We start from the raw sequence: 57,671 nt of genomic DNA, 5'->3' as shown, positions 1-57,671 counted from the left end.
GCCCCACCCCGCCGTGCACCTGCCGCACAGTCGACGGTCATCAGCGGCTTCGGTGACACGCAGCACCTGGTCGTCGCAGGCGTCACACACCGGCAGCTCACCGAGACACGGTGGGCACACCAACTGGTCCTCGACCGGATATCGCGGACCACTCCGGCGGGTCCGACACACCGCACACACGGCGGTATCGAGTTCAGGCATGACAGAACACCTTCCGCGGAAACGAAAAAACGCCAGGTCCGAGCGGGGGATCGCTCGAACCTGGCGTTCGAAAGGACAGGACAGGACAAGGGCAGACAGACGCGGCGACTGCGGACCACCGGTGGGGTGTGGTGCGCGGTTACTAGGAATGGAGCTGTGCACACCGGCGGCTCCGCAGCAGCCGATAGAGAAGATGGGCGGAGTGGATGCTCATACCCCACGAATCAGGGGACCTGCCAACAACACTGACCACGCAGCTGCTCAAAGGCGCGTTAGACGTAGGGAACCGAGATGTCTTCGACCGCAGATCACCTGGGCCGTACTTTGAAACGAGACGGAAGTAGTGGGAGGAATGCGATGCGCGTCGATGTCGAATTCACCAGTGGCGCAGTGACCTTGCCGGCTTGGCTGTAAGCGTTTGCTCGGGCCCGGCGTTCGGGTTAGTAGAGGATTTTGGCTACGTGTCGGTAGATGGTGTCAAGTCGAGACTGGCCCACGGTCTCGGTGGCTGTGTTCGAGCTAAGGGCAACCGTTGCCGATCTCGGGGATCGAAAATTCGTGCGCTATGGGCAGATTGGCACCTCAACTGTCCTGTGCCAGTGAACCCGGCGCAGTGCCGAACCGTTGACCTGCGGTGCGTCAGGATAAGTGGCAGATTGAAACCCGCTAACCGGCCTCAAATCCATCGCCTGACCCGCAGTGCGCCAGGTATCTGGCAGGTGCGTAAGGTCAACTGGCACAGGATATCAACCTCGCTGCAGAGAGTTCTGTTGCTGATCGCAACGGTGGCTTTGTTCGCGAACTGTGACGTCGGTTGTTTGCCAATCCTGGCGGCATGTCGGGCCTGAGCCTCCTCGGAGATGTTCGAGAATTCCGGCGGCACAGAGCGAGTTGAGTACCCAGCCGAGCATTCATCGTTTGGCGAGAACACGCGGTAATGGCCGGGATCCAGCCCTGGCACCAGTGTTAAGTAGCCGATTACGTGCAGTGGAGCAAGGTCAATACTTCCCGAAGGAAATCGGCAACCAATCGCACGGCCGCGACGAATGCTCTACCATCGAGCTCTTGGCCGCTGATAATCACCTGTAGAGCGATGCGGAATCGTCGTATGTAGTCCCTCGTCCCGCTCGGAGAAGTCATGATCAGTGTTCTCGTTGCGGCGGTAGGCGTTCTGGGGACAGCTTTGGGCGCAGCGCTCACTGCCATCATCGGAGCGAGGGCCGAGAACCGTCGCCAGGCTGCTCTCGAACGACAGCAGGCACGCAACGAGTTAGGTCAGAAGGACAATCAAGTTCTTGAGCTACGGGTGGAGCACTTTCGCTGGCGGCGTGAACGTCGGCAAGCCGCCTATCTCGACTTCCTGCAGGCAACGGCTGCTGCAGATCGCGCGAATCTGCAAGAGTTCCGCACCCTCAAAGCCGCGACGCCACCGGAACCTTTGGCGGTGGAGCGGTTTGCCGAGATCCCTAGGCTGATTAAGCATGCCGAGCAGGTCGGTGATCTGGTGTTGCTGGAGGGGCCAGGCCATGTCGCCGCCGCTACTCAGGAGCTGGTTTCACAGTTCGGCTCGTTGGTTCAGGCGGTCCGAGATCTTGCCGAGGCGCATTCGCGCTCAGCCGACGACCTACGCCTCCGTCAGCAGACGATCGAAGAGATGGGTGAGCGCTACCTTGTGGCTCGGCTCGAGTTCCTCGGTGCGGCCCGGGCCGCACTCGACGAGATCATTGATGTTCGCTGACTAACTCACCTTGGGTCAGCCCGGATCGCAATCTCAGGGCCATCCGCTCATGGCGCGTGGCGCGCGGTCTGGGACGACCACGTGGCGCGCTCCCGAAAGGCCAACCGGCGGAGATCATCTCGGCAGGTCGAACACACGGAAATGCCGATGGCCGTGCGTTGTCAGCTCTGACAGCATCGGGTATGGGCTTCCAGTCACAGGTTTGGGCATTTCCGGATTTGCCCACCAAGCACAAGGCCGCTGCGTGAGCCATGTAACGCCGCCAGCGATGACCGCAATCCGTGGGGCGCGGTTTGAGGGCGTGCTGGGCGAGACCCGCTCGGTCGCATCCTCAGAAATGCGCCCTGCACGCCGTCAAATGGGCCGGTAGGTGTCGTACCAGTCCGTCAAATGGTTGTCTTGGCCATCAAAGTAGCCGCATACGGCGCATGCAGCGACATACACCACCGAACTCGCGAGTCTAATAATCGAACCCCATGCTTCGGTATCGGTGCGATAGCTGAGCCGGACATGGTTGCCCTCTCGGGTGCTTTCGATCGCCGTTGTCAACGCGATGATGTTGGGGTGCGAACTCAGCGAGAGCGCGTCGTAGAGGCCTGCAACGTTGTGCGCGCCGAACTTGGTGAGCAGCCGGGTTTGCTGCCCGAAAGTCGGATACTTCTCACCTGCGATATTCCATGGAGGCAGCGGATTTTCAGCTGGATCGTTCCACTCAATCTCTGCACCGGGGAAGCGCTGTAGTAGCTCGTTACGGAGCGATTCGCGGAGCTTCTTGGCGTCGCGCACTTGGGCACTTGGTGCACGGCGTGCGCTGGCCATCCAACGCAAGCGGTGCGCTGCCGCCACTCGCGCCATCCACCGCCGCGCCATACGGGCTTCCGGCGTGATGCCAGGCTCAAGAAGCCACACAGCATGAGCGACATGTTCAACGATCGCACGGGCAATCGGCCAGGGCGCAAGTGACATGGCTCGGCTGTCCACGAGTGCCTTCAGGCCCTTAGCATGCTGTGCAGCGGCGTCGATCATCTGGACTGCATCTACGCCCGCACCGGTGCCCTCGGGCTTGTGAGGCTCGGGCGACCGGGCCTCCAGCGCTGCATCGTCACGCGAAGCAGGAGACCCTGCGCTCGCGCCAGCGCCGAACTGCACATTCGTCAGATTCCAGGCGACGTAGAGACCGCCGAGTTCCGCACTCCACAGCTCGAAGAGGTCTGCGGTGTCCTCATCGAAAGGCATTGGAACAGGCTAGCTGTGCGTGCAGTCGGCGTCAGCGCGGTTCGCGGCTTGTGTCTGCACTCAGCGTCAGGCGGGCACACCGTGAGCATGTGCTAGCCATTGTCGGGGCCCTCGTCGGTGCCGGGCACGATCAGCTCCCGAATGATCTCCGCTTGCACGCTGATGGCTCCGGCGACTCGTGAAACGAAACTAAAGAGGAGACCTGCAACATGGGAAACACCTCCTGAGCTGGGTGGATTCCAGACTGTAGCTTCTGGTAGCCTGACTGCTCGAAGGGCATTTCTGTGCCCAGACCAAAGCCCCGGCTCATCTGAGCGGGGCTTTTCTCGTCCTAACCCTCAAGCCCTCGGCGCTCGCCGGGGGCTTCTTTGCGTTCAGAGGAGATACGTTGTCCGCGTTCATTTCTGCTGCTGCACAGTGCGGGGGCTGGGTCATCGTATGGCTGCAGCTGCCCCTGCTGGTGATTGCAGCCGCGGTCCTGGTGGGGTCGGTCACTGCGTTGATTCGCGCCAGGCCGGAGGATATTCCGAGTGTATTCGGCATGCTCACAACGGGCTTCGGGCGCTGGCCCGAGTGGTTCCGTCGGAACAGCGCCCATGAGCACGAATCTAGTGCACAGCCGGAAAACGAACCTCTGCAGGAAGCCGCGAAGGAGGAGTGGTGAGCAGACGCCGAAACACCCAGCGGCGGCCGGTCGAAGACCGCGCCACCGATCTAGTCAACTACGAGAAGTTCGATGAACATTTGCAGATCGCGCTGGCGGTGGCGTGGCCTGACTCGCGTGATTTTGACACCGTCCGCACCTTCGCCAGCCTGCTGGCTGGCACCTGTGACGCCGCCGTCGACGATGTCCTGAACGCCATTCCAGTATTTGGGCCAAAACGTGAGACGACTTTGGCCTGGGGCGACACTGTGAAGTTGATCCAGATGCTCGAAAAGGCCCAAAGACATATCCGGAAGTCGCGAACTCCGCTCACTCCAGCCGATCTCGATCGACTTCTGCGCCACGCCGATTGGCTGCCCAGCCCCACCGTGGCGGACTTGCACAACGACATTGTCACGCTGGTGCGGTGTCCAGTATCGGCTCACGGCTGGACCCTAAGACCCCCGGCCTCCCTCAACGCCGACATCCCGTGGTGTGCGCACTGCCCATGTCCGTTACCGCGCAACAACACTGGTCGGCGGGCGAAGTACTGCACTCCGTACTGCCGTCTCGCAGCGCACCGGGGGAAGGCTTCGGTACAACCTGCTGAGATCCGACTCCCCGGACGATCGGCAAAGCCCTACACCCGGAAGCCGCCACCGCCTGCGCTAATGAAGCGTCTGAATGTGTAGCGCGGTGCGGTTCGCTTGTGTCGCCGAAGGGCGACCGTATCGAGGTCGCTCTCTTTCCCGCCTTCCCCGGGCTATGGCTGATCGGTGGTGCCGAGTTCGGCGGTCTCCGCTTCGCCCTGGACCACGGCCAGGCTGATGTCGAACTTGCCCACGTTGGCCACGCTGGTGAACCCTGACAGCGGATATCGATGAACGCTGACAGCGGACAGTACGGCCGAGATCTGTTGGCATCAGCGAATTCTGTCGTCATCGGTGAGCGTGTCCGGCGACCTGGGCGTGTCCGGCGAATGCACGCACATACCGCTGGGTGGGCGTCCGCCGGTGCCCACCAAACGCCGCTGTTATTCGTGAACAACGTCTCTGCCGATTGAGTGTGCCGTCGAGATTCGTGGACAGCTGCCGTCGGAGATGACGAACAGCGCCACAACGGAATAGCGCGCCGCCGGGACTCACGAGGTTCCAGCCCCCTCGGCGAGTTGATACTTGTACGACCTGGGGTTAACGTGCGCGCCGTTTCGCCACTACCCTGGAGCTCAGGGAAGGACGTGGATCGGCTGGTCAGGAATCGTCGTGGACGACAACCGTAAGCCGTCGCGTTCTGACGCGAAGATTTCACCTGAACTTGTTGAGCGGCTTGAACGCTCCCGCGACCGCATCCGTGTGCGGCGTGCTGCGGCGCGGGAAAGGGAGAAAATCGTGACCGCGGCAGTAAAGCGGTATATCGGTGCATGGCAAAGGATCGGCGCGGTGGAGCGCCGCCGCGACAGCGAGATCGCCAGCCTCCAGCAGCGGATCGTCGAGGTCCGAGATGGAGCTGAGGTGGAAATAGCCGAGCAGCGGACTGAACAAGCGGTTGCGGCGGCTGCGATTCGCGACCAAGGCCACGACACCGATGACATCGCCGATTTGTTGGAGATCACTCCGAAAAAGGTGCGCCAACTTCTGTCTGCTGCTCGCGAAGCCGCAGCGATCGCCACGCACTCCGCGGAAAGCGCTGAGCGCGGCGAACGGTCAGATGTTCTGACACCACAGCGGGACAAAGGTCAGGACCAAGAGGTGACCAAGCCCTACCCTGGGTTGCCGTCGTCGACCGTCGTGGACAGCGGACCGTCGAACTTGTTGGCACCAGACGCGGAATGACATGTGCATGGTTTGAAGCGTCGACAATATCGCCGATGCTGGCGCGCCGGTCAAATGTTGGCGTAGCCGCCGACGTTTCGCACAACCCAGGTGAACTGGTGCGGAGATACCGACTGGCGCGCAGGCACATCCGGAGCAGGTGAGAACGGCCAGAAGCACAGTCCACACCCGTGGCAGTACTGGCCGACCCGCCATACCGGCGCAGCTGCTGACGCTCCACGACCAATCCGGTTGTTACGCCGGACACGCCGGATCGCTACCAAGAACATAAGGGCAGGCGGCGTTGCCAGGCAAGCGAGGACAGTGAGAGCGGGGAAGAGCATCCAGCCGGTGCCAAGGTCGGGTGGTGGCTGCAGGACTGCGGCGGTCGTAACTGGGAGTGCGAGAAGGAAGGGGATCGCCAACAGAAGACCGACCGCGACGAGTCGGCCTGATGTGCGCAGCGGCGGTGCGAGCGCGAGGGCGCCGGCGAGGTTCGAAGTCTGTGTCTGTTCGATTGTCGTGGAGCCGAATACCGGGACGAGCCCGGTGGATCCGATTCCGATGCCGGAGTAGTGGTCGGTGCCGGTGATCGTGTGGACACCGCTCTGGCGGATCGCGGGCACGCTTTGGACCCAATCGGTGCGCCCGCAGGTGGGGCAGGAAATATCGACGTCCATGCCTACGTCCCCTCCCGACGTGGTTGCGCCGCGGTGACGTCTGCTGCGCAAGAGCTTGTCTGCTGATATCTGATGCTGCGACGAAAGTTCCTTATATGGAACACTCCTGGCGGCCAGATGTCGAGGTCGATGGCGGTCGCCGTGTGCGATCGGCGCGAACGTCGGCTTCATTGAGAGTCCTTGGATTTGTAGTGCCGTGGTTGGTGCTGTGGATCTTTGGGCGCACCTACTGGGCGAGATCCGGGGTGGTTCTTGCCAATCCCCGGCTGGGCTGTCACAAGTGGGTTTAACGGTCAGCGCGTAGTGATCTGTCACCCGGTGGGTGCACTGTTCCCGTGCTGATCGGGCTGGATCTCGGCTGCTTGGCTGATGATCCTGCTGACGGTGGATCGGCTGCGGTTGATCTCGCGAGCGATTTGAGAGATGTTCCATCCGCTGTCATGACGGAGCGCGAGGATCTGAACGACTTCGGCGGGGTCGCGGCGGTGGGCGGTGTCCTGATCGCAAATGTAGGCGGCAAGTTCGGTCCAGCGTTCGGGAAATCGACAGCCCGAATCGATTGTGTGCACGGTGGATTGTGTCGACTCGGTCGTGCGCACGCGTTGACTCACCGTCACCGCTAGGTCTGCGACGTGCTCGACAGCAGGTTGTTGTTCGCTGTGCATTGTGGTCTCGGTTCCGCTGTTGGAATGAGCGAGTGCGAGTAGAGCGACCGTCGATTGAGCCATCGATCCTTCGACGATTAGCGGCCACAACCAGGCCTCGTTTACGGGCACTCCCGCAAGCAGTGCCATCGCTCGGAGCGCGGTGAACGAGAGCCAGAACGCTCCAGCAGCGATCAGTACCGTCATGGCGGTTGCGATGAGTCGTGTGGCGTGTGCGGCCGCGTGCGCACGTAGCAGGATGGAGACGCCATGGACTGCGAACAGCAGTGCGATCGGGGGAACGATCGCTACGGATGCGGCGACGACCGGTGATGCAACGGTGTGTAGGACGGCCTGGGTCGCGTTGCCAGCGATGCTGACACCAGCGGCAGCAATCAATGTGCACCAGAAGAATGCGTGCGCACGCGGCGTGCGTTCGGCGATCTTTGCCGAACGCGGAGCAACTGTCGGCCCTGGTGAGGCTGTCGTCGGCGTCGTTTGGTCGGAGGGAGACATGGATTCCTTCCTGGATGCCCGGTCAGTGTGCGGACGCCGTAGTCGCCGGTCGGTACGCAGGAGCGAGCGGATGTGGCTCGCGGGTGAGAACTGCCAGGGCGGCGGCGACTTCGTGAAGATGGGCTTTGACATAGGTGGCGGTAGTGCCGTGGGTTTTGCCGCGGTGGCCCGCGTACTCGCGGGCAACGGCGTAACTGAAAGTGCGCTCCACCCAGGTCAGAGTGGTGTGGCGTAGCCAGTGTGCGGTGATGCCGCGGCTCGCGACCCACGGCAGAACTTCGCCGATGCGCTGCCAGAGGTGGTCGTAGCGGCGGGAGGTGATCGGTTTGCCGTTGCGGTAGCGCAGCAGCCGTCCGGACTGTGGGCTGTGGCGTTCGGCAGCATGAGCCAGCAGGTGCCGCATGAGGGTGGGGGAGACGGGCTGCCAGCGCTCGGTGGCGTCCTTCTCCCGTAGATAGATCAGGCACACGTCGGGGTCGAGGTCGTGTGGGCGCAGGGCGAGCGCTCCGCTTCGGCGGCATGCGGTTTCGATGTGCAGGCGCAGGATCAGCGAGTCGAGTTCGGGGTCGTCGCCGGTGGTGGCGGCGACTTGGCAGATCTCGGTGAGCTGCTGTGCTGGGATCGCGTAGCGGTGGGAGCGTTGCCGGGCCGGGATGCTCAGGCGTCGGGCTGGGTTGTCGCTGGGGCGTATCCAGCCGTGGTCCTCGGCGTATCGGTACACAGAGCGCACGGCGCTGACGAAGTGCTCGGCGGCGCTGGTGCCGCCGCGGGACGCACGGTTGGCCCGGCTCGACGCTTGGACAGCTTGGGTCATCTCGTCGAGTTCGGGTTTGGAGACCTCATCGAGACGGCGGTCGTGCCATTGGGTTTCGAGTCGGTTCAGCGGCGCACCGTAGGTGCCGCGAGTCCCGGCGGTGAGGCTCGCTCGGACCTGAGGGACAACCTCACCGAACGTCGGAACGGGGATAGCGACTGTGACCAGATCGGCGGGGGTGATCCCCATCTGGGAGAGCAGCAGTTTGGCGGCGGCCACCGTTTCCGCGTTCGCGGCGGGCTGGATGGATGTCGTCATGGGCGCACCGCCCCGGCGAGGTTCACGCTCGCGGCACAAAGCTCGTCCAGGGTGGCGCGAGGATGCACAACGAGTCGACCGGTGCCGCGGTGTCCGAGCAGCAGCACCTGATCGCCGACGAACAAGCACGCCAGCCGTCGCTGCCGATACGGGACGCGGAAGTAACCCTCGCGGGTGACGATCGCCTGGCCGTCCGACCTCGGAGTGACGGTCAAGGTTCCGCCGACCGCCACGGCCACGTCCAGACGAACACCGGCGCGCCAGCGCATAGCCGCCAGCAGACGCTTGTCAGCGATACGACCGCCGTCGCCCACCACTGACATTCCGTAGATCAGATTGGCGTCCGGCGCGCGGACAACTGGGTCGGCGGTCACCGGGCCATGGATCAATTCCTCCAACGGCGCCTGAGGAAACGCCAACAGGGGGATCATCGCCGGACCCGACCGACAGCGGGATCGATCGCCCCGCCCGGGACTCGTCTCGAGGCATGGGAAGGGATGACGCCCGAAATCAGGCGACCGCCAGCCGGGACACCCGCCCGGCGACCCCGATCGCCCCTTCCAGCTAGCACTTCTCGTGACACACCTGCCACAAAACGTTGCAGGTCAGGACACATATCCACAAGCAGCCTCCGCGTGTATGAGAACTCTCGAACACGCCGCTGCCACATGTGTCACGCATGACACGAATGTGTGCGCGAGAGGGGACTTGAACCCCTACGTCCGTGGACACCAGAACCTAAATCTGGCGCGTCTGCCAATTTCGCCACTCGCGCTTGATGGTACGACCGTCCAAACTCTACCGGGCTTGACCGCCATCGCGAAGCTCAGCCCCGGCATGTCGTACTGGTCAGTAACCCCACCAGGTATTATAACGATTCGGTAACGCCCAACATGAGGAGTGCTCATGTTTCATACGCGTTAGTAACCAGGTAGACCAGCGGCTTTAAACATGAGGGAGGGTCATGTTTCTGGGCATTCTGGTACGACAGTACCGGAATACTCGGCGGTAATTGGGGTGCCGTAAGGCAAACGTGAGGATTTCCTCATGATTTTCTGGAATCCTTGCGGTCATCAGGGCTCATTGGTGAGGAACACCTGCGCACCGGAGGGAGCGGCGTGTCTCGACGGCATGTCGCCAGAGAAGGAAGTCGAAGCGTCTTGACGATCAATGAGAGCACTGCGGCCGGAACCGGACAGAGCCCGAAAGTGGTTGGGGCGCCACAGCAGGGGGGATCCAGGGCCCCGCTGCTGGATCGACTGCTGGGCGGAACGCCCTATGCGCTGGCCTTCGGCGGGCAGGGTGCGCGTTGGCTGGGTGAGTTGGAGGAGATCGGGCGCGATGCCGCGCTGGAGCCCGAGCTGACCGCACTGGTCAACGAGGCGGCCGCGCTGCTGGAGCCCGTTGCGGCCCAACTGCTCGTGGTGCGCCCGGTCGGCTTCGACCCGATCGGCTGGATGCTCGAGAACGAGCTCGCCGACGGGGATGAGGCCGAGGTTTCGGGTGCGCCTTCGGAGCAGGTGCTGCGGTCGGCCGCGGTATCCATGCCTGGCGTATTCCTGACACAGGTCGCCGCCGTGCGCGCGCTGCGGCTGCAGGGTCTGGATTCGAACGAGCACGCGCCGGTCGCGATCGCCGGACATTCCCAGGGGCGGCTGGCCGCGACCTCGGTGGAGGCCGGGGGACAGCGCGATGCCGAACTCCTGGCCATCGCCCAAATGATCGGTGCGGCAGCGGGTTTGGTGGCGCGGCGGCGCGGTCTGATGCCGGTGGGCGAGCGTTCGTCGATGGTCGCGGTATCGAATGTCGATCCCGAACACCTGACCACGGTGGTGGCCGAGGTGGCCGCGGGCGTGGATCCCGCCGCGGCCGCGGTGGTCTCGATTCGCAACGGACGTCGGCGCGTAGTGCTCTCCGGTACACCGACCCAGCTCGAGCGCGTGCGCCAGCGGTGCGCCCAGATCCATGACGAGCAGACCCGTGAGCGGGATGCGAAGTCGCGCGGTGGCGCGGTGTTCGCACCGGTCTTCGAGGATCTGGCCGTCGATGTCGCCTTCCATCACCCCGCACTCGCCGACACCGTCGACATCGTGAGCAGCTGGGCATCCCAGTGCGGTCTGGACGCGGCGCTGGCGGGCACGCTGGCGCGGGAGATCCTGGTCGATCCGATCGACTGGGTCGAGGCGGTCGACGGCATGGTCGCCGCGGGCGCGCAGTGGATTCTCGATATGGGCCCTGGCGATCTGCTCAGCAGGCTCACCAGCGGCTCGCTGAAGGGCACCGGCGTCGGCATCGTCGCGGCCGCGACCCGCGCGGGCCAGCGCAGCCTGCTGACCCCCGGCGCCGCGCCCGAGGTGGCCCAGCCGTGGTCGGCGTTCGCGCCGCGCCCGGTGCGCCTGCCCAATGGCCGCGTGGTGGTGGAGACCGCGTTCACCAAGCTGACCGGTCGCTCGCCGATCCTGCTCGCGGGCATGACCCCGACCACCGTCGACGCGAAAATCGTTGCGGCGGCGGCGAATGCGGGCCACTGGGCGGAGCTGGCCGGTGGCGGCCAGGTGACCGAGCAGATCTTCGCCGACCGGGTGGCCGAGCTGAAGACGCTGCTGCACCCGGGGCGCGCGGTGCAGTTCAACTCGCTGTTCCTCGACCCGTACCTGTGGAAGTTGCAGCTCGGCGGTAAGCGCCTGGTGCAGAAGGCCCGCACGGCGGGCGCGCCGTTCGACGGCGTCATCGTCACCGCGGGCGTTCCGGAGCTGGAAGAGGCCGTCGCGCTGATCGCCGAGCTGACCGAGGTCGGCATCACGCATGTGGCGTTCAAGCCGGGCACCGTCGCCCAGATCCGCGCGGTGCTGCGCATCGCCGACGAGGTGCCGGACTACCCGGTGATCATGCACATCGAGGGTGGTCGGGCCGGTGGCCACCACTCCTGGGAGGACCTGGACGACCTGCTGCTCGAGACCTACGCCGAGCTGCGCAACCGCGGCAATGTGGTGGTCTGCGTCGGCGGCGGCATCGGCACCCCCGAACGCGCCACCGAATACCTGACCGGCGAATGGGCGGTGCCGCACGGCTATCCGGTGATGCCGCTGGACGGCGTGCTGGTCGGCACCGCCGCCATGGCCACGCTCGAGGCGACCACCGCACCCGAGGTCAAGCAGCTGCTCGTCGACACCCCCGGCACCCAGGACTGGGTCGGCGCGGGCACGGCAACCGGCGGAATGGCCTCCGGCCGTAGCCAATTGGGCGCCGATATCCACGAGATCGACAATGCGGCCTCGCGCACCGGCCGCCTGCTCGACGAGGTCGCCGGTGACGCCGACGCGGTCGCCGAGCGTCGCGACGAGATCATCGCCGCGCTGAACGCAACGGCCAAGCCGTATTTCGGCGATGTGGCGACCATGACCTACCTGGAGTGGCTGGAGCGCTACGTCGAGCTGGCCATCGGCCTGGACCGCCGCAAGGATTTCGACTGCGGCAGCGACCTCGGCGACGCCTTCCTCGACGCCACCCGCTCGCTGTGGCTCGACATCACCTGGCGCGACCGGTTCGCGGAAATGATGCGCCGCACCGAATCCCGGCTGCATCCGGCCGACCGCGGCGAGATCCCGACGCTGTTCGAATCCGATGAGGTCTTCGAGAATCCGGTCGATGCGCTGTGCACGCTGAAGCAGCAGTACCCGGCCGCCGAGCAGACCCTGCTGCATCCGGCGGATGTGCCGTTCTTCATCAGCCTGTGCAAGACACCCGGTAAGCCGGTGAACTTCGTGCCCGTGGTGGACGGCGATGTCCGCCGCTGGTGGCGCTCGGATTCGCTGTGGCAGGCCCATGATCCGCGCTACTCGGCCGATCAGGTGTGCGTCATCCCCGGCACGGTGTCCGTCGCGGGCATCACCCGTGTCGACGAGCCCGTCGGCGAACTGCTGGACCGCTTCGAGCAGGACACGGCGTTCTCGCTGGTCCGTGCGGGCGTGGTGCCGGTCGCCGTCGACGCGCGGCGCACCGCGGGCGTGACCACCGGCCCGATCGACGCGGTGCTGGCCGCGCCGGATGTCGAATGGTCGGGCCGCACCACCGTCAACCCGATCCACCGCCTCGGCGACCTGTCGGAGTGGATCGTCGACGGCGAGGGTGCCCTGCATCCGCCGACCGGTGCGACGATCACCGAAACCACCGGGCCGGATGAGGATCACTCCTATGTCGAGCTGACCGTTCCGCTGTCCGGCCGCGACGCCGTGCGCATCCGGATTCGCATCACGGTGCCGTCCTCGCTCTACAACGGCGGCGCTCCGGTCATCACCGAAACCGATGCCGACAACGCCATGTCCGCGCTGCTCGCGGTCGCCGCGGGCCAGGCGCTCCCGGAGGTCAAGGGCAAGGTCGCGCACATCAACCTGGCGTGGACCCCGGACCTGATCGCCGATCACGCGGGCGTCACCGGCTCGGGCCTGCCCGAATCGTTGAGCACGCTCGGCCGTAGCGTGCCCGACGTACTGGTCGGCGCGTGCTGGCCCACCGTCTTCGCGGTGCTCGGCGCCTCCCGCACCGAGAACTCGGATTCGGTGATCGAGGGCATGCTGGATCTGGTGCATCTCGATCACCAGATCGAGCTGCTGCGCGAATTGCCGCGCACGACAAGCATTCTCGTCGCCCGCGCGGAGTCGAAGTCGGTGCTCGACACCGACCTGGGCCGGGTGGTCGAGGTCGAGGTCACCGTCGGCGAGATGCGTGATCAGGGCCTCGACGTGGTGCCGTTGGCTCGCCTCACCGAACGCTTCGCCATCCGCGGCCGCAATGGCGCCGGCGAGCTGGCCGATCCGCCGCGTGCCGCCGGTGCCGTCTCCGATGCCGCCATCGACACCCCGCGTCGGCGTCGCCGCGATGTCAAGGTGGTGGCGCCGCGCGCCATGAATGCCTTCGCCACGGTCTCCGGTGACCACAACCCCATCCACACCAGCGATTCCGCCGCCAAACTGGCCGGACTCGGCAGCCCGATCGTGCACGGCATGTGGCTCTCGGCCGCCGCGCAGCACGTGGTGTCCGCCATCGATCCGGCAAGCTCCACTCCGGCACGGACTTTGACCGCATGGACCACGCGCTTCCTCGGCATGGTCCGCCCCGGCGCGGAGATCGACGTGCGCGTCGAGCGGATCGCCGTCGACGCGGGCAGCGAAATCGTCGAGGTCTCCTGCCGCACCGATGGCGAGCTGGTGATGACCGCGACCGGTCGCACCGCCGCCCCGAAGACCGTCTACGCCTTCCCGGGCCAGGGCATTCAGCGCAAGGGCATGGGCCTGGACGCGCGCTCCCGTTCCAAGGCCGCCAAGGAGATCTGGGAGCGCGCCGATAAGCACACCCGTGCGGCACTGGGCTTCTCGATCCTGGCCGTGGTCCGGGACAACCCGACCTACCTCAAGGCGCGCGGTGTCGAACACCGGCACCCGGACGGCGTGCTGCACCTGACCCAGTTCACTCAGGTCGCCATGGCGGTGCTCGGTGTCGCCCAGGTCGCCGAGCTGCGCGAGGCCGGTGCGTACGTCGAGGGCGCCATGCTGGCCGGACATTCGGTCGGTGAATACAACGCGCTCGCCGCGGTCGCCGGTGTGCTGCCGCTGGAGGCCGTGCTGGAGGTGGTCTTCCAGCGTGGTTCGGCCATGCACGAGCTGGTGCCCCGGGATGCGCAGGGCCGCAGCGACTATCGGATGGCCGCCATCCGGCCGTCGCAGATCGGGCTGCCCGACGACGAGGTCATCGGCTTCGTCAAGGATGTCGGCGCGAGCGTCGGGGAATTCCTCGAGGTCGTCAACCTGAACCTGCGCGGTTCGCAGTACGCGATCGCGGGCACGGTCAAGGGCCTCGACGCGCTGGAGGCCGAAATCGACCGCCGCCGTGCCGAATTCGGCGGTAAGCGGGCGTTCATCCTGGTCCCCGGCATCGATGTGCCGTTCCACTCCACCGTGCTGCGCGAGGGCGTTCCGGAGTTCCGGCAAAAGCTCGAGCAACTGCTGCCCGCGGACCTGCATCCGGAAATCCTTGTCGGACGCTACATTCCGAACCTGGTGCCCAAGCCGTTCTCGCTGGAGCAGGCATTCGTCCAGGAGATCGCCGATCTGGTGCCCTCGGAGCCGCTGGCCGCCGTGCTCGCCGACTTCGACACCTGGGCCGCGCGCCCGACCGAACTGTGCCGCGTGGTGCTGATCGAGCTGCTGGCCTGGCAGTTCGCCAGCCCGGTCCGCTGGATCGAGACCCAGGACCTGCTGTTCACCGATACCGCGCGCGGCGGACTCGGGGTCGAGCGGTTCGTCGAAATCGGTTTGGGCGCGACGCCGACCGTGGCGAACCTGGCGAGCCAGACGCTGAAGCTGCCCGCCTTCGGCACCGTCACCGTTGAGGTGCTGAATATCGAGCGCGAGGCCGCGGTCGTCTACTCGACCGATACCGATCCCGCGCCGGTCGACGAGCCCGCCGATGAGCCGACCGAAACCGCTTCGGCCGCAACGCCGGTCGCCGCGGCCCCGGTTGCCGCCCCGGTCGCGAGCTCGGGTGGTCCGCGTCCGGACGACATCGCGTTCACCGCCGCCGATGCCACCCGCGTGCTCATCGCGCTGTGGACCAAGCTGCGGCTGGACCAGATCGGCCCGGTCGACACCATCGAGGGCCTGTGCGACGGCGTCTCGTCCCGACGCAACCAGCTGCTCGTCGACCTCGGCTCCGAGCTGTCGCTCGGCGCGATCGACGGTGCGGCCGACGCCGATATGGGCGCGCTCTCGGCCACGGTCGAGCGACTTGCACGCACCTACAAGCCCTTCGGTTCGGTGCTCTCCGATGCCATCGGCGACCACCTGCGCAAGGTCTTCGGCCCGTCCGGCAAGCGGCCCGCCGCGATCGCCGAGCGCGTCAAGAAGGTCTGGGAGCTCGGCGACGGCTGGGCCGACCACGTCACCGCCGAGGTGTCGCTCGGCACCCGCGAGGGCGTCAGCGTGCGCGGCGGCGATCTCGGCGGATTGGTCGCGGGTGTGAGCGACGCCGCATCGGTCGACGCGGCCATCGACGCCGCCGTACAGGCCGTCGCGGCCCGTCGCGGTGTCGCGGTGTCGCTGCCGAGCGCGGGCGGCGGTGGCGGCGCCACCGTGGACGCCGCGGCGCTGGGTGAGTTCACCGAGCAGATCACCGGTCGCGACGGCGTGCTGGCCACGGCCGCCCGCGTGGTGCTCGAACAGCTCGGCCTGACCGAGCAGGCATCCGCGCCGGAGGCCGCCGACGACACCCTGGTCGACCTGGTCTCGGCCGAATTGGGTTCGGACTGGCCGCGTCTGGTCGCGCCCGCCTTCGATGCCCGCAAGGCGGTGCTGATCGATGACCGCTGGGCGACCGCGCGCGAAGACCTGGCCAAGCTGTGGCTGCTCGACGACATCGGCTCCGGCGAAGGCCCGGTGCACGGTTTCCTCGGTGCGGGCGAAGCCGTTGCGGCACAGGCCAACTGGTGGCGCGAGAAGGCCAAGCACGAGGCCCGCTCGGTGCTCGCCGGACTGTACGAGCGCATCGCCGAGGCCGCGCTCAGCACCGAAGAGCCCGGCCTGTGGTCCTCGGATATCGCCGTGATCACCGGCGCCAGTAAGGGTTCCATCGCGGCGGCGGCCGCCGGTCGACTGCTCGGCGGCGGCGCGACGGTCGTGGTCACCACCTCGCGCCTCGATGACGAGCGACTCGGCTTCTACCGCAAGCTCTACCGCGAGAACGCGCGCCACGGTGCCGCGCTCTGGGTGGTGCCCGCGAATATGGCCTCCTACCAGGATGTCGACGCGCTGATCGACTGGGTCGGCAGCGAGCAGGTCGACAATGCGGGCGGCGCGAAGGTCAAGGTCAAGGACGCGATGACCCCGACCCTGTTGCTGCCGTTCGCGGCGCCGCGGGTCGCCGGTGATCTCGCCGATGCGGGCGCCCGCGCCGAAATGGAGATGCGGGTGCTGCTCTGGTCGGTCGAGCGGCTGATCGGTGGGCTGTCCAAGATCGGCGCCGACCACGACGTCGACGCGAAACTGCATGTGGTGCTTCCGGGTTCGCCCAACCGCGGCATGTTCGGCGGCGACGGCGCCTACGGTGAGTCCAAGGCCGCGCTCGACGCGGTGGTCGGCAAGTGGCGGGCCGAGAAGTCGTGGTCCAGCCGAGTCACCCTGGTGCACGCCATGATCGGCTGGGTGCGCGGCACCGGGCTGATGGGGCACAACGATCCGATGGTGACCGCGGTCGAAAAGGCCGGTGTGCACACCTGGTCCACCACCGAGATGGCCGATGAGCTGCTCAAGTGGTGCACCTCGCGGGCCCGCCAGGTGACCGCCGCCGGACCGCAGCAGATCGACCTCACCGGCGGACTCGCCAGGGCCAAGCTCGATCTGCCCGCACTGGCCAAGCAGGCTCAGGAGGCCGCCGCGGCCGAAACCGAGGAAGCCGTTGCGGCGGGGACGATTTCGGCGCTGCCCGCACCGCCGACCATGAGCTCGGTGCTGCCGGTGCCCGAATGGGGCACGGTCACCGCCGATCTCGCCGATATGGTCGTCATCGTCGGCGCCGGTGAGCTCGGCCCGTACGGTTCGGCGCGCACCCGGTTCGAGATGGAGGTCGAAGACGAGCTCTCGGCCGCGGGCGTGCTGGAACTCGCCTGGAGCACCGGCATGGTGACCTGGGAGAACGACCCCAAGCCCGGCTGGTACGACACCGAATCCGGTGACTACGTCCCCGAACACGAGCTGGCCGCGAAGTACCACGACGCGGTCGTCGCCCGCTGCGGTGTGCGCCGCTACGAGGACGACGGCGCCATGATCGACAATGCCGCGCCGCTGATGACCTCGGTCTTCCTGGACCAGGATCTGACCTTCACGGTCGGCGGCGAGGCCGAGGCGCGCGCCTTCTACGCCGCGGATCCGGAGCACACGGTGATCGCGCCGGTCGCCGATTCCGGTGACTGGCAGGTGATCCGCAAGGCGGGCACCGAGATTCGGGTGCCGCGCAAGGCCAAGCTGTCGCGCACCGTCGGCGGTCAGATCCCGACCGGCTGGGATCCCACCATCTGGGGCATCTCCGCCGATATGGCCGCCTCGGTGGACCGGGTGGCGCTGTGGAACATCGTCTGCACCGTGGACGCGTTCATCAGCTCCGGGTTCAGCCCGGCCGAGCTGATGAGCTGGGTGCACCCGAGCCTGGTCGCCAACACCCAGGGCACCGGCATGGGCGGCATGTCCTCGATGCGCTCGCTCTACATCGACAACCTGCTCGGTGAGTCGCGCCCGAACGACATCCTGCAGGAGGCACTGCCGAACGTCGCGCTCGCGCATGTGGTGCAGTCCTACGTCGGCAGCTACGGCGCGATGGTGCATCCGGTGGCGGCCTGCGCAACGGCGGCGGTGTCGGTGGAAGAGGGCGTCGACAAGATTCGTTTGGGCAAGGCCGAATTGGTGGTCGCCGGTGGTTTCGACGATCTCGGCATCGAGGGCATCGTCGGCTTCGGTGACATGTCGGCCACCGCGGATTCGGCGGCCATGAGCGCCAAGGGCATCAGCGATCGGTACTTCTCCCGCGCCAACGACCGCCGTCGCGGCGGCTTCGTGGAATCGCAGGGTGGCGGCACCGTACTGCTGGCTCGCGGCGACGTGGCGGTGGAAATGGGCCTGCCGGTGCTCGGTGTGGTCGCCTTCGCGCAGTCCTTCGCCGACGGCGTGCACACTTCCATCCCGGCGCCCGGACTCGGCGCGCTCGGCGCCGGTCGTGGCGGCCGCGAATCCAAGTTCGCCGCCGAACTGCGCAAACTCGGTGTGGCGCCGGACGATATCGCGGTCATCTCCAAGCACGACACCTCGACCGCGGCCAACGACCCGAACGAGTCCGAACTGCACGAGCGGCTGGCCGCGGCCGTCGGACGTTCCGAAGGCGCACCGCTGTTCGTGATTTCGCAGAAGAGCCTGACCGGACACGCCAAGGGCGGTGCGGCCGCATTCCAGCTGATCGGCCTGTGCCAGGTGCTGGAAAACGGTGTGGTGCCGCCGAATCGGAGCCTGGACTGCGTCGATGACAAGATGCGTGCCTACCCGCATCTGGTCTGGGCGCGCGAACCGCTGCGCTTCGGCGATCGGTTCCCGCTCAAGGCCGGTCTGCTGACCTCGCTCGGCTTCGGGCACGTCTCGGGTCTGCTCGCGGTGGTGCATCCGCAGGCGTTCATCCAGGCCATCGAGCCGGGACGGCGCGAGGAGTACCAGCGCCGGGCACAGGAGCGTCAGCTCGCCGGACGGCAGCGCTTCACTGAGGCAATGTGCGGCGGCGCCCCGCTGTACGAGCGGCCGGCCGACCGGCGCCTCGGTGCCGATGGTGTGCCGTCCGCGCAGAAGCGGCAGTTGGAGGCCGACGTGCTGCTCTCGCCCGAGGCGCGGCTGTCCGGCAACGGCACCTACCGGGCCGACGGCGCGGATTGCGGCACCGGGGCAGTGATCCTCGGGCAACTCGACGCCGATGGATCTATTGCATAGCGGCTTCGGCCACTACCGTGCAGAGTGCGGTCGCTACGGCGGCCGCACTCTGACTTTTATCGAGCTGAGGGCTGAGGAGCGGCGACGCATTGACCATTCTGGGGATCGGCTTGGACTTGGTGACCATCTCCGAGTTCGCCGAACAGTTGCAACGGTCCGGAACCACCATGCTCCGGGAGAGTTTCACCGCCGGTGAGCGGCGCTACTGTCAGAGCAAGGGCACCGACCCGGCACGCAGTTACGCGGCGCGCTGGGCGGCCAAAGAAGCAGTGCTGAAGGCATGGGCGTCTTCGCGTTTCGCGCGCCGCCCACAGATCGGCGACAACCCGTATCCGCTCATCGAGGTGGTCAACGACGCCTGGGGGCGGCCCAGCATCAAACTGCACGGCCTGGCCGCCGAATTCCTGCCCCGCGCAAGGGTTCACCTGTCCCTGACGCACGACGGCGACACCGCCGCCGCCATGGTCGTATTGGAAGACCCAGGCGAACTGGCCGACCTCATCGAGGGCCGCGAAGCGAGCGGCTGATCCGAGGAGTTCCGTCGAGCGTAGTCGAATGGTGGTCGCCCACGCCGTATTCGACCGCCATATCACTACGCTCGGCGAGCCGCCGGAGCCGAGCCAGCGGCGGCTGTGCGAGGACCTGCGTCACCGCTCGCTGGCGGTGCGGGATTCCTTCTCGGCGACCATGAGGTAGGCGACCATGAGGCGCTTGAGTTCGGAGACGGCCTCGGTGTTGCTCTGGTCGTCCTGGACGGAGAAGTTCAGCATCGAGTAGACGACGTGCACCAGGACCTCGGCCATCATGGTGCGGCGCGCGCGGGGGGTGCGCGGGGTCAACGGCCGCAGCATCTGCGAGACGACCTCGGCGAACTCCTTTTCGTGGATCGCGCCGGTGGCCCTGGTGGACGGGGTCGACTGCATCGCCAGCCAGACCTCGCGCCGGGACGGGTCGGTCATCCACAGATTCGCCAGGTGGTCGACGAACTGGTTCATATGCCGCAACCAGTCCAATGACGGGATCTCGCCGTGGAAATCGGCGAGCTCCTGGGAAACGGCAACGAGGTCTTGGCGATTCAGTTCGCAGACAATGACATATTTATTCGCGAAGAACTGATACAGCGTGCCGATCGGCACCTCGGCCCGCGCCGCCACCTCTTCACAGGTGAACGATTCGAACCCGACCTCGACGAGCAATTCCCGGGACGCTTGCAACAGGGCATCGAACTTGCGTTTGCTGCGTTCCTGAGTCGGCCTGCGCCTCGGCATGAGCTCCTGCGGGTCGTCCTGCAGGTCCAACGCAGGGTCCAGACGTCGTTTCGACCTGGCCTCCGTGCGTACATCCACGCATCAAGGCTAGCGGTATCGACACATACGCGACATGCGCACGGTATCTGCGTGTCAAGGACTGTCACATTTCAGCACCCATCCAAGTCGGATATGGCGTCGAACACTAACCGAGCGCGCGTGCATCACAAGGCGCGTTTCGGGCCGGGGAATCCAAGGGGCTCAGGGGTTTCGGCAAGCTCGTGAGCTCGGTAAATGCACTGGGAAGGCGTGATCAGTGGTAGCTCGATCCGTGGTAACACTAGGCGTTTCCACCGAACGCGGCGCGGTTCACGCGGTAGCACTCGCCGACGGCGGCGAGAAGCTACCCGAACGCGTGCTGCATCAGCGGGTGGTGAAAACCCGTGGCGACTCGAAGACGGACCTGGCGGTCGCGGTCCAGACGGCGATGGACTCCCTCGCCGCCGAGATGGGCCCGGATCAGGAGATCTGCGGCACGGCGGTCGCTTACCGCGATGCCGCCGAGCGCCGCGCGATCGTCACCAAACTGGCGGCGGGGCCGTGGCATACCGCCTCGCTGGTGTCGACGAAGGCCGCGCATCTGAGCGTGGCCGGGTTCATGACTTGGCTCGACGAATTCGACGACCTGCTCATCTGTGAGGTCGTTCCCGGACATCAGGCGTTCACGCTGGTCGACCGTCGGCGCAGCCGCGTGCTGGCCGCGACGAGTCAGGCGGGCGTCGCCACCGCGCAGGCGCTCGATGCCGCGGTGTCGGCGGCGTGGGATGAGTTCGAGGCGGCCACCGTTCGGCCGGATGCGGCCGTGCTGATCGGCTCGGCCGCAGGCGGACCGGTGGTGGCCACGGCAATGGACGGATTCGGCGCGCCGGTGATTCCGTGCAGGATCTCGACATCCGCCACCGCGCTCGGTGCCGCGCTGTTCGCCATGGCCGATGCGCGCGGTGCGGACGCGCCGGTCGAGTCGACCAGGAATACGCACGGCACGGCGGCGCTGGTCGCCGCGGCCGGTGTGCTGGCCGGCGGACTGGTGGCGGGCGGTATATACGTTACGAACGCCTCGTCGCGGACCACGGTCACCGCGGACGCACGGGTCGCCGCGGATGCCCGCGCGGTCGACGGCACCGGATCGGCCAGCGGCTCCAGCGCGGGCTCCTCGGTCCAGCCGAATTTCTTCCCCTTCGATCGACCGGACGCACGGCAACCCGCTGCCGGATCCGCCGCCGACCCAACGGCGAGCCAGTTCGACGTGGGCGAGGTGCCCGTGTACAACGCGCAGCGCTGGGGCGCGCAGCAGCCGCTCGCCCTGGCCCCCTTCGATATGCACGAGCACGAAAACGAAGCGGCGGTATCGCCACAGCAGCAGGTTCTCGGCTCCGCCATACCCGGCCCCACCGCAAAGGTCGGCACCCCCAACGGCTACACGCTCTTCCCCGGTGAAGCCCCGCCCCCGGCGGCTTTCACCCCGGAGTTCTACCACTGGTGGGACAACCACGTCCGCTTACTCTTGCAATGGGCGGCCCAAGGGTTGCAGTCGACCTAGCAGAAGTCGCGGAAAGGTCCGGTGCCCCAGCGGCACCGGACCTTTCGCTATGTGAGCTCGATCCGCCGTCCGACGCCGTAACAGCGCGCTCGCCGCGACATGCCCGAGCAACGCGATCCCCGCACACCAGCCCACGGCCCGCAGCGCACTGTCGCGGCCGCGTGATCGACCCGCAGCGCTACCGGTATGGCCCTCGCCAACTCGCAGCGGGCCTACGAACTGGACGAAACCGGCCGGGCGGAGGCCGATCCGCGGTTCGGTCCGGATCGGCCGCTCGATGGCTGCGAACAGTTAGTGTGCTCGTTCGATAAGTAGGTCTACACCGACAGGTCGCGGCGGAGTTTGGCTACGTGGCCGGTGGCGCGGACGTTGTACTGCGCGACTTCGATTTTGCCTTTTTCGTCGACCAGGAACGTCGAGCGGATAACGCCGGTGACGGTTTTGCCGTACATGGTCTTCTCACCGAATGCGCCCCATGCGGTGAGGGTGGATTTGTCCGGATCCGAGAGCAGCGGAAAGGTGAGCTTTTCGTTGTCGCGGAACTTGGCCAGCTTGGCGGGCTTATCGGGCGAGATGCCGATGACCTCGATGCCCGCGCCCTCCAGGTCGGCGAGGTTGTCGCGGAAATCGCAGGCTTGCTTGGTGCAGCCGGGGGTGCTCGCGGCGGGGTAGAAATAGACGATCACCTTGCGGCCGCGGTAGTCGGACAGCGACACGTTCTCGCCGTCGGCGTCGGGCAGGGTGAAATCGGGGGCGGGATCGCCGGGGGAGAGTCGTTGGTTGTCGGTCACGTCTTGCACGGTAATCGAACGTCCCGACAATGGAGCCCGCACCGGCGCGGTGCGGCTGGTTAGACTCGTCGGCGAGCGCGTTCGCTGCACATCTGACACAGGAGGACACACGTGGCTAGGGATACCGAGCGGATCGAGCGGGACATCGAGGCCGCGCGGACACGGCTCGCGAGCACGCTCGACGAAATCGCCGTGCGCGCCGATCCGCAGCGCATCGCCGATGACACCAAGCACATGGTGCTGGCGAAGCTGAACGAGCCGAAGGTGAAATACAGCCTGATCGGCGCGGGCGCGGTGGTCGTCGGGCTGGTGCTGTTCAAGATCTTCCGCTGAGTCGAAACGAAAACACCCGGTGTGGCCAGCCACACCGGGTGTTCTGCATTCGGGCCTGTCAGATCAGACCGTCGGGCAGGCGAAGCCGTCGCCGTCCGGATCCAGGTGCGGGCCGTAGCCCGGTTCCCCGCGGAACAGCGGTGCCCGACCGGCCGCGCGGGCCTCGTCGCAATTGGCGAATGCGCCACCGGCAGAGCCGGTCTGGGACATGCCTGCCGAGCCGGTCGCGGCCGAACCGGAATCGACAGCGGACGAGCCCGTTCCTGAGGAACCGGAGGGGACGTCGGCCAGGGCTGCGGGCGCGGCTAGAAAGGTTAGGCCCGCGAAGGCAACGCTGACGGTGAGCGCGCGAACGTTCATATATTCCTCTGTTTATGTGCTGCGGTGGATTGGCGCCCAGGGGGAGACGCCGCATCCACTGTTGTGATGGGCCGCTCCGTTGTCAACCGCGCAGCCGGACAATAGGGGCATTAGGGGAAGATCACCACTACCGCAGTCACTCGCCCAGACGCCTGCCAGCCGAATGTTGGGCCGGAATATTTCCCATTCGTCCCGCCTGGTAATCCTCCATCGCCTGGATGATTTCGGCGCGGGTGTTCATGACGAACGGACCGTATTGCACGACAGGTTCTTTGATCGGCTGGCCACCGAGCAGCAACACCTCGAGATCGCCGGTTCGGTTGTGCTGCACCGCATCCGCGGTGACGGTGAGCGAATCGCCGGGGCCGAACACGGCGAGTTGTCCTTCGCTGACCGGTCTGCGCTCGGCGCCCACCGTTCCGCTACCGGACAACACATACGCCATCGCGGTAAACCGTTGCGGCCACGCGGTTTCCAGTTGCCCACCCGGTGTGATCGAGGCGTGTGCGTAGGCGATCGGGGTATAGGTCGACCCGGGCCCCTCGAAGCCGCCGACCTCGCCCGCGATGATGCGCACCAGCGCGCCACCGTCGTGCGAGCTGACCAGTGTCAGTTCACCGGCGCTCAGATCCTGATAGCGCGGGGCCGCCATTTTCTGCGCGCGCGGCAGGTTGACCCACAGCTGGATGCCGTGGAACCAGCCGCCCGCGATGACCAGTTCCTCGGCGGGCAGCTCGTCGTGCAGGATGCCGGAGCCGGCGGTCATCCACTGGGTGTCGCCTTCGCTGATGACGCCACCACCGCCATTCGAGTCGTGGTGCACCATGGTGCCGTCCATGACATAGGTGACGGTCTCGAAGCCGCGGTGCGGATGCCACGGGGCGCCCTTGGCCTGGTACGGCTCATAGGCGACCGGGCCCATCTGGTCGAGCAGGATGAACGGATCGGCCGAGCGCAGATCCATGCTCGGGAACGGTCGGCGGACCTCGAAGCCCGCGCCCTCGCGCTGCTTGTGAGCGGTGCTGATACTGCCGACCTTCCGCTCGCGCGTGGAATCCGTGGTGCGGGGCAGTCGTGGCAGCACCATGATGTCGGGGACGGTGATGGCTGGCATGGGCACCTCCTGAGTGGTTGGTGTCCATGTCAACCAAAGACTGGTTAGGATCATTCCCGTGGTCCGATGGCTGAACGATGATGAGCAGGAGACCTGGCAGGCCTTTATCCGGCTGCGCCAGCGGCTGGACGCGGCACTGTCGGCCGGGCTGGCCCAGGACGGCCTGTCCACCGCCGATTACGAACTGCTGGTGCCGCTGTCCGCGGCACCCGGCGGCTGCCTGCGCGCCAAGGAGTTGGCCGCCGAGGTCTGCTGGGAGAAGAGCAGGCTCTCGAAACACTTGGCACGCATGGCTTCTCGCGGACTGGTCGACCGTCGCCCGGCCGCGGACGACGCCAGGGGGATCCTGGTCGAACTCACGCCCGAGGGGCGCAAGGTGCTCGAAAAGGCGGCGCCGAACCATGTCGAACTGGTGCGTCGGATCTTCGTCGACCCCATGACGCCCGCGGAGGCGCAGGCATTGCGGTCGCTGGCCGACAAGGTGGTCGCCGAGGCCGAGGGCGAGGGCGAACTCGGTTACTGAATCACCACGGCGTGATCGGCGGCTTCACCCACAGCAGCTTCTCGTCGGTGTGATTGCGTTGTGCCGCAGGATGATTCGGATGACGAGCGGCCCAGGTGTCCTTCGTGTCGAGCAGGTCGGCCACGCTGGTCCAGGTTTCGTCGGTGCTCGGCGGATTCGTCTGGGCCGCGCGCGCCAGCTTCCGACGGACCGCCGCTGGCATATCCAGCACTTCGGCCCCGGTGATGCCGCGATCCCAGATGTAGGCCGCGAGGCGGCGCGCCTTCTCGGCGCGGCTCTTCGACGCGTGGTCGGAGTGGGCGTAATCGGTCATGGCGCAGTCCACATCGATGGTGGTTGGTCTGCGACGACCCTACGACAACGCCTCCCCACCGTCGGGTGGGGAGGCGTTATCGAAGAGTCGTGGATCAGTACGCCGAGTTGACGTTGTCCATCGAGCCGTAGCGGTGCGCCGCGTAGTTGCAGGCCGCGGTGATGTTGGCGACCGGCTCGTAGATATCCCAGGCGGTGCCCTCGACGTGGTAGGCGTTGAAGGTCGGGTCGATCACCTGGAGCAGGCCCTTGGACGGAATGCCCTTGGCGGCGTTGGAGTCCCAGAGGTTGATGGCCTGGGGGTTGCCGCCCGATTCGCGCATGATGTTGCGGTAGATGCCGTCGTAGCTACCCGGGATGCCGTTCGCCGCCATGATGTCGAGGGCGTGGTGGATCCAGCCGTCGAGGTTGTCCTCGTAGACCGGGGCCGGAGGCGGCGGGAGGGGCAGACCGGGGACCGGCGGCAGTTCGGGGAGCGCGGGCAGCGCGGGCAGAGCGGGCAGGACCGGGGCGTCGACCGGCGTGACGGCGGGGGCGGGCTGCTGCTCGGCGACCATCGCGATGCGAGACGGAACGCTGTCGTCGGCCAGCGCCGCGACGGAGGAGGCGCCGACGGCGATGACACCGGCCGCGGCCACAATGAGGGTGACACCGTCACGGAGGGACGGGCGGCGGAAGGAGGAAAAGCGCTTGTCTGGCATTTCGAAATCAGTTCCTTGATCGTGTCCATTGGTGATTCGGCCTGGTGTAGGCAGTGCGGATCACCGACGGGCACCCCGGTGGGGTCGCCCGCTGAATCGGTTCATATGCTGTTTTCGGGTTTTGTTGTGAAGGCCAGGCGGAGCCCGGCGCGCGACGCGGTGAGAACTACCCGGGGTCGATGCCCGGCGGGTGCCGCTGTCGTTCGGAGGAGAATGCGGTCACGGGCTGTGGTGCCGCTGATATCTCCAGCGACCGCGGCGGGCGAACATATCTGCCGTTGCGGTCGTTTTCCGAATGTCTGTGGATTGCTCCTCGGTCTAACCAAACTTCAGGTCTGTTCCGTGACCTGGTCTCAGCTTGGTCACGATGGGTTAACGCAGCGTGAACGAATAGTGAACGCCCGGGGTTGCCGATCTTGGAAAGCCCTGGTCGAGCCACCAGAAACCGGCCGTATGCGGGGAGTTTGCCCCTAAACTTGATGTGACGCAGGTCACGTAAATTTCCTTGTAATGGAGGCCACTTTGTCTCGATTTGGTCACCAAGAGGCCGGACGGACCCGTCCGGGGGGCACCACGCGGGTCAAATTGTTACGCAATTGGGTCACCGCGGAATCGCCCAAAACGGACGCCCAGTGGGCGGCGAAGTTCGCCGCGGCGGCATCGGCGGCGCGGGTGCAGGCCCACCCCTTCTCGGTCAATGTGATCAACCGTGCGCGCGCGTCGTCCGGATGCGCATTGCGTTCGGCGTAGCCCTTGCGCACAAGTTCGTCCACCAACTGACTCGCGGCCTGTTTGGTCACCCCCAGATGCTCGGCCACCTCGCCGACCGTCGCCCCGTTCGGTGCCAGCCGCACGAACGCGAACCCGTGCGTCGGCCGCACATCGGCGAATCCGGCCGCGACGACGCCCGCGTGGATGGCGTCGGTCGCGGCCGCCCCCGCGGCCAGCAGCAGCAGCGCGAGATCCTGCCCGGGTCGCAGGGGCGAGGCGGGTTTCAGATCCGACATGACCCACATCTTGACACGGATGGGCAAGTTGCTTGACTATATAGTCAACCTGCTTGACTAAATAAGAGGAGCAAGACATGCCAGTAACCCGTGCCGCCGAGGCCGAAGTCCACGAAATGCACGGCACCCAATTCGCCTCCTACATTCGCCCCGGCACCGGCAGCGCCGAACTGTGCGTCTGGCAGACCCGGGTGCCCGCGGGTTTGAAGGGCATGCCGCACAAGGTTTTACGAGAGGAGGCCTTCGTGATCATCGAGGGCGTGGTGACGCTGACCATCGACGGCCAGCCGGAGGAATTGCGAGTGGGCGATGCCGCCGTCGCGCCGGCGGGCTCGACCATCAACCTGGTCAACAGCGGAACCGAAACCGCCACCCTGGTGGTGACCGTCCCGGTCGGCTTCCAGGCTGAACTGCTCGACGGAACCGTCATCAATCCGCCATGGGCCAGCTGATCGGAGCCGCCAGGGCGCGTGTCCAACGACACCCCCGGCGCTATCGCTTCGATGGTGCTGTGTTGACGCATTGATCAAAAATCCCCCGTCGGCGCGCTGCCGACGGGGGATTTGGCTGGGTGCGCCATCAGGGACTCGAACCCCGAACCCGCTGATCGAGCGTTCCGGTCAATGTGCCGGTGGGTCGGCATGGGCTGCCCTCGGCGGCGATGCCGGTCCCACAGTGGTTACGACTCCAAGCCCAGGATCTGCCCTGTTCTAGCGAGATTGGCATCGACAGTGTGCTGCTGGGTCCCGATCGCCGTTGTCATCTCAGGCAGCATCCTGAGCAGCAGCGGCTCCCAACGCATCGCCTCTTGTGGGAAGCATCGTGCAAGGAGGTCGACCATGATCGCTGGGGCGGTCGAGGCCCCAGGCGACGCACCCAGCAGCCCCGCGATGGTTCCGTCGGCTGCCGTCACCAATTCGGTACCGAAGGTCAGGACACCGACTTTGTGGGCATCCGGCTTGACCAGCTGCGCGCGCTGCCCGGCCTGAACCAGATACCAGTCGGCAGGATCGGCGGCCGGATAGAAACGCTGCAGCTGCGCGAATTTACGGCGGCGCGTGGAGAGCAACTGCCCGATGAGATAACCGACCAAGGACAGGTTCTGGACAGCGACGGCCAGCAAGACCGCGATATTGGTCAGGCGCACTGTGGTGAACAGGTCGATCAGCCGGCCGCGTTTGAGCAGTCGCGTACTGAACGTCGCGTAGGGCCCGAACAATAGGGACTGCTGCCCGTCAACCAGCCGTTTGTCCATGTGGGGCACCGACATCGGTGGGGCGCCGAGGGACGCCTGGCTGTAGACCTTGGCGTTGTGGCGGCTGACCACCTCGGGATTGTCGGTCCGCAGAAACTGTGCGCCGAAGGGAAACACGCCATAGCCGTGAACCTCGGCAACCCGGGCTCTCTGTAGTAGCTTGAGCGCATATCCGCCCGCGCCGACGAAGACGAACTTCGCGCGAACGGTGAAGCGCCGCTTGGCATCGCGGTGGCGACCGGTGATCGTCCAGAGCCCGTCCTCTCCCCGACACAGACCGGTTACCTCCTGCCCGACCCGCACCTGTGCGCCAGCGTTCGTCACCACCGTGGTCAGTGCCGTCGTCAGGGCGCCGAAATCGATATCGGTACCGGCTTCGTAGCGTGTGGCAGCCATCGGCTCACCGGGGCTGCGCCCGTCCATCAACAGCGGTGCCCACTGTGTGATCACCGCCGGGTCCTCGGTGTACTCCATGGCCGAGAACAGTGGCAACGTGCGCAGCGTCTGATATCGGTGACGCAGGTATGCCACATCCCGGTGGCCGAACACGACATCCATATGCGGAGTCGGATTGATGAACGATGCGGGATCGGTGAGATCGCCCTCGTCGACAAGTGCGGCCCAGAATTGTCGCGAGAGATGAAACAGTCCGGCGATCTGCTCGGCCTTCGTCGGATCCTGCGGGTCGGGCATGTAATTCAGCTCGCACAATCCCGAATGCCCGGTTCCGGCATTGTTCCATGCATTCGAGCTCTCAGCGGCGACCTCGCTGAGGCGCTCGAACATCACCATCGACCAATCCGGTTGGAGCTTGGCGATCATCGCGCCCAGTGTTGCGGACATAATGCCGCCGCCGATCAGCACGACGTCGAAGATCTCGTGCGACACAACTGGTTTCGCGGTCGCGGGCTGGGCAGTTTTCATGTCGATCCTCCCCTGAATTCTGTGCCCATAGATCGTCGTTCGCCCGCGATTCTTCCGTCTACAGCCAGAATTGGACGATTACCATCCGAATGTGGATGATTCTCCGTCGGCCCAGCTGGAAGCCCTCGCACCGCTGTTGGCGGCATTCGACACCACAGCTGATGTGGGCCATATCACACGGGCTTCAGAGAAGCTCGGAGTCCCGCAGTCCTCGCTGAGTCGACGGTTGAAGGCCGTGGAGAAGGCAGTCGGTGTGCCGTTGTTTCAGCCAGCTGGCCGAGGGATCACGCTCACCCCCGCAGGGCGGGAACTGTTCGATCGCACGCGCGGATTGGTGCGGGCCCTCGACGATGCTCTCAGTGGCGTGCGCAGCAACGCCGACCCAGAAACCGGACTGGTGCGGTTCGGTTTCCCGCTCACCCTCGGGCCGATCAGCATGCCGTCCATGCTGGCCGAATTCCATACCGGCGCACCGCGTGTCCGTCTGCACCTCGTCCAAGCTCACGGCGAAGGATTGGCCGAGCTCATCCGTGACGGACGCCTCGATCTCGCTGTCATGATCCCTTCACCTGACGACCTACCGGCAGTGGTATTGGGGCAGCAGCGAATTCACCTTTACGTACCCCGTAGTCATCGCCTCGCGGGCTCTGACACGGTCGACCTGGCCGACCTCGGTCGGGAATCCTTCATTGCCAACCCGCCGACCTATCATTTGCGGCGCATGCTCGACTCCTGGTGCGCTGAAGCCGGATTCACGCCGAACGTCGCCTTCGAGATCACCGAGTTCGACACCATGCGTTCCTTGGTCGCGCACGGAATGGGTGTCGCGCTCTTGCCCGAGCCTGAAACACCCCATCCAGACCTGCACCGTGTGCGGCTTTCCTGCCGACGTGACCGGACGATTGCGCTAGTGCTCAGCAACCACCGACCGACCCCGGTGGTTGCCCGCCTATACGAATTCGTCGCCCAGCGCGCGATGGCGCACATCGACGCCACCGAACCTCGCGCAGGCCTCAGACACGGGAGTCCTGAACCGCCAACTCCTTGAGCCCATTCCACACGGTGAATTCGTCACCGACGATTCTCGGTTGCAGCCTCATGATCACCGCAAGTATTCGGATACCGAACACCGCGATCGACACCGTGACCGCCGCGGGGCTCGGCCACATCAGGACCAGCAGCGCCAGCAGGAATGCGTGGACATAGGTGTAGCTCACCTCATAGAGCGCAACCATGGCCGGCGTCGTCTGTACTTGCTCCCCGAGATAGATCACAGCGAGGATGATCGGCAGCAGCAGCAGAACCCACGCAACCCTGGTTGGAACGACACCTGCTACCGAGAGAACGAGGACCAGCACGTACGGGCTGGTGTGCACTATCACCAGTGTCGTGGCCCGCTGCCATAGCTTCTTGATGCTGAAAATGCTTGCCGCGCCGACCGCTTCGTCGCCCTCCACATCGGGAAGATCTTTCGACACCTGCGCGCCCTGGTGTCGAGGCCACCGATACCTTCTCCTACACGACCGTGGCCCTCGCGGGCGGCAGGATCAGGATTGAACGCTTCGGTGGCGACGTCAGTCGTTTCAACCGCTTCATCATCAGCGACGGCAAGTTCGACGTCGCTGCGATGACCTCGGACCTTGCCGACTTCCTGCGTGGCTCGAGCATCGCGGTCTCCACCAACTTTGCTCGTACCCAAGGGGTTTCAGTCGGTTCACACCTGACGATCCCGACACCGAGCGGTCATGTGGAAGCCGAAATCGTTGCGATCATCGACGACTCCACCTCCGATGGCGGGATGATCGTTGCCGGTGACGATCTCTACCAGGAGATCGCCGGCGCCCATGCCGGCAGCTACACCGTGGGGATCGTGCCCACGCCGGGCACCGACCTCACCGCACTGCGGGCTGATATTCAGAAGCTGGTGACTGCCACCTATCCTCGGGCCCAGGTGCTCTCTGCCGACGATTACCGCGATGAACTCGGAACCAACCTGAGCCGATTGATGATCTCGTTCACCACATTTGCGTGGATCACCTTCGCGATTGCCGGGGTCATCGGGGCGGCAACACTTGCAACCGTCGTCGATCAATCCAGGCGTGCTGCCGCGCTTATTCGCCTCGACGGCGGCAGGAACATCTACACGCTGTTGACCCTGGGCCTGACGTCGACCATCGCCGCGGCGCTGGCGTGGGCCATCGCCCTGCCGGCGTCATATCTGGCCGTTCGCATCATGATCAGCGTGCAGGCTGGCGCCAGTGGTCTCACGCCCAGTGCACATATCCCTCGCGTCATGGTGTTCTCGAGCCTGCCGTTGGTCCTGCTGACGGTGGCCGTCGCACTCGCACTGATCGCCCGATCATCGTTGAACCGGCCGCTATGGGCGGAGTTATCCGACGAATAGGCCACCGCCGCACATAATCCAGCCCGACAGCGCTCGCGGAGACCAAGGATGGACCCGTCACATTCTCCCGCCAGCAGGCGTAACCACCCAACCGCCCGTGACCGGCTGGCGGCGTGGCACAGCCGTGCCCGACCTCGGCGAATGTCAGGACTGCCGCCGGGGCCGAGCTGGATCCCGACGCCGATCCAAACGTTGGGGCTATGGACAATGCGTCCGACAACGCTGCGACACATGCAACGGCGCTACGGAGACGTCTTCACACTCTCGGACCTGCCCGTCGGCAAGGTCGTCGTTCTATGTGCTGCCGCCGACGTCAGAATGGTCCTGCGAGGACATCCCGATCTCTTTCTCGGCGGCGACGGCAATAGCGCACTCGGCCCGGTGGTAGGCGCGCGATCGGTCATCACCCTCGATGGGCACGACCATCGCTCGCAGCGCAAACCTATGGTTCCTGCCTTTCACGGTGGCCGGATCCGGATGACGACGAGCATGGAAGAACTCACGAAACGAGAAATCAGCAGGTGGCCAGTCGACACCAGCTTCGCCCTGCTCACCAGCATGCAAGATCTGAGCCTGCGGATCATCGTCCGCACAATCATCGGCGAGGACGATCCCGTGGAAGCCGACAAACTGGCACTTGCCCTGCGAGCAGCCATCCCCCACCGCGTGGTTGACCTGGCCGTCTGGCAACTGTCCTCCCTCGCCGGTATCGGGCCTTGGCGAAAACTGTTGAACGCCATGGACCACGCCGATGGACTGCTGTATCGGCACATCGAGCGACGCAGGGCCGACCCACTGCGTGAATCTCGGGGCGACGTGCTCTCGATGCTGTTCGACGGCAATCGCGACGACGAAACGATCCGGGACGGACTGATGAGCCTGCTGGTCGCCGGCCACGAAACAACTGCTGTCGAGCTGGCATGGATCTTCGAAGAGCTCCTGCGAGATCAGCACTCACTTGACCGTGTCCTCGCCGGGCTCGACCGTGACGATGACCCCTACCGTGCCGCCGTCATCAAGGAAGCCCTCCGGCTACATCCGGCAATCTTCAACGTAATGAGAAGGATCACCGGCGAACTCGAGTTGTCCAATGGTCAGCGCCTTCGAGCTGGCACACTCATCATGCCTTCCATCGGCTCCGCCCACACCGACGCCCGAATCTGGGGATCTGATGCCGACCGTTTCAGGCCTGCCAGATGGTTTGACCCGGAAGTCCCCGAGGCGGCGTGGTTTCCATTCGGCGGCGGTGCCAGACGATGCCTGGGATCCAGCTTCGCCCTCGCCGAAATCGACGTGGTGATCAGAACGATCCTGCGCTCCACACGCCTCGTCCCCGATCGCCGTGCGCACGAACGACAGCGGATGCACCACGCCACCGTTGTGCCACACCGTGGCACCCGTGTCCGGCTGGAGAGCCGGCTCTGACACGAGCACGCTCACACAGTTCCACCCTCGAGTCGTCCGCAACTGCCAACTGAACCCCCGGCATGTCCGGAGACTTTGATGTACATCGGGTTTCACGGAGTCCGATCCGGTGTTGAAGCGGTTGCGGGCCGACCCGGTGCACGGGGCGGATGTGTCAGGTGAAGGCGCTTCGCGAAGTGGGTGGCAGCCTGGTGGAGGTTGACGACAAGATTCGGCGATGGTGTGCCGATCATTCGCTCGCTACTGGCATCAGGGAGGTATTCCAGAAATCGGCATAACGGTCGCCGCGGCGCAGCAGCTCGTCGTGGCTGCCCTCTTCCATGATCCGGCCGGCGTCCAGGAAGACGATGCGATCGGCGCGGCGGACGGTCCGCAGCCGGTGCGCGACCATCACCACTGTCCGGCCAGCCATCAGGCGCTCGATCCCTTCGTGCACGGCCGCTTCGTTCACCGGGTCCAGTGCGGAGGTCACCTCGTCCAACAGCACGATGGGCGCGTTCTTCAGCAGTGCTCGCGCAATCGAGACGCGTTGGCGCTCACCACCGGACAGCAGGGCGCCGCCCTCGCCGACGTTCGCCGCCCATCCGCCGGGCAGCCGCTCGATCACCTCGTCCAACCGTGCCGCGGTCGCCGCCGCCCGCACCTCGGCGTCGGTGGCGTCGGGGCGGCCGAGACGCACGTTTTCCTCGATGGTGCCGTCGAAGAGATAGACATCCTGGAAGACGATGGCGATCTGCTGCATCAGCACATCGGTGCTGATCGCCCGCACGTCCACACCTCCCACGCGTACGGCGCCTTCTTTCACGTCGTAGAACCGCGCGAGCAACTGCAGCAAGGTGCTCTTGCCCGAACCCGAGGGGCCGACAACGGCAAGCCGCCCTCCCGCGGGCACGGACAACGACACGTTGTCGATCACCGTGCTGCCGCCATGCCTAAAGATCACGGACTCGAACTCCACGCCATGGCATACCGGCTGAATCGGTTCGGAAGCTTCCGGCAGCGGTTCGGTGCGCAACACCGCGTCGAGACCGGCCAGCCCGGCATACGCGCCGCGTAATTGGCCACCGATCTCCGACAGCGACAGCAGCGGATCCGCGCAGCGGGCAGCAAGCACCAGGATCGCCAAAACCTCTGCCACACCGATATTTCCGCCGAGCGAGAGGTAGGCGCCCAACGCCAGCAGCGCGGTGAACACCGCCTGCACCGTCAGCGTCAGGCCCACTTTGCCGGGCAACGCCGACAGTATGGAACGGCGGGACGCGCGCTCGAGTCCCGACAGCGAGTCGTCGAGCAACCGGAAGCGTTCGGCAGTTCGGCCGCCGGCACGCAGCACCGGCTGGGTCTGAAGATATTCGATAACTCTCCCGGTGGCCTCCTTGGTGCGTTCGGCACGGTCCGCATCGGCAGCGGCCATCGAACGTCCCGTCCAGATCTGGATCGCGGCCACGACCGGTACGGCGGCCAGTGCGGCCAACCCCATGTGCCAGTCGAAGGCGAACATCACAACGACAATCGTCAGCGGAGTCGCGCTGGCGGAGATCAACGGTGCCAGCAGATGCACGATCACGCTCATCGCCTGCAGCACACCCTCGCTGGCGAGGACCGACACCTCCCCGACGCGACCGGCGGTGAACCAGCCGAAGGGCAATCGGGCCAGACGATCGCCGAAACGATGATAGGCACCGCGCAACAGAGCGGTCCCAGCCTGGAAACCAGACAGATCGCTGCGATAGCGCAGCGCCGCATAGCCGGTGACCACCACCCCGAACCCGATCAGCCAGGGTTGAGCGTCCGTAGGCGTGCTGCCGAACAGTGCCCGCAACACCGGAACCAGAAACGCATAGGACAGACCCTCGGCTATCGAGGCTGCCGTCATCAGGGCCACGGTGCGACGCACGGGCTGGGTGTACTCGTGTCCCAGTACGCGCAGCAGCATTCGGATCATCGGGAGTCGTCTCCTTGCAGGGTTTTGATGTCATCGGTGAGCGCGAATTGGTGGGATTGCCAGAATTCGGCGAACTTTCCGTTCTGAGCCAGCAGTTGGGCGGGCTTGCCGCGCTCGACGATCGACCCGTTCTCCAGCATCACGACGGTGTCGGCGTCGGCGATCGTCTCCAGCCGATGGGCGATGACCAGAATCGTCCGATCGCCCGCCAGCGTCGCCAGCGCCCGGCGCACCGCCTGTTCGGTGTGCGGGTCGGCGAAGGCGGTCGCCTCGTCGAGCACCAGAATGGGCGCGTCGGCCAGCAGAGCGCGCGCGATGGAAATCCGTTGCGACTCACCACCTGACAGTTGGACGTCCGCTCCGAGCACCGTGTCGTAGCCGCGTGGCAGCTCGAGAATCCGATCGTGAATATTCGCCAGCCGGGCGGCACGAACCACGTCGTCGAGGTCGGCGTGCGGTGCCGCCAGCGCAATGTTGTCCGCGACCGACGCGCGCAGCAGGCGAACGTCCTGGAAAACGAAGGAGACCATCCGGTAGAGCTCCCGGCTGCCGAGTTCGCGCAGATCGACACCGCCCAGAGTGACCGAACCGTGGGTCGGGTCGAAGAACCGCGGCAGCAGCTGCACCAGTGTGGACTTTCCGCTTCCCGAAGGCCCGACGATCGCGGTGACCGTTCCGGGCTCGAGCACCAAGTCGATTCCGCGCAGCACCTCGTGACCGGCGTCGTAACCGAATCGAACCGCACGCAGTTGCACCCGGTGGCCCTGTGGAGTGATCGGGCGCGCAGGTTCTGGAAGCGACGGCACAGCAAGCACATCCCGGATCCGCTCCACCGCGCGCCGAGCGGCCTGCAGCCCGTCGAAGCCATGCCCCAGCGCCGCCACCGGAGCGGTCAGGCCGAGTCCCAGCAGCAAATCCGCCGGGGCCAGAGAACCGCTCGTAATCAGAGCCGCACCGCCGACCAGTACGACCAGCAGTACGAACGGCGGCGACACCACCACCTGCATCCCCGCGGCGATTCCGGCGAGACCTTGCACCATGCGGAGAAAAGAGTCGGCGAAATCATCTGCGGCTGTGCGGAACTTCCGGTGCGCCTGCTCGCCTGAACCGAACGCCTTGACCACCGAGATGCCCTGCACGAACTCGACGGCCGCACTCGCGATCCTGCCCATCCCCTCATCGAACTCCTGCTGCTCGCGCATCCGGGTCTGGGTCATCATCAGGGGAACCAGCGCCACGGCCAGCACCACCGGTATCAGGGTGATCAGTGTGAGCCGCCAGTCGATGGTGAACAGGTAGATCAGCGACACCAGCGGCACCACGAACGCGGCGACGAGGTCGCCGGGGGTGTGGGCGATGAACGGGTGCACGGTGCTCACGTCCTTGCCCACGACCTTTGCCAGCTCGCCGGTCCGGCGTCGGGAGAACCAGCCGATCGGCACGCGCCCCAGGTGCGCGGCCAGTTGCCGGCGAAACGACAGTTGCACCCGGCTGTCGAGAAGATGCCCGATTCCCGACGATGCGGCCGTGAACAGCATTCGGACGAACAAGCCAGCCGCACCCGCGGCCACGACGATCCAGACATGGCCGTGATCGATCGGGTTGGGCGACAAGATGGTTCGACCCAATTCGACGACCGCCAACAGTGGTGCCAGACCCGCGGCAGCCCCGATGACCTGCAGGATGACAACGGCGGCGAAACTCCCTGCGTAAGGGCGCAGCAACTGCGCCAGGCTCGGCCCCGCCGCAGTATCGGCATCGGGTAGTGATGGTGTGGACTGCTCCGTCGGCGCGCCGAGGTCAGTGGTTGTCATCGCTCACCGTCTTCCTCGATCCTGTTGCGCCGAGTCGTGTTCGCTTGATCAGGTCAGGGTCCGGCGCAGCGCGGCGATCTGCCGACGGGTAGTCATCGCCGGCGAGGACGTCCGCGCGGTCGATGTCGTTATTCATGGCGCTTCTCATATCCTCGTTTGCCGGTCGGCCCAAAACGCCTCCCGGACTTCTCGTTTCAGGACCTTGCCGTTGACGCTGCGCGGGAGCTGGTCGACGAAGAGCACCTGCTTGGGCGCTCGGACCGGGCCGAGTTGCTCGCGGCAGCGGGCGATCAGCTCCGCTTCCCCGACGCGGTGTCCGGCATTGAGCTCGACGACGGCGGTCACCGCCTCACCCCAGTCGGGATGGGGAGCGCCGATCACAGCGCAGTCCTGCACCGCGGGATGGCTCCAGATCACCTGCTCGACCTCGCTGGGGAAGACGTTGAAGCCGCCCGAGATGATGAGATCCTTTTTCCGGTCGGTGATGTGGAGGTAGCCTTCGGCATCGCGATGCCCCAGATCGCCGGTGTGCAGCCAGCCGTCGACTATGGTCTCGGCGGTGCGTTCGGGGTCTTTGTAATAGCCCTTCATCACCAGGTCGCCCCGGACACAGATCTCTCCGGTCGCGCCCGGCGGCACTTCGGCACCGGACTCATCCAGGATCGCCACCGTGACAAGCGGGTACGGACGTCCGCATGAGCTCAGCCGTTCGGCGGGGGCGATCTCGCCGTCGATCAGGTGCTCGTCCGGCCGCAGGAACGAGATGGCGGCGGGGGCTTCCATCTGCCCGTATCCCTCCAGGAAGACCGGTCCGAGCCGGTCGATGCCGGCGCGGAGTTTCTCGGTCGACATCGGCGCCGCGCCGTAGGCCAGGTAGCGCAGCGACGAGGTATCGGAGGTCCGCTGTTCCAGCGCCTCGAGCAGGCGGTAGATCACCGTCGGCGGGAGGAACAAATCGGTGACCTGATGCCGTTCGATGGCGTCGAGGACTCGTTCCGGTGTCGCGCGCGCGATGATGACGACCGTGCCGCCGCGCGCGGTGGCCTGCAGGCTGAACAGTCCGGCCGTATGCGTCATGGGTGCGGCGGCCAGGTTGACGACGGGCGCGGCCGCCGGGTGGGTCATTGCCATCATCTGGTGGGCGACCATCACCGACAGACTGCGGTGAGTGTTCATGACGCCCTTGGGTTCCCCGGTTGTCCCGCCTGTCGGCGCCACCGCGACGACGTCGTCCATGGCGTAGCGGATGGGCGGTGGGGTGTCGGGGTGGTGGGCGGTCCAGTCGTGCAGGGCCAAGTCATCGGTTCCGGCCGCCAGGGCGATGTAGACGCCTACTCCCGACGACGCCGTCTTCATTTCGGCGATCTGGTCGGCGAGGTCGGGATGGTAGAACAGCACCTCGACGTCGAAACGCCGCAGCAGCCGGACGTTTTCACCCACCGGGTTGGCCGGGTTCAACGGCACCCATGCCGCGCCCGCACGCCAGGCCCCGAGCACACAGATCCATGCCAGCGGCGAATTCGGCGACAGTACAGCGATTTTCGATTCGCGCTGCACTCCCGCGCTCAACAGTGCGTGCGCGATACGGCACGACAGCACGCCGGCGTCGTCGAAGGTCCACACCTCGTCGTCGGTCCGATAGGCGATACCGGTCGGGTTGATCGTTCGGCCCCGGTCGAAGAAGTCGATGACGGCCATGCCTCACGCCCTCCCCAGTACGGTCACGGCGGTGACCGCTTCCTCACCACGGTGGAAGCCACCGCCGTTCTCCGCCACTGCGATTCGAGCCCCGTTCACCTGACGCGGACCGGCGGTCCCGCGCAACTGTTCGGTGAGTTCGAAGATCTGACCGAGCCCGCTCGCCCCGATGGGGTGCCCCTTGGATTCCAGGCCGCCGGAGGGATTCACCGGGATCCGGCCGCCGATGGTGGTCTCACCACGCAGTGCCGCCGGACCACCCTGACCGGGCGGGACCAGACCGAGTAGCTCGGTCTGCAGGATCTCACCGAATGCGGTGGCATCGTGGACCTCGGCCACATCGACGTCGGCCGGACCGATACCCGCCTGTTCGTAGGCGCGAGTGGACACCGTCCGGCTCGGATGCCCGTCGAAATTGCTTGTGTCGCGATCGGTTCCGGTACCGAGGACGGCGGCGAGCACCTGTACCCGTTGCGGTGCGCCCAGCCGCCGGAGCCCTGCCGCACTGCACACCACGACCGCGGCGGCGCCGTCGGTGACCGGCGCGCACATCGGGACGGTGAGCGGGTACGAAAGCTTGCGCGCCGCAAGCACATCCGCGACCGTCATCGGGCTGCGGTAGTGAGCGCGCGGATTCTCGGCCGCGTGCTCGTGGTTCTTGGCCGCGACCGCGGCAAGGTGCTCTTGGGTGGTGCCATACAGACGCATGTGGTTTCGTGCGACAGCGGCGTAGATGTCCATGAAGACCGAGCGCTGCCCGAGGTCGGGCTCCTCGACGTCGCCGCCTAGTTCCAGCAGAGTCCTGCTGAGCGCATCGGGATCGGCCACGTCGTAGGCGCTGTCGAACACCGATATGGTCCGTGCCGGATCGTCGACGTGCATCCGTTCCACCCCGATGGCCAGCACAACCTCGGCGGCTCCGGCCCGGATCTGATCCACCGCGAGTGCGAACGCGGAAGCGCCAGTGGCACAGGCATTCTCGACGTTCACGACCGGGATCCCCTGGATACCCATCGCGCGCAGGGCGATCTGCCCCGCGATCATGTGCTGACCTTCGAGGGCACCCTGGGTGGCGGTGCCGAAGAACGCGGCCTCCAGGGTAGAGGCGGTCGCGCCGCAGTCCCGCAGCGCGTCGGTGACGGCCCAGCGGGTGAGGTCGCTGACCGTCCTTCCGGGATGTCTGCCGAACGGTGTCATGCCGACACCGGCGATCCAGGCAGGGGTTTTCATGATTTGCCTTTCAGTTCGTGGCTCAGTGATGCACCCCGACCGACACCGGCCTGCAAACAGGCGCAGCGCGTCGAACGAGTGCCGAGCTAGGGACGCTTGCCGTTCGGTCGGTGATCCGTGCGGAGGCGACTGCCGAGGAAGTCCAGCACCTGGTGCAGTGCGGCCTGGGTGGGCTGGCCCGGTTCGTCGATGAGGTGCCCGGTTGATACCGAATGCGGGCTCAGCGCGGCATCGGGATTCGCGGCGGCGTCATCGAGCTCGATCGCGATGAACGCCTCGTCCGACCGGAAGTTCGGCCATGACGATCACGGCGGGTCCGCGGCCGTGTCGAAAAATCGTGCGGGTTATGCCCTCGTGAGTGAACCTATCGCGCTGGCAATCGATGAGATCGTCGTCTGCCATGTAGGGCGCCTCCTTGTGAACGGGCCCCTACTATCGGCCGACCGGCCGCGACCGCTATAGGAAAAATGTTCCCCAGGCCTGGTGTCGGAGCTTGTGGAAGGCGGTGAGCGCTCCTTGCGTCACGGTGCCCGGCGTGATGTCGGCGAAGCTCGACAGATCCCGGCCGAGATGGGATTGATCGGTATAACCGCAGTCCGCCGCCACGTCGGCGGCGGGGCGACCCGTCACCAGTTCTTCGATCGCCTGCCGGAATCGGACCAGCATCGTGGCCCGTTTCGGGGTGAGACCGATCTGGGATTCGAACCTCGCCCACAGCCGCTTGCGGCTCCACCCACAGGATTCGGCGAGTTCGGCTACCCGGACCTGTCCCCTGCTCGCGACGATGCGGTCCCAGCTGGCGACCACTTCGGGGTCCGGCGTCCGGGCCGGCTCTGCACAGTGCGCCAGAAACGATTCGGTCAGCGCGAAGCGTTCATCCCACGTCCCGGCGTCCGCGAGGCGCTCCCGCAGCCACAACGCCCGTCGTCCCCACAGCTCCTCTACACCGACGATTCCGTCGCCGACCAGATCGGTGGGCGTGAGTCCCAGCAACGAGTGGGCACGTATCGGCGACAGCCGTATCTCGATACATTCGGCCCGCTCGCTCCGGATACGCATTGTCCTGGTGGGGAATCCCGAGACGAAGCCGGTGCACGCCTGCCGCCGGGCATCGCTGTCGACGATCAGTTCGTTCCCGCCGAACTCGATCACTACGGTGACCGCCGGTATCCCGACCACGCGGATGTCGAGCCCCGCCGTGCCGCGGTCGCGGAATCCGATCATGGCGGCGCCACTCGCCGATACGGCACCGGCCCGACGTCCGAATTCCCATCCGGTACTGCGGTCGCAGTCGGGCCTCATCGCATCCACGTCTCCAGACTAACCAGGCGGACCAGCGCTCAAAGCTGATCCTCGACGGCGCGCTCGATGAACAGCGGCGTCGTCGAGACCGGGGCGCGCAGCACACCCCCGGCGGCATCGACCGGCACCGAAACACCATGGACATCCATCACAGTCGCACTGGAATATGGCCATCCCCAAGTGAATTGGTGTGACGGACGGTCCTGGCCGGCGACAGCCGCTGGCTGACGATTCTCGGTCGCGCCGTCGCCCGGGGCCGGGCCCGCCCCGAAGCGCTGTCGCCACGCATCGCCACTGTGGCCGTCGACCTCCTGCGCAACGAATATTCGTCCGTGGAGTCGCGGCCGAATTCGCCACGTCAGCCAGCGCGAGCAGGCCGGCCTGATCCACCGCCGCCCGGCATGGCGTGACCGCGACACCGACTCCACAAAGCTCGCCAACAGGGCGAACGTGGTACTAAGTCGGGCCGGGACCGTCAGCGAAGTACGGCAGAACCATCTCGACCAGTGCGGCGACGTCGGCGTCGACCATCGGCTCGCCAGTTATGCCGATCCGGTGCAGCAAGGTGCCGACCACGACGTCGATGAAGAACAGGACTCGGTTCTCCGGCTCACCGAGCGCGTCCTGTAGCACGAGCCGATACGGATCCTGCAACCGCGTGGACAGGACCTCGCGCAGGGCCGGATCGCTGACGCCGTCGCTGAACACACCGGCGAACGCGGCACCCACCCCTGGCTCGCCGATCATCGCCGCAGCCCAGTGGATGGCCGAGGACATGATCTCGGCTCGGCTGGCGCCCTCCAACGGCACCGGACCGAATGCGTCCAGGAGGCAGTCCACGATCAGCTCACCCTTGGACGGCCAGCGACGGTAGATCGTCGTCTTCGCGACGCCAGCCTCCGCAGCGATGCGCTCGACGGTGGCGCGCGCGTAGCCGAGTTCATGGACCGTCCTCAGCGTGGCGGCGAAGACCACGGCATTGACGCCAGCGCGCGGGCGACCGGGTGGTCTGGCTGATGCGGTCGATGCCATGGCCAGACGATACCTGTTTCGCTACCATAGGTTTCGATACCTTAGGTATCGAAACGATAGGAGAAACGGTGCGAGAAGAGATCGCTGAGGTCACTGCCGCGCAGCGACCGCCGGAGCCCGACTGGTTGGCGATGACAGCCGAGGAATTGGTCGTCTACCGCAACGCGGAGAACCGCTTCCGGGCCTCCAGCGCCGCGCGGGCGGTCACCGGGGAACCGGATCCGGGCGCCGCGATCGAGTGGCAGGAGGTGGCGCTGCCCGGCCGCGAACTCCCGGTCCGGGTGTACCGGCCCGCGAGATACGACGACGCTGTTCTGCCACTCGTGCTCCATGTGCACGGCGGCGGGTTCGTGGGCACGGCGGTGCAGAGCGACTGGGTCAACAGTCACCTCGCCGCCCAGTTGCCCGCAGTCGTCGTTTCGGTCGAGCACCGCCTCCTGGCTCCGGACAGTCCGCTCTCGGACGCCGTCGACGACGGCTGGGATGTGCTCCAGCACTTGGTGCGGGACGCCGAGCGATGGCGCATCGACCCAGCGCGGGCCGCCGTCTTCGGCGAGAGCTGCGGCGCGTTGATCAGCGCTCTGGCGGCAATCCGGGCCAAGGAGGCCGGCCTGCGTCTCCGGGCGCAGGTGCTGGTCAACCCAGCGGTCGATGCGACCGAGGCGATGCTCGCCCACCCCTCGGCCACTCAGCATGCCCAGACCCCAACCCTCACTGTGCCGGTGCTGCTCCTGTTCCAGCGGCTCGCCATTCCACCGGGCACCGACCCTCGCGCGCTTTCGCCGCTGTATGCCGACGACCTGGGTGGTCTGGCTCCGGCGCTCGTGGTGATTCCGGCCCACGATCCGCTGGCCGATCACGGCCGCCGCTACGCCGAACGACTCCGAGCGGCGGGCACATCGGCGCGGCTCACCGAATACCCTGGAGCGGGGCACGCGTTCCTCAGCATGCCGGGCATGGCGCAGCAGGCCGAGGCCGCGCGGGCGGAGATCCGCGAGTTCCTCCGAACCTCCCTCGCCAGCCCACAGCGCGGCATCGCGGCGGACCGGGCCGGTCGCCGAGATGGCCGACCGTGACGTGTTTCCGCCCGCCGTTTGCCTCAACGCCTCTAGCCGTGTCTGTTGCGACACAAGGGCTTTCAGTATGTCCGACCGTTCACGGGGATCCGTCGAGTCGGGTGGGCCGTACGCCGGCTCGCACGGGATCGATCGAGCGCACACACCGGGGCAGAGGGTTAAACGGGCGGCCCGGCCGGGCGTCCGCGGTGTGGAAGGTGTGGCTACGACACGTCCGGGGTGATCCGGATCGTTACCGAGGGTGATCACCGTGGACGCGTAGTGCACCGCATCCAGCAGTTCTGCGGGCGTAGCGTGCCCGTTCATGACAAAGCCCCCTGTGTCGTGACCGACAAGGGGGCGGGGGATGCGGCGCGAATTGCGCGCTGAGCAGCTACGATGCGGGGATGACTAAACCGCACGCAGACGCGTTTAAGCGCCGGGTTAGTGATAGCAAACTCACGTGGCCCGACGCAAATCGGTGCGCCATCAGGGACTCGAACCCCGAACCCGCTGATTAAGAGTCAGCTGCTCTGCCAATTGAGCTAATGGCGCGTCTCTTGCTGTGCTCCGTGTTCCGGTGCGGGACAAAGATTAACAGGCGGAGTGCCCAGAAGTGAAATCGGTTTCTGACCAGGTGCGATGGGGGAGTTGGCTGGCGGTGTTAACACGGGGCGCGGCGGAAGTGATCTAACCCCTGAACTCGCCTGGGACGGAGTTGTTTCGCATTGGACCATCCCTGCCGACCTGGCAGAATGGCAGCGCGTGGTCTCGACCAACTCCGTCAGCGTTGCGGGAGGAGCGTGTGTCGGTTGGGTCGAAGCCATCGGTGTGCTGATGCGGCACCGGGACTTGAAACGGGGTTGAATATGAGCGTTGGTCAGTGTCGACATCGGTTGATGCGAAAGATCACCGGACCTGTAGTCGTTTTCGCGGTGTTCGCGCTGGCCTTGACGGCGTGCTCGTCGTCCAACGCCACCGACGCCGCATCGGTCGCCATCGACCGCAATCCGATCACCGAACTGATGAAGCCCAAGCTGTCGTCCCCGATCAAGGACGGTGACATGGGGGTTTCGCCGGGCATGCCGATGACCTTCAAGGTCGATGACGGCAAGTTCACCAATGTGACGTTGACCAACCCGCAGGGCGCCCCGGTCGGCGGCAAGCTGGCCGCGGACGGGCGCACCTGGGAGACCACCGAGGTGCTCGGCTACGGCAAGACCTACAAGCTGAAGGCCGACGCGATCGGTCTCGGCGGCGCGAACTCCACCGTGCTGAGCTTCACCACGAGCTCGCCGAACAGTCAGACCAGGCCGTATCTGCTGCCGGGCGAGGGTGAGGTGGTCGGCATCGGCCAGCCGGTGGCCGTGCAGTTCGACGAGAACATTCCGAACCGCAAGGCCGCGCAGAATGCGATCAAGATCACCACCGAGCCGCCGGTCGAGGGCGCCTTCTACTGGGTGAACAACCGTGAGGTCCGGTGGCGGCCGGAGCATTTCTGGGCGCCGGGCACCAAGGTCACCATCGATGTGAACGTCTACGGCCGCGATCTCGGCAATGGGCTCTACGGCCAGGACAACATCCACTCGTTCTTCACCGTCGGCGACCCGACCATCTTCACCGCGGACGACAACACCAAGCAGGTGACGGTGGAGATGAACGGTCAGGTGGTGCGAACCATGCCGACCTCGATGGGCAAGGACAGCACGCCCACCGATAACGGCATCTACATCGTCGGCGACCGCTTCGATCGCATCATCATGGACTCCTCGACCTACGGCGTCGCGGTGAGCTCGCCGAACGGTTACAAGACGCCGGTCGACTACGCGACCCGACTGTCCTACTCCGGCATCTTCTTTCACTCCGCGCCGTGGTCGGTCGGTGCACAGGGCTACTCGAACACCAGCCATGGCTGCCTGAACCTGAGTCCGGCGAATGCGCTGTGGGTGCTGCAGAACGCCAAGCGTGGCGACATCACCATCGTCAAGAACACGGTGGGCGGCACCTTGTCCGGTGTGGACGGTCTGGGTGACTGGAACATTCCGTGGCCGGAGTGGAAGGCGGGCAACGCCGACGACCGCTGACCTCCCCGGATGGCGGAAAGGCCCCCAGCGCTGTCGCTGGGGGCCTTTTTGCATGTCGAATCAGGGTATGACCGGCCCCGACGTGCCCGCGCAACTGAGCGTCGCGCCGACCGCGCTGCCAAGTGCGGCGCACAGCAGCGGCCCGCCGAAGAGCAGGCTCTCGAAGCCCGCCATCGCCGCCCCGGCCGAGCCGGTGCCCGAGGAGCCGGTGGTGGTGGCGCCGCCCGCCGATCCGGTGGTGAGCGTGCCCGAACCCGAACTGGATCCGGTACCGGGCTCGACCGCGATATCCGCGGTTGCGGTACCGGTGGCGCCTGTGAGCAGAGTTGCGCCGACGAAAGCTGCGATTACCGCGGAACGCATCACGAACTTGGTGTCTTTCTGATCAGCCGGGGTGGCGTCCTTGCGACACCCCCCTCGTGCCCGCAGTCTACGGAGTGAAAAGCGGGTATGTCACACAATCCGTCGAGTTGGCCACGGCATCGACTCGTTGATCGAACTCGGCGCGCACTGGCATGATCGGCCGATGGATTCGGTACGGCGGACAATCGCCGAAGTCGATTGGGCCGCACTGGAACACGCTTATGGCTCGGCGGAGGACGCTCCCGCGTATCTGCTTGCGCTGCTCGATGGTGAACGGGACGCAGGTGTCGCGGCGGTGGGATATCTCGACTCGGCACTACTACATCAAGGGAGCCTCTACTCCGCCACGGCACCTTTCGTCGCGATCATGGCCGAGCTGCTCCCGCACCAACACGCCTGTCAGGTCGAGGACACGCGCGCCGGGGTCCGGGAGCCGCCGACCGTGCTGCAAACGCTGCTCGCCTACCTCGCAATATTTGCCGAGGTATGCAATTTCGCGATCACCGATGAAGAGGTGCACGACCTCGCCCACCCCGATGAAGCGACCGCGGAGCAGATCCGACGAGTCGAGGTAGGCCCCTCCCAGGACGAGGAGTTCGATTGGGATGCCTTCGATAAAGCCCTGGCCCATGAGTGGGCACTGCAGGCGATTGCCTGTCGCGCGGTGGTACCCGGTGTGATCACGGCGATCGCGCCGCTACTCGACGATCCCCATCCGCCGACCCGGCTCGCCGCATTGACGGCAACAGTCCATCTGATGGCCCATCCGGCGTGCGCCGACGATCTCGTCGCACTAGTCGACCGCCTCGATACGATCGCACCGACATGGTCGGACCCGGCCGAACGAGCAACGGTTGCAAGACTTTCCGGCATCTACGGCGGACGTCCGGAACTGTTGCTCGACGATCCCGACGTTGGTGTCCGCGGCTGCGCCGCCCTGGCCCCCGCGCTGTCCGACGATCCGCGGGCCACCCACGAACTACTCACCGCACTGCAGAACCCGCAGTCCATCGACGAGTGGTTCGAAACCGGCCTGCCGGGGCAGCGCGGCTGGCTCCGACACGACTTCATCTGCGCCCTGCTCTCGCGAGCGCACGATGCCGAAACCGTGCTGCCTGTTGCCATCGCACTGGTACAGGTGGCGAACAGCGACACCGTCGACCAGGACTGTATTCCCTTCGTCCAGTTGATATTTCCCGACGTCGACACCAGGACCGAACTCTCCGACATCCAACGCGCATATCTGGTGGCACTGGTAGCCGCAGATGACACCGAGATATGGGTGAGCGGCCTCGGCTCCGAACTCCGGAGGGTCGGTCTTCCCGCCGACCGGGAGGACTGCCGTCGACTGGTCGAGCAGTGGCCCTCTGATTGACTGGCGCCATCACGAACTGCGCCCTTCGGTCGGGTGTGGCAGATCGCTTGACTCGATTGCGGCGTAGTCATTTCCGTGTCCGCTGGAGATTCAAAACGGGCCGGGTCCGAGACTTTCCCTAATACACCTCGAATCACGTTGGTAAACAGGGTATTTGGTCCTCAATGCGGCCATTGGCCTCGGCTGTTATCCAACCGGTTCGTCTGGTAAGAATTGGAATCGAATCGGTCGGTATTCATTTTTCGGTCGGCCCTGGACAATTTTGAATTGTGTTGGGCAATAACCAAATTCGTACGATCCGATCCTGTTAAGGTTTCATGTGTCATCAAATTTCTACTGGCACAAGGGAAATGGTCATGGCTACACCAGGTACGGCATGGGGTAACTTTCAGTCGCTGGGCGGGTCGCTGGCGAATGATCCTGCGGTAACTAACTTTCCGGACGGTCGTCTCATTGTCTTTGCCGAAGGAACAAGCAATTCGCTGTGGTACATCTGGCAGAATCGGGATCTGAACTGGAACAACTGGAAACAATTGCAGAGCGCGTCGATCAGCGGCACGCCGTCGGTCATCTGTGGAAAAGACGGACTGGTCCGGGTTTTCTGGCGTTCGCCGAGTAGCGAATTGTTCGTCGTCACCCACGACAACATCTATGGCAGCCTCACGCAGACACCTCTGCGGCTGACCACGGGCGCGGCAGGCGATCCGGTCACGGCCATGAACGCCGACGGCCGCATCATGGTCTTCTACCGCGGCAATGACGACAGCGTTTGGTGCATCGCGCAGAAGTCGGCCGCCTACGATTCGGCCTCATACAACGGGTGGCTGGTCTCGATCTCACTGGGTGGCCGGATCAAGGGCGTGCCCGCCGGGGTGCTATCGCCCGATGGCCGCGTGCGAGTGTATGTGCGCGGCAGCGACGACAACCTGTGGGTGGCCCAGCAGGCGCAACCGGACAGCGCCACGTGGACCGCCTTTCAGCAGATCGGCACCGGCATGAGTTCGGATCCGAAGGCGGCCAGGGACGCCGATGGTCGTGTTCGCGTGTGCTGGCGTGGCAGCGACGGCACCGGCTGGGACATGGTCCAGCAGGCCGATTACAACACCTACAAGTCGCAGGCGACCGTGAACGGCGGACTACTCAGCCCGCCGTGTCCGATCCTGGCCATGGACGGCCGCATTCAGTTGTTCGTCACCGGCACCGATAACTCCTCCTGGGTCGCCGAACAGATCGCGGTGAATCAGGATTCGTTCGCCGACTGGATCACTCTGAAGGGCGGCATTCTCGGGAGCACCCTGCCCGCGAAGAATATGGACGGCCGCCTGTTCGCCTTCGTCCGTGGCACCGATAAGGCCATCTGGTACGCGCCGCAGAACTGGATCTGACCCGTACCCAACCTGCCCATTCCAGGGTCGGAGGTCGGGGCTGGTCCCGCCGCCCGCCGATTCCCTATCGGGTAGATATACAGGATCGGGTAGATATACAGGTCAGGCCCGGTAGATCACCGGGCCTGACCTTGCCGCAACGGCTTTCGAGTGCCAGCCTCTTGTCCGGAATCGAACTAGCCTTCGGGGTAGAAGACGAACAGCGTACAGCCGGTTGTGGTCGCGGGCACATGCCATGATCCGGCTGGTGCGTGCAGGAATGTTCCGGCCGGGTGGTCGCGCGCGCCGTCGTTGAAGATGCCCGCGACCACATAGACCTCCTCCGGGCCGGGCTCGTGGACGTCTCGGCGCGGCCACGACGTACCCGGGTCCATCTCCAGCACGTTGGCGTGCGCACCGGACGACCCTTTCCACAGCGGACGTACCCGGATTCCGGGGAAGAGCTCTCGGACCGGGGAGTCGGTGACGGACGCGAAGTCGTATCCCTCTTGGGCGAGGATCTCGGGGTGCATGCCATTCACGCTGCCTGGCGCAGCGACGCCAGGACAGTGTCGGGTAAGACACCATAGGGTACTTTCCTGCCATGCATCGCGTGGTCGCCTTGGTGGCTCCGGTGCAGTCGACGTTCGAACTCGGCTGCGCTGTCGAGGTTTTCGGTACGGTGCGGGCCGGGATACCGCAGTACTACGAGTTCGAGGTGTGCAGCGAGACGCCCGGCGCGGTACCGACCACGGCCGGGTACGCGATGTCGGTAACGCGAGGCCTTACGGCGCTCGCGTCCGCGGACACCGTGCTCATCCCGGGCTGGTCTCCTGTGGATGCGCCGCTGTCGGAGCGTGTGCGTCGCGCGCTGCTGCGGGCCCACGCTCGTGGGGCGCGACTCGTCACGATCTGCTCCGGAGTGTTCGCGCTGGCCCGCACAGGGCTGCTGGACGGTCGCTCGGCGACAACACACTGGGCGCGCGCCGCACAGCTGGCCGGGGAGTTCCCCCAGATACGTGTGGAGCCCGACGTGCTCTACGTGGACCACGGCGATGTCGCCACGAGCGCCGGCGCGGGCGCGGGGATCGACCTATGCCTGCACCTCGTCCGGCAGGACTACGGGGCCGCGCATGCTGCCCTTATCGCGCGGCACATGGTGATGCCGCCGCACCGCGAGGGCGGCCAGGCACAATATGCCCCGCCCCCACCATCCGCAGACGCGCTGGACGGCCTGCTCGAGTGGGCCGGCGCGCGCCTGGGGACACCGCTGTCGGTCGGCGATATGGCCGCACACCTCAACGTCTCGCCCCGCACGCTGGCCCGGCGCTTCGCCGATCAGCTCGGTACGAGCCCGGGCACATGGCTTCTGTCGCGCCGGGTGGCCGCGGCACGCACTCTGCTGGAGGAGACAGACCTCCCGGTCGAGGCGATCGCGGCCCGCGTCGGCCTCACCTCGGCGGTCAACCTGCGCCGCCGCTTCCGCACCCAGGTCGGCACAACCCCGGGCGCCTACCGGCGAGCATTCCGGGTCCCCCGGTGAAAACGGCGGTGTGAACTTCCACGGTGGCGTCGATGAAACCGTTGTTCAGCAGGAGATTTCGATAAGTGCGCGCGACGCGTGGATTCGTGATCGTGCTGAGGTCGACGCCGATCGGCGGCCATGTTCGGGATCGCCACACATTGTGACCTCCTGCCTGAGCTGCGTGCTCGCCTACAGCACCACCTGGCTGCGCTGATTGCCCATGGTTAGCCCGCTGTCTGGATCGATGAAACCCAGCCGTTCATCCGCGGCGAATGGCCCGCCTGTTGCCAGCCGCGTTTGACTATACCCCCTGTGGGTATATAGTGGTCACGTTCGCAAGCCGCGACGTGATGAGTGGTGGGATGGTCGACGAATCCGGGTGCAGTACCGCGGTGCTGGATCAACGAAGAATGTCGGTCGCGTATCGTGGGAGCGTTGGCCTCGATGCCCCAAAGTCGCTCGTGGTCAGCCAGATTCGATGGCAGGAGGCTTGATCGGTGAGTCGGACGGATGATCGCCGCCGGATGGCGGCGTCGGGTCGGCCGTCACGACGTGGGCTGGTACGCATGCCTGACGGTCGTTCGTCAGGGGCGCTGGGGCGGGTTGCCGAGCCCTGGGCGCCGTGTCATATAGGCGGCGTTCGCTCCGATTCCATCGCTACGGTGGTGGCAGTATGAGTCTCATAGGTCGGTTGCGGCTTGGTAGCTCGGCGCTCGCGCTGCTCGCGGCGATACTCCTCGTAATGCCGATGTTCGACTGCGCGCTGACGGGCGCGGATACGCACTCTCACGTGCATACCGACGGCATCGGTTTCGCTACCGCCCATTCCGACATTCCGCTGACCGCCGCCGCGCATGCGGCTGGATCTGTGGCCGCGGTCCATCCGCCATGGTGTGCGTGTTCGCCGCACGCCGGGCACTGTGTGTTGAAGTCGGTGCTGCCCAGCAGTAGCTGGAAGACTCCGACCCTGCTGTTGCTCACGATGGCCATGATGGCTGCCCTGGGGGCTGTGGCGATCGCACCCCCGCACGGGGTGGGTGTGCGCGGTCCACCGCCGGTACGCGTGCCTGCCGGCCGCGGTCGGCTGATTCTGACTCATTTCTGTATCGCCCGACGCTGATCGGTCAGCGCCAGGCCGACGGGACTTGTGCTGTCGGCCGGTGTTCGCTGCCCGTTCACGTGCTCACCGTCCTATGTGGCGGATTCGATACAGGAAGCGACAGTCATGGACAAGATCGTGCTCGACCAGCGTGTTGAGCCACCCGCTTTGGTCACGGCGCCGCTGGCGGCCAGACACTCGGAAGCGTTGGTCGGCAACACACCGGTGTTGTGGGTCGGCGCACCGTTGGCGCCCAACGGTCGTGGATTCTGGGCCAAGCTCGAAGGGTTCAATCCCGGCGGCATGAAAGACCGTCCCGCACTACATATGGTGCGCAGGGCCGAACAGCGCGGTGACCTCGCCCGGCATGCGCGCATCATCGAATCCACCAGCGGCACACTCGGTCTCGGGTTGTCGCTGGCTGGCATGGTCTACCGGCACCCGGTCACGGTGGTGACCGATCCCGGCCTGGAACCCATCGTCGCGCGGATGCTCGCCGCCTTCGGGGCGCAGGTGGATCTGGTACACGAACCGCATCCCACCGGCGGCTGGCAGCAAGCAAGGCGCGATCGGGTGGTGGAACTGCTCGACCGCGAACCCGACGCGTGGTGCCCGGATCAGTACACAAATCCGGATAATGTCGCCGGCTACGAATCTCTGGCGCTGGAGTTGGTGCAGCAGTTGGGGCGGATAGATGTGCTGGTGTGCGCGGTCGGCACCGGCGGACATTCGGCGGGTGTCGCCCGTGTGTTGCGCGCGTTCAATCCGGATCTGCAGCTGATCGGTGTGGACACTGTGGCTTCGGCCATCTTCGGCCAACCGGCGGGGCCGCGGTTGATGCGCGGATTGGGTTCGAGCATCTACCCAACGAACGTCGACTATTCCGCGTTCGACGAGGTGCATTGGGTCGCACCCGCGGAGTCGGTGTGGGCCTGCCGAACACTGGCGGCCACCCATCACGCCAGCGGTGGATGGAGTGTCGGCGCGGTCGCGCTCGTCGCCGGCTGGGCAGCTCGCACATACGAGGCGGGTACCCGAATCGCGGCGGTATTCCCGGACGGTCCACACCGGTACTTCGACACGGTCTATAACGACGAGTACTGCGCGGCGCAGGGTCTACTCGACGGCGATCCGCCGACCGAACCGGACACGATCAGTCATCCGGCGCGGCAGGTGGTCCGTTCCTGGACTCGCTGCGCCACCGTCGTCGATCCACGGATCCCGGTGCTGGATCAGGGGCCTGCGGCATGACGGCGTTCGCGAAGTACCGCAGCTTCGATCTCCCGGCACGACTGTTGATGGTCAATCAGTTCGGCATCAATCTCGGCTTCTACATGCTGATGCCCTATCTGGCCGGATATCTGGCGGGACCGCTGGGCCTGGCGGCGTGGGCCGTCGGGTTGGTACTCGGTGTGCGCAACTTTTCTCAGCAGGGCATGTTCCTGGTCGGCGGCACACTGGCCGACCGATTGGGCTACAAGCCGCTGATCGTAGCCGGATGCCTCTTGCGCACCGGCGGTTTCGCGATGCTGGTGTTCGCCACAGCACTGCCGGGCCTGCTGATCGCCTCGGCGGCAACGGGTTTCGCGGGTGCGCTGTTCAATCCGGCAGTGCGCGCATACCTTGCCGCCGACACCGGCGAGCGCAGGGTGGAGGCGTTCGCGATGTTCAACATCTTCTATCAGGCGGGCATCCTCGCTGGTCCACTGGTCGGATTGGCGTTGATGGCGGTCGATTTCCGCATCACCGCCGGTGCCGCAGCGGCGGTGTTCGCCGGCTTGACGGTGGCGCAGTTGTTCGCGCTGCCGCCCCGCCGCGCCGAGGAGCCCGCGGTGCGGGCTTCGGTGCTGGACGACTGGCGCACAGTCCTCGGCAACCGACGGTTCGTGGCGTTCGCCGTGGCGATGACCGGCTCCTATGTGCTGTCGTTCCAGGTGTACCTCGCCCTGCCACTGCAGGCCGAGATCATCGCCGGTGCTCGTTCGGACACGCTGACCTCGGCGATGTTCGTGGTGTCGGGCGTTGTGGCCGTTGCCGGACAACTGCGCATCACCGCCTGGTTCCGGGCTCGATGGGGGACAGGACGCAGCCTTGTTGTCGGAATGGGCATGCTAGCGGCGTCATTCGTGCCATTGGCAGTGGTGCCCGGTCCGGGGCGATTCGGCGTCATCGCTGCGGCGGCCGTGCTCTTACTGGCAGCGGCGTTGCTCGCGGTTGGGACGGCCGCGGTGTTCCCCTTCGAGATGGACACCGTGGTTTCCCTGGCCGACGGCAAGCTGGTGGCAACCCACTACGGGTTCTACAACACGGTGGTCGGCGTGGGCATCCTGGTCGGGAATTTGGCCACCGGCGTTGTCGTTGGCGCCGCGCGAACGGCTGGAGTGGACTGGGTGGTGTGGGTCGGGCTCAGCGTCATCGGAATCGTGGCGGCGTTCGCACTGCACCGGCTGGACCGTACCCCTGCGAGCAAACATGGTGCGGAGCAGCCACATTCCGAACGCCGATCGGGGCGCTACCGCCGTTCGGCGTTGGCGGCGAGCGTCGGTCAGATGCGGACGGCCCACTCATCGGAATACGGAGAGCGAGACCGATTGCCATCGAGCCCGGCGAGTAAGCGTTGATCAGGACATGCGCGGCGATGTGCTGTATGCCCTTGTGCCGCAATGAGATACTGTCTCTCGACGACAGTCGATCGCTAACCGACTGATGGTCTCGACCGGTATTCGTCGCGTGACGAGGCCGGAGCACTTGATCGAGTATCGATTCGTGGGTCGACTTCGGATCCAACGATGGCTGGCTCGCGGATGACTACGGAGCGGGCACCCGGAATCCGGGTGCCCGCCTCATCGACTGGACCGATTGGATCTTCAGGCTGCGTCGGCGGTTTCGAGCTGACGTCGCTCGGGGGTCGGCCAGACCCGGTGTTCGGCGTCGATGACGAACGCGTGAGTGTGCCGGTAGAAGCGCTCGTCCACCAGCTCGGCGTCGCCGAGCCGCTCCGGGGCGATGGCGCCGACCGGGTGCAGGTGGGTGATCACTTCCGGATCCGTGCGCGGCCACATCCTCAGCGCCACAGCGATTCCCACTGCGGCGAACAGTGCCAGCGTCACCCAGGTGGTGGTGAATCCCGCTGTGGTGGTGAGCCATCCGGTGACCGGGTAGGTGAGCAGCCAGGCCAGGTGGGACAGCGAGAACTGCGCCGCGAAGATGGCGGGCCGGTCCGCGGCCTGCGTCGACCGTCGCAGCAGCTGTCCGGTCGGTGTCAGGATGGCCGCGGTGCCCGCGCCGACGGTGGCCCACACCGCGATGGCCGCACCCCAGCGCCAGTCGCCGGCACTGGCCAGCGACAGGGCGATGGCCGCGCCCAACCCGGCGAGCAGAATGGCGGCGCCGGTCAGCATCACCGGACGAGCACCGGTGCGGTCGAGCACGCGGGGCAGTGCCAGTGCGATCAGCATGGTGCCGAAGCCGTTGGCGGCCAACAGCATCGCCACACCGGACTGTGTGCCGCCGAGAGTGTCGCGGACGTAGTTGACGGTGTTGACCATGATCACCGATCCGGCGGCGGCGACCACCAGGTTCAGGCCGAGCAGTCCACGCAGCCGCGGGGTCGCAGCGAAGATCCGCATGCCGACGGTGATCCGGTCCCGGAAGGAATCCTCGCTGGTGCCGGTCGCGTTCGGGATCTTGCTGGCGGCGACCAGCGCCGCCGAGACCGCGAATCCGATCGCGGTGCCGACGAACAGCCAGTGGAAGCTCATAACCGTCAGCGCGGCGGCGGCGAGCATCGGGCTGAGCAGGGTCTCCATGGTGGCCGCCAACTGCGCCGCCGACAGCGCCCTGGTGTATTCGCGCTCGTCGGGCAGGATATCCGGGATGACCGCCTGATAGGTGGGAGTGTATGCGGCGGAAGCGGTTTGCAGGACCGCGATCAGCACGTAGATCTGCCAGATCTGGTCGATGAACGGCAGCGCCAGCACGACCGCGGCGCGTACGAGGTGCAGGGCCACCAGGAAGGTGCGGCGGGGGAGGCGGTCGGCGTAGGCGGCCACGACGGGCGCGACCGTGACGTAGACCAGCATCTTGATGGTCAGCGCGATGCCGAGCACCGCGGCTGCCGCGCCGCCGGCGAGGTCGTAGGCGAGCAATCCCAGTGCGACGGTGGTCAATCCGGTGCCGAACAGGCCGGAGACCTGGGCGGTGAACAGTCGCAGGTAGTCGCGGTTGCGGAACAGTGAGTTGAGCATGGGCGCGGAGCGCATCGGAGTCACTTCCTGGAAATGGGTCGGGGGTGGGTCGCGGATGCTGGGACAGCGGCATTCGCACATCTCGGGCTACTCTCCGGAAGGTGGTCAGCGGGTGGAACATGCACCCGCGCAATGGTTCTCGATGATCAGGCGGCAGCGGTCGGCAGGGTGAAGGCGGCGGTGCGCACCACGTCGCCGTGCTTGAAATCCAGGAACAGGCGGTAGGTTCCAGGACCGGGCACAACGGTGTGGAAGGTGACGTCCGGGCCGGGCGCGGTAATCCCGTCGCCGGGTTCACCATTCGGGTGGACATGGATGTAGGCCAGATCACCCGCCCGCAGAATCACCAGATGCCCGTAGGCGGCCAGGTAAGGCTGCAGGTCGGTGACTGGCTCACCGTCCTTGCGCACCGTCAGCGTGAGCAGGCGTCCGTCGCCTGGCACGAGATCGCCGTCGAGGGTCACCTCGTAGCCGTCCACGATCACGGTGCGCGCGGCCGCTGGAGTGGCGCGCGGTTCGTACGCGCCCGCTACGGCCAGATCCGCGCCGAGAGTGATGGTCTTGCCGAGCGCGCGCGGGGCGATATCGGTGAAAACGCGGTACGCGCCGGCTTCCGGCAGGTTCAGCCGCACTGTCCAGGTGCCGTCGGGGGCGAGTTCGGGGTGCACGTGCCAGAAGCCGGTCAGCTCTCGCTGCGCAACGATCAGGTGTAGGTCGCGATCGTGGATCGCGGTGTAATCGATGACCGGCTCACCATCCGGCCCGAGGATGCGAAACCGGAAGTCGATCTCACCCGGGCCGACGATCGGCTCCGCGAGCGCAAGTGTGTAACCGTCCTGGGTGATCTGCAGCCCGCCCGGCAGCCCACCGCCGTGCGCGGCGTGGTCTCCGTGTCCCGCATGGTCGTGTCCGGCGCGACCAGTGGGAGCCGCCTGGTGGGTATGGGTGGCGTGATCCCCATGCGCGCCATGGTGATTGGTGTGAGTCTGCGTGGTCATTGCTCCGGCCTTTCCGATCTTGTTGTGTTCGACAGATTGAAAGGTAATACCCCAGGGGGGTATATGACAAGGCGAGAGCTGGTGATGCGCCTCACATGTGATGACCTGTCTCCGCAGGGGCTCACTCCCAGGAGTGCGCTCTTATCTGGCCATCGGCCCCTGCGGGAGGGTGGTCAACCAGCCCTGCCTGGCTGACCGACCTGGCCGTATGGCCCGAACCGGAACTCGGACTGCAGGTAGGCGAGCCACCGGAGGCTGAAATCCGATCGGTGAACGCGCCGGTGGGAAGTTCCGCGGGCCGACATCGTCATTCGATATAGGGCGGGGAAGGGCTGCTGCGGCGTGAACGCCGTCGGCCTGGTTGTGCTGTACCTACGAGCTGCGCTGCGTCTGGGAGGTGCGTCAGGGTAGATGCATCAGCTGTCGAGCAAGGTCGAACAGACGGCTGCCGAGCTTGATGACGGGAAGCCCCAGCGGAATCAGGAGGATCGTCGCGCACAACACCGCACCGAGGATCCACACCACAGCCGCGAGCAACCCGACTACCGTGCCGAGCACGGCCGTCACGATCCCCAACAGCAAGTTGAGCAGGCCCTGTATCGCTCGCATGACGACCTTTCTGTTTCCCATTCTGCGCTCTTTTCACTCGATGCGCCCCGCCGCACTTGCGGGTGGAAAGCCGCCGGCTTTCGGTGAAACCCTCGTGGTACGGGGAGGTCAAGAGCGTCGCGGGGCTACCAGGAGAGCCTGGGTGCTGCGCACGATGGTTGGGACTCGGGCGACGGGCCGCGATCAGCCGTATACGTGACGTAATTCACACGGGATCGCCCAATGAAGCGACGGCGTCGATCGAGGAGTTGGTAGCCCAGGTAATGATCACTGACCCCAGACCGACTGGTCCCGGTCTTCCGGATCCTGGTGAACGATAACGTTGACGGCGAAGAATTCGCTGGTCATAGTGTGCGAACCGCCCCAGAGGGACGGTTCGCACACTGTAACGCTGGGGTGAGTGACGGGACTCGAACCCGCGACAGCCAGGATCACAACCTGGTGCTCTACCAACTGAACTACACTCACCATCGCCGGTTAATGACCAGCGCGGTAGATATTAGCGTGTCAACCCCTCGACTCCCTAATCGGTTTCTGACGTGCCGTTTTGTCCGGCCGTGGCGGCGCCCTTCTCGATCCCGCTCAGTTCGGTCGCGACGGCGGCGATCTCCGTGGTCGACGGGCCGGGTGCGGGGACGAACGCGGTGCGGCGGTAGTACTCGAGCTCGCGGATGGATTCCTTGATATCGGCAAGGGCGCGGTGGGTGAGACCCTTCTCCGGCTGGCCGAAGTAGATGCGCGGGTACCAGCGGCGGCATAGCTCCTTGATGGAGCTCACATCGATCATCCGGTAGTGCAGATGCGCATCGAGAGCGGGCATATCGCGGGCGATGAAGCCACGGTCGGTTGCGATCGAATTGCCCGCGAGCGGGACCGTGCC

47 protein-coding genes, 3 tRNA genes and 1 pseudogene (1 of these 51 running past the window's edge) are annotated in these 57,671 nt (G+C 65.8%); 20 read left to right on the top strand and 31 right to left on the bottom strand.

Annotated features, from left to right (window positions below; genetic code table 11):
• Positions 1-1,339: 1,339 nt before the first annotated feature.
• Positions 1,340-1,939 carry a hypothetical protein gene (locus ACHQ4I_RS04175; RefSeq protein ID WP_420770320.1) on the top strand — a complete coding sequence of 200 codons (600 nt, stop codon included), beginning with the start codon at positions 1,340-1,342 and terminating at the stop codon, positions 1,937-1,939.
• Positions 1,940-2,293: 354 nt separating this feature from the next.
• Here the strand turns inward: ACHQ4I_RS04175 and ACHQ4I_RS04170 are convergent, their stop codons facing one another.
• On the bottom strand, positions 2,294-3,175 hold the full coding sequence (locus ACHQ4I_RS04170) for a hypothetical protein (protein ID WP_420770319.1): 882 nt from the start codon (positions 3,173-3,175) through the stop codon (positions 2,294-2,296).
• 388 nt (positions 3,176-3,563) lie between these two features.
• Between ACHQ4I_RS04170 and ACHQ4I_RS04165 the strand changes: the two genes are divergently transcribed.
• Positions 3,564-3,839 (top strand): hypothetical protein, encoded by a 276-nt coding sequence (locus tag ACHQ4I_RS04165; protein WP_420770318.1) that lies wholly within the window; start codon positions 3,564-3,566, stop codon positions 3,837-3,839.
• A 50-nt stretch (positions 3,840-3,889) separates the two neighbouring features.
• On the opposite strand, the gene ACHQ4I_RS04160 is transcribed toward ACHQ4I_RS04165, so the two are convergent.
• Positions 3,890-4,264: a hypothetical protein gene (locus ACHQ4I_RS04160; RefSeq protein ID WP_420770317.1), complete on the bottom strand. Its 375-nt coding sequence runs from the start codon at positions 4,262-4,264 to the stop codon at positions 3,890-3,892.
• Positions 4,265-5,080: 816 nt separating this feature from the next.
• On the opposite strand from ACHQ4I_RS04160, the gene ACHQ4I_RS04155 reads away from it, so the two are divergent.
• Positions 5,081-5,650, top strand: coding sequence for a hypothetical protein (locus ACHQ4I_RS04155; protein WP_420770316.1), 570 nt, complete (start codon positions 5,081-5,083; stop codon positions 5,648-5,650).
• Between the two features lie 50 nt (positions 5,651-5,700).
• Here the strand turns inward: ACHQ4I_RS04155 and ACHQ4I_RS04150 are convergent, their stop codons facing one another.
• The 5 genes from ACHQ4I_RS04150 to ACHQ4I_RS04130 form a co-directional block, all read right to left on the bottom strand.
• Positions 5,701-6,480, bottom strand: coding sequence for a hypothetical protein (locus tag ACHQ4I_RS04150; protein ID WP_420770315.1), 780 nt, complete (start codon positions 6,478-6,480; stop codon positions 5,701-5,703).
• Positions 6,481-6,620: 140 nt separating this feature from the next.
• Positions 6,621-7,160, bottom strand: coding sequence for a DUF2637 domain-containing protein (locus ACHQ4I_RS04145; protein ID WP_420770358.1), 540 nt, complete (start codon positions 7,158-7,160; stop codon positions 6,621-6,623).
• A gap of 331 nt (positions 7,161-7,491) precedes the next feature.
• Complete coding sequence (locus tag ACHQ4I_RS04140) at positions 7,492-8,541, bottom strand: tyrosine-type recombinase/integrase (protein WP_420770314.1); 1,050 nt, start codon at positions 8,539-8,541, stop codon at positions 7,492-7,494.
• A complete protein-coding gene (locus tag ACHQ4I_RS04135) occupies positions 8,538-8,960 on the bottom strand; it encodes a hypothetical protein (protein WP_420770313.1) in 423 nt (140 codons plus the stop codon). Before ACHQ4I_RS04135 ends, ACHQ4I_RS04140 begins: the two co-directional genes overlap by 4 nt.
• Positions 8,961-9,234: 274 nt before the next feature.
• Positions 9,235-9,316 (bottom strand) — tRNA-Leu (locus ACHQ4I_RS04130).
• Between the two features lie 385 nt (positions 9,317-9,701).
• Between ACHQ4I_RS04130 and ACHQ4I_RS04125 the strand changes: the two genes are divergently transcribed.
• Both ACHQ4I_RS04125 and acpS read left to right on the top strand, forming a co-directional pair.
• The gene (locus tag ACHQ4I_RS04125; protein ID WP_420770312.1) at positions 9,702-19,055 is read left to right on the top strand and encodes a fatty acid synthase subunit beta domain-containing protein; all 9,354 of its coding nucleotides are present in this window, start codon (positions 9,702-9,704) and stop codon (positions 19,053-19,055) included.
• 89 nt (positions 19,056-19,144) lie between these two features.
• On the top strand, positions 19,145-19,582 hold the full coding sequence (gene acpS, locus ACHQ4I_RS04120; protein WP_354960586.1) for a holo-ACP synthase AcpS: 438 nt from the start codon (positions 19,145-19,147) through the stop codon (positions 19,580-19,582).
• Positions 19,583-19,702: 120 nt separating this feature from the next.
• Here acpS and ACHQ4I_RS04115 read toward each other — a convergent pair whose 3' ends face one another.
• The gene (locus ACHQ4I_RS04115; RefSeq protein ID WP_420770357.1) at positions 19,703-20,323 is read right to left on the bottom strand and encodes a TetR/AcrR family transcriptional regulator; all 621 of its coding nucleotides are present in this window, start codon (positions 20,321-20,323) and stop codon (positions 19,703-19,705) included.
• 310 nt (positions 20,324-20,633) lie between these two features.
• Here ACHQ4I_RS04115 and ACHQ4I_RS04110 point away from each other — a divergent pair, with 310 nt between their 5' ends.
• Positions 20,634-21,902 carry a hypothetical protein gene (locus ACHQ4I_RS04110; protein WP_420770311.1) on the top strand — a complete coding sequence of 423 codons (1,269 nt, stop codon included), beginning with the start codon at positions 20,634-20,636 and terminating at the stop codon, positions 21,900-21,902.
• A 317-nt stretch (positions 21,903-22,219) separates the two neighbouring features.
• Here the strand turns inward: ACHQ4I_RS04110 and bcp are convergent, their stop codons facing one another.
• Positions 22,220-22,693 carry a thioredoxin-dependent thiol peroxidase gene (gene bcp / locus ACHQ4I_RS04105; protein ID WP_420770310.1) on the bottom strand — a complete coding sequence of 158 codons (474 nt, stop codon included), beginning with the start codon at positions 22,691-22,693 and terminating at the stop codon, positions 22,220-22,222.
• Positions 22,694-22,804: 111 nt separating this feature from the next.
• On the opposite strand from bcp, the gene ACHQ4I_RS04100 reads away from it, so the two are divergent.
• Positions 22,805-23,026, top strand: a complete 222-nt coding sequence (locus ACHQ4I_RS04100; RefSeq protein ID WP_420770309.1) for a DUF3618 domain-containing protein — start codon at positions 22,805-22,807, stop codon at positions 23,024-23,026.
• Positions 23,027-23,089: 63 nt separating this feature from the next.
• Here ACHQ4I_RS04100 and ACHQ4I_RS04095 read toward each other — a convergent pair whose 3' ends face one another.
• The gene (locus ACHQ4I_RS04095) at positions 23,090-23,386 is read right to left on the bottom strand and encodes an excalibur calcium-binding domain-containing protein (protein WP_420770308.1); all 297 of its coding nucleotides are present in this window, start codon (positions 23,384-23,386) and stop codon (positions 23,090-23,092) included.
• Between the two features lie 136 nt (positions 23,387-23,522).
• Entirely contained in the window at positions 23,523-24,500 is a 978-nt protein-coding gene (locus ACHQ4I_RS04090; protein WP_420770307.1) for a pirin family protein, read from the bottom strand.
• 58 nt (positions 24,501-24,558) lie between these two features.
• Here ACHQ4I_RS04090 and ACHQ4I_RS04085 point away from each other — a divergent pair, with 58 nt between their 5' ends.
• Positions 24,559-25,023 (top strand): MarR family winged helix-turn-helix transcriptional regulator, encoded by a 465-nt coding sequence (locus tag ACHQ4I_RS04085; RefSeq protein WP_420770306.1) that lies wholly within the window; start codon positions 24,559-24,561, stop codon positions 25,021-25,023.
• A 1-nt stretch (position 25,024) separates the two neighbouring features.
• On the opposite strand, the gene ACHQ4I_RS04080 is transcribed toward ACHQ4I_RS04085, so the two are convergent.
• The 3 genes from ACHQ4I_RS04080 to ACHQ4I_RS04070 all read right to left on the bottom strand — a co-directional run bounded on the left by ACHQ4I_RS04080 (position 25,025) and on the right by ACHQ4I_RS04070 (position 27,043).
• Positions 25,025-25,336, bottom strand: a complete 312-nt coding sequence (locus ACHQ4I_RS04080; RefSeq protein ID WP_420770305.1) for a hypothetical protein — start codon at positions 25,334-25,336, stop codon at positions 25,025-25,027.
• Positions 25,337-25,430: 94 nt separating this feature from the next.
• Positions 25,431-26,036, bottom strand: coding sequence for a transglycosylase SLT domain-containing protein (locus ACHQ4I_RS04075; protein WP_420770304.1), 606 nt, complete (start codon positions 26,034-26,036; stop codon positions 25,431-25,433).
• A 536-nt stretch (positions 26,037-26,572) separates the two neighbouring features.
• Entirely contained in the window at positions 26,573-27,043 is a 471-nt protein-coding gene (locus ACHQ4I_RS04070; RefSeq protein ID WP_420770303.1) for a MarR family winged helix-turn-helix transcriptional regulator, read from the bottom strand.
• 77 nt (positions 27,044-27,120) lie between these two features.
• On the opposite strand from ACHQ4I_RS04070, the gene ACHQ4I_RS04065 reads away from it, so the two are divergent.
• Positions 27,121-27,495 carry a cupin domain-containing protein gene (locus tag ACHQ4I_RS04065; RefSeq protein WP_420770302.1) on the top strand — a complete coding sequence of 125 codons (375 nt, stop codon included), beginning with the start codon at positions 27,121-27,123 and terminating at the stop codon, positions 27,493-27,495.
• Between the two features lie 227 nt (positions 27,496-27,722).
• Here ACHQ4I_RS04065 and mqo read toward each other — a convergent pair whose 3' ends face one another.
• Positions 27,723-29,222, bottom strand: a complete 1,500-nt coding sequence (gene mqo / locus ACHQ4I_RS04060) for a malate dehydrogenase (quinone) (RefSeq protein WP_420770301.1) — start codon at positions 29,220-29,222, stop codon at positions 27,723-27,725.
• Positions 29,223-29,313: 91 nt separating this feature from the next.
• Between mqo and ACHQ4I_RS04055 the strand changes: the two genes are divergently transcribed.
• Positions 29,314-30,270 carry a LysR substrate-binding domain-containing protein gene (locus ACHQ4I_RS04055; protein WP_420770300.1) on the top strand — a complete coding sequence of 319 codons (957 nt, stop codon included), beginning with the start codon at positions 29,314-29,316 and terminating at the stop codon, positions 30,268-30,270.
• Here ACHQ4I_RS04055 and ACHQ4I_RS04050 read toward each other — a convergent pair.
• The gene (locus tag ACHQ4I_RS04050; protein ID WP_420770299.1) at positions 30,236-30,700 is read right to left on the bottom strand and encodes a hypothetical protein; all 465 of its coding nucleotides are present in this window, start codon (positions 30,698-30,700) and stop codon (positions 30,236-30,238) included. The two genes, ACHQ4I_RS04055 and ACHQ4I_RS04050, sit on opposite strands and share 35 nt — an antisense overlap.
• A 47-nt stretch (positions 30,701-30,747) precedes the next feature.
• Here ACHQ4I_RS04050 and ACHQ4I_RS04045 point away from each other — a divergent pair, with 47 nt between their 5' ends.
• Positions 30,748-31,626, top strand: coding sequence for an ABC transporter permease family protein (locus ACHQ4I_RS04045; RefSeq protein WP_420770298.1), 879 nt, complete (start codon positions 30,748-30,750; stop codon positions 31,624-31,626).
• A gap of 48 nt (positions 31,627-31,674) precedes the next feature.
• On the top strand, positions 31,675-33,051 hold the full coding sequence (locus tag ACHQ4I_RS04040) for a cytochrome P450 (RefSeq protein ID WP_420770297.1): 1,377 nt from the start codon (positions 31,675-31,677) through the stop codon (positions 33,049-33,051).
• 229 nt (positions 33,052-33,280) lie between these two features.
• Here ACHQ4I_RS04040 and ACHQ4I_RS04035 read toward each other — a convergent pair whose 3' ends face one another.
• The 7 genes and pseudogenes from ACHQ4I_RS04035 to ACHQ4I_RS04005 form a co-directional block, all read right to left on the bottom strand.
• The gene (locus ACHQ4I_RS04035; protein WP_420770296.1) at positions 33,281-34,996 is read right to left on the bottom strand and encodes an ABC transporter ATP-binding protein; all 1,716 of its coding nucleotides are present in this window, start codon (positions 34,994-34,996) and stop codon (positions 33,281-33,283) included.
• Positions 34,993-36,810 carry an ABC transporter ATP-binding protein gene (locus tag ACHQ4I_RS04030; protein ID WP_420770295.1) on the bottom strand — a complete coding sequence of 606 codons (1,818 nt, stop codon included), beginning with the start codon at positions 36,808-36,810 and terminating at the stop codon, positions 34,993-34,995. Before ACHQ4I_RS04030 ends, ACHQ4I_RS04035 begins: the two co-directional genes overlap by 4 nt.
• Positions 36,811-36,954: 144 nt before the next feature.
• Positions 36,955-38,508, bottom strand: a complete 1,554-nt coding sequence (locus tag ACHQ4I_RS04025) for a class I adenylate-forming enzyme family protein (RefSeq protein ID WP_420770294.1) — start codon at positions 38,506-38,508, stop codon at positions 36,955-36,957.
• 3 nt (positions 38,509-38,511) lie between these two features.
• Positions 38,512-39,738 (bottom strand): thiolase family protein, encoded by a 1,227-nt coding sequence (locus ACHQ4I_RS04020; protein WP_420770293.1) that lies wholly within the window; start codon positions 39,736-39,738, stop codon positions 38,512-38,514.
• Positions 39,739-39,824: 86 nt separating this feature from the next.
• Positions 39,825-40,016, bottom strand: a pseudogene (locus tag ACHQ4I_RS04015) (dienelactone hydrolase family protein); the annotation flags it as partial.
• Positions 40,017-40,194: 178 nt separating this feature from the next.
• Positions 40,195-41,040 carry a helix-turn-helix domain-containing protein gene (locus ACHQ4I_RS04010; RefSeq protein ID WP_420770356.1) on the bottom strand — a complete coding sequence of 282 codons (846 nt, stop codon included), beginning with the start codon at positions 41,038-41,040 and terminating at the stop codon, positions 40,195-40,197.
• A gap of 456 nt (positions 41,041-41,496) precedes the next feature.
• Complete coding sequence (locus ACHQ4I_RS04005; RefSeq protein WP_420770292.1) at positions 41,497-42,072, bottom strand: TetR/AcrR family transcriptional regulator; 576 nt, start codon at positions 42,070-42,072, stop codon at positions 41,497-41,499.
• Between the two features lie 68 nt (positions 42,073-42,140).
• On the opposite strand from ACHQ4I_RS04005, the gene ACHQ4I_RS04000 reads away from it, so the two are divergent.
• Positions 42,141-43,148, top strand: coding sequence for an alpha/beta hydrolase (locus ACHQ4I_RS04000; protein ID WP_420770291.1), 1,008 nt, complete (start codon positions 42,141-42,143; stop codon positions 43,146-43,148).
• A gap of 461 nt (positions 43,149-43,609) precedes the next feature.
• Here ACHQ4I_RS04000 and ACHQ4I_RS03995 read toward each other — a convergent pair.
• Positions 43,610-43,682, bottom strand: a tRNA-Lys gene (locus ACHQ4I_RS03995).
• Positions 43,683-44,026: 344 nt separating this feature from the next.
• Between ACHQ4I_RS03995 and ACHQ4I_RS03990 the strand changes: the two genes are divergently transcribed.
• A complete protein-coding gene (locus tag ACHQ4I_RS03990) occupies positions 44,027-45,211 on the top strand; it encodes a L,D-transpeptidase (protein WP_420770290.1) in 1,185 nt (394 codons plus the stop codon).
• 60 nt (positions 45,212-45,271) lie between these two features.
• Here the strand turns inward: ACHQ4I_RS03990 and ACHQ4I_RS03985 are convergent, their stop codons facing one another.
• Complete coding sequence (locus tag ACHQ4I_RS03985) at positions 45,272-45,574, bottom strand: hypothetical protein (RefSeq protein ID WP_420770289.1); 303 nt, start codon at positions 45,572-45,574, stop codon at positions 45,272-45,274.
• Between the two features lie 163 nt (positions 45,575-45,737).
• Here ACHQ4I_RS03985 and ACHQ4I_RS03980 point away from each other — a divergent pair, with 163 nt between their 5' ends.
• Both ACHQ4I_RS03980 and ACHQ4I_RS03975 read left to right on the top strand, forming a co-directional pair.
• The gene (locus ACHQ4I_RS03980) at positions 45,738-46,949 is read left to right on the top strand and encodes a hypothetical protein (protein WP_420770288.1); all 1,212 of its coding nucleotides are present in this window, start codon (positions 45,738-45,740) and stop codon (positions 46,947-46,949) included.
• A gap of 356 nt (positions 46,950-47,305) precedes the next feature.
• Positions 47,306-48,334 (top strand): DUF8189 domain-containing protein, encoded by a 1,029-nt coding sequence (locus ACHQ4I_RS03975; RefSeq protein ID WP_420770287.1) that lies wholly within the window; start codon positions 47,306-47,308, stop codon positions 48,332-48,334.
• Between the two features lie 176 nt (positions 48,335-48,510).
• Here ACHQ4I_RS03975 and ACHQ4I_RS03970 read toward each other — a convergent pair whose 3' ends face one another.
• Complete coding sequence (locus tag ACHQ4I_RS03970; protein ID WP_420770286.1) at positions 48,511-48,846, bottom strand: cupin domain-containing protein; 336 nt, start codon at positions 48,844-48,846, stop codon at positions 48,511-48,513.
• 71 nt (positions 48,847-48,917) lie between these two features.
• Here ACHQ4I_RS03970 and ACHQ4I_RS03965 point away from each other — a divergent pair, with 71 nt between their 5' ends.
• The 4 genes from ACHQ4I_RS03965 (at position 48,918) to ACHQ4I_RS03950 (ending at position 53,558) form a co-directional block, all read left to right on the top strand.
• A complete protein-coding gene (locus ACHQ4I_RS03965) occupies positions 48,918-49,856 on the top strand; it encodes a GlxA family transcriptional regulator (protein ID WP_420770285.1) in 939 nt (312 codons plus the stop codon).
• Between the two features lie 655 nt (positions 49,857-50,511).
• Complete coding sequence (gene lpqS / locus ACHQ4I_RS03960) at positions 50,512-50,958, top strand: putative copper homeostasis (lipo)protein LpqS (RefSeq protein ID WP_420770284.1); 447 nt, start codon at positions 50,512-50,514, stop codon at positions 50,956-50,958.
• A 105-nt stretch (positions 50,959-51,063) separates the two neighbouring features.
• Positions 51,064-52,188: a PLP-dependent cysteine synthase family protein gene (locus ACHQ4I_RS03955; RefSeq protein ID WP_420770283.1), complete on the top strand. Its 1,125-nt coding sequence runs from the start codon at positions 51,064-51,066 to the stop codon at positions 52,186-52,188.
• The gene (locus ACHQ4I_RS03950) at positions 52,185-53,558 is read left to right on the top strand and encodes an MFS transporter (RefSeq protein WP_420770282.1); all 1,374 of its coding nucleotides are present in this window, start codon (positions 52,185-52,187) and stop codon (positions 53,556-53,558) included. The genes ACHQ4I_RS03955 and ACHQ4I_RS03950 overlap by 4 nt, the downstream gene beginning before the upstream one ends.
• 246 nt (positions 53,559-53,804) lie before the next feature.
• On the opposite strand, the gene ACHQ4I_RS03945 is transcribed toward ACHQ4I_RS03950, so the two are convergent.
• The 5 genes from ACHQ4I_RS03945 to orn all read right to left on the bottom strand — a co-directional run.
• Entirely contained in the window at positions 53,805-55,184 is a 1,380-nt protein-coding gene (locus ACHQ4I_RS03945) for an MFS transporter (RefSeq protein ID WP_420770355.1), read from the bottom strand.
• Positions 55,185-55,330: 146 nt separating this feature from the next.
• Positions 55,331-56,182, bottom strand: a complete 852-nt coding sequence (locus ACHQ4I_RS03940; protein ID WP_420770281.1) for a hypothetical protein — start codon at positions 56,180-56,182, stop codon at positions 55,331-55,333.
• Positions 56,183-56,584: 402 nt separating this feature from the next.
• Positions 56,585-56,812 carry a hypothetical protein gene (locus tag ACHQ4I_RS03935; protein WP_420770280.1) on the bottom strand — a complete coding sequence of 76 codons (228 nt, stop codon included), beginning with the start codon at positions 56,810-56,812 and terminating at the stop codon, positions 56,585-56,587.
• A 371-nt stretch (positions 56,813-57,183) separates the two neighbouring features.
• A tRNA-His gene (locus ACHQ4I_RS03930) sits at positions 57,184-57,259 on the bottom strand.
• Positions 57,260-57,314: 55 nt separating this feature from the next.
• Positions 57,315-57,671: the 3' portion of an oligoribonuclease gene (orn, locus tag ACHQ4I_RS03925; RefSeq protein WP_420770279.1), read on the bottom strand. Its footprint extends 294 nt past the window's final position; only the last 357 of its 651 coding nucleotides appear in the window; the start codon falls outside the window, past its right edge; it ends in the stop codon at positions 57,315-57,317.

The sequence above is a fragment of the Nocardia nepalensis genome, from assembly GCF_048910785.1.
GTDB classification, from domain to species: Bacteria; Actinomycetota; Actinomycetes; order Mycobacteriales; family Mycobacteriaceae; genus Nocardia; species Nocardia nepalensis.
This window is presented reverse-complemented; position numbering and strand designations above follow the sequence as displayed.

What these genes read in the sequence shown, in the direction of transcription:
- ACHQ4I_RS04175 (WP_420770320.1), top strand. Translation starts at nt 1,340, where the DNA reads ATGATCAGTGTTCTCGTTGCGGCGGTAGGCGTTCTGGGGACAGCTTTG.
- ACHQ4I_RS04170 (WP_420770319.1), bottom strand. Translation starts at nt 3,175, where the DNA reads ATGCCTTTCGATGAGGACACCGCAGACCTCTTCGAGCTGTGGAGTGCG.
- ACHQ4I_RS04150 (WP_420770315.1), bottom strand. Translation starts at nt 6,480, where the DNA reads ATGAAGCCGACGTTCGCGCCGATCGCACACGGCGACCGCCATCGACCT.
- ACHQ4I_RS04145 (WP_420770358.1), bottom strand. Translation starts at nt 7,160, where the DNA reads ATGACGGTACTGATCGCTGCTGGAGCGTTCTGGCTCTCGTTCACCGCG.
- ACHQ4I_RS04140 (WP_420770314.1), bottom strand. Translation starts at nt 8,541, where the DNA reads ATGACGACATCCATCCAGCCCGCCGCGAACGCGGAAACGGTGGCCGCC.
- ACHQ4I_RS04115 (WP_420770357.1), bottom strand. Translation starts at nt 20,323, where the DNA reads ATGCCGAGGCGCAGGCCGACTCAGGAACGCAGCAAACGCAAGTTCGAT.
- ACHQ4I_RS04095 (WP_420770308.1), bottom strand. Translation starts at nt 23,386, where the DNA reads ATGAACGTTCGCGCGCTCACCGTCAGCGTTGCCTTCGCGGGCCTAACC.
- ACHQ4I_RS04090 (WP_420770307.1), bottom strand. Translation starts at nt 24,500, where the DNA reads ATGCCAGCCATCACCGTCCCCGACATCATGGTGCTGCCACGACTGCCC.
- ACHQ4I_RS04080 (WP_420770305.1), bottom strand. Translation starts at nt 25,336, where the DNA reads ATGACCGATTACGCCCACTCCGACCACGCGTCGAAGAGCCGCGCCGAG.
- ACHQ4I_RS04075 (WP_420770304.1), bottom strand. Translation starts at nt 26,036, where the DNA reads ATGCCAGACAAGCGCTTTTCCTCCTTCCGCCGCCCGTCCCTCCGTGAC.
- ACHQ4I_RS04070 (WP_420770303.1), bottom strand. Translation starts at nt 27,043, where the DNA reads ATGTCGGATCTGAAACCCGCCTCGCCCCTGCGACCCGGGCAGGATCTC.
- ACHQ4I_RS04065 (WP_420770302.1), top strand. Translation starts at nt 27,121, where the DNA reads ATGCCAGTAACCCGTGCCGCCGAGGCCGAAGTCCACGAAATGCACGGC.
- mqo (WP_420770301.1), bottom strand. Translation starts at nt 29,222, where the DNA reads ATGAAAACTGCCCAGCCCGCGACCGCGAAACCAGTTGTGTCGCACGAG.
- ACHQ4I_RS04040 (WP_420770297.1), top strand. Translation starts at nt 31,675, where the DNA reads ATGGACCCGTCACATTCTCCCGCCAGCAGGCGTAACCACCCAACCGCC.
- ACHQ4I_RS04035 (WP_420770296.1), bottom strand. Translation starts at nt 34,996, where the DNA reads ATGATCCGAATGCTGCTGCGCGTACTGGGACACGAGTACACCCAGCCC.
- ACHQ4I_RS04030 (WP_420770295.1), bottom strand. Translation starts at nt 36,810, where the DNA reads ATGACAACCACTGACCTCGGCGCGCCGACGGAGCAGTCCACACCATCA.
- ACHQ4I_RS04025 (WP_420770294.1), bottom strand. Translation starts at nt 38,508, where the DNA reads ATGGCCGTCATCGACTTCTTCGACCGGGGCCGAACGATCAACCCGACC.
- ACHQ4I_RS04020 (WP_420770293.1), bottom strand. Translation starts at nt 39,738, where the DNA reads ATGAAAACCCCTGCCTGGATCGCCGGTGTCGGCATGACACCGTTCGGC.
- ACHQ4I_RS04010 (WP_420770356.1), bottom strand. Translation starts at nt 41,040, where the DNA reads ATGAGGCCCGACTGCGACCGCAGTACCGGATGGGAATTCGGACGTCGG.
- ACHQ4I_RS04005 (WP_420770292.1), bottom strand. Translation starts at nt 42,072, where the DNA reads ATGGCATCGACCGCATCAGCCAGACCACCCGGTCGCCCGCGCGCTGGC.
- ACHQ4I_RS03990 (WP_420770290.1), top strand. Translation starts at nt 44,027, where the DNA reads ATGCGAAAGATCACCGGACCTGTAGTCGTTTTCGCGGTGTTCGCGCTG.
- ACHQ4I_RS03985 (WP_420770289.1), bottom strand. Translation starts at nt 45,574, where the DNA reads ATGCGTTCCGCGGTAATCGCAGCTTTCGTCGGCGCAACTCTGCTCACA.
- ACHQ4I_RS03980 (WP_420770288.1), top strand. Translation starts at nt 45,738, where the DNA reads ATGGATTCGGTACGGCGGACAATCGCCGAAGTCGATTGGGCCGCACTG.
- ACHQ4I_RS03975 (WP_420770287.1), top strand. Translation starts at nt 47,306, where the DNA reads ATGGCTACACCAGGTACGGCATGGGGTAACTTTCAGTCGCTGGGCGGG.
- ACHQ4I_RS03970 (WP_420770286.1), bottom strand. Translation starts at nt 48,846, where the DNA reads ATGCACCCCGAGATCCTCGCCCAAGAGGGATACGACTTCGCGTCCGTC.
- ACHQ4I_RS03965 (WP_420770285.1), top strand. Translation starts at nt 48,918, where the DNA reads ATGCATCGCGTGGTCGCCTTGGTGGCTCCGGTGCAGTCGACGTTCGAA.
- lpqS (WP_420770284.1), top strand. Translation starts at nt 50,512, where the DNA reads ATGAGTCTCATAGGTCGGTTGCGGCTTGGTAGCTCGGCGCTCGCGCTG.
- ACHQ4I_RS03955 (WP_420770283.1), top strand. Translation starts at nt 51,064, where the DNA reads ATGGACAAGATCGTGCTCGACCAGCGTGTTGAGCCACCCGCTTTGGTC.
- ACHQ4I_RS03950 (WP_420770282.1), top strand. Translation starts at nt 52,185, where the DNA reads ATGACGGCGTTCGCGAAGTACCGCAGCTTCGATCTCCCGGCACGACTG.
- ACHQ4I_RS03945 (WP_420770355.1), bottom strand. Translation starts at nt 55,184, where the DNA reads ATGCTCAACTCACTGTTCCGCAACCGCGACTACCTGCGACTGTTCACC.
- ACHQ4I_RS03940 (WP_420770281.1), bottom strand. Translation starts at nt 56,182, where the DNA reads ATGACCACGCAGACTCACACCAATCACCATGGCGCGCATGGGGATCAC.
- ACHQ4I_RS03935 (WP_420770280.1), bottom strand. Translation starts at nt 56,812, where the DNA reads ATGGGAAACAGAAAGGTCGTCATGCGAGCGATACAGGGCCTGCTCAAC.